The sequence below is a fragment of the Paracidovorax oryzae ATCC 19882 genome, assembly GCF_000687165.1.
Classification (GTDB): Bacteria; Pseudomonadota; Gammaproteobacteria; order Burkholderiales; family Burkholderiaceae_C; genus Paracidovorax; species Paracidovorax oryzae.
Genome location: NZ_JMKU01000001.1, coordinates 171,073 through 227,239, shown reverse-complemented (window position 1 = coordinate 227,239; position 56,167 = coordinate 171,073). Strand labels below are relative to the sequence as shown.

Annotated in this window: 52 protein-coding genes and 1 riboswitch (1 of these 53 cut by a window edge); of the genes, 27 read left to right on the top strand and 25 right to left on the bottom strand. The window is 71.0% G+C overall.

All coding sequences use genetic code 11. From position 1 onward, the window contains the following. A protein-coding gene (locus T336_RS0100980) for a 3-hydroxyacyl-CoA dehydrogenase (RefSeq protein WP_026431172.1) crosses the window boundary here: on the bottom strand, positions 1-871 show its 5' portion. It extends 650 nt beyond the left edge of the window; only the first 871 of its 1,521 coding nucleotides appear in the window; its start codon is at positions 869-871; the stop codon falls past the left edge of the window. 73 nt (positions 872-944) lie between these two features. Here T336_RS0100980 and T336_RS0100975 point away from each other — a divergent pair, with 73 nt between their 5' ends. Beyond that, the gene (locus T336_RS0100975; RefSeq protein WP_244883845.1) at positions 945-3,230 is read left to right on the top strand and encodes a hypothetical protein; all 2,286 of its coding nucleotides are present in this window, start codon (positions 945-947) and stop codon (positions 3,228-3,230) included. Between the two features lie 21 nt (positions 3,231-3,251). Here T336_RS0100975 and T336_RS0100970 read toward each other — a convergent pair whose 3' ends face one another. The 4 genes from T336_RS0100970 to T336_RS0100955 all read right to left on the bottom strand — a co-directional run bounded on the left by T336_RS0100970 (position 3,252) and on the right by T336_RS0100955 (position 6,355). Continuing rightward, positions 3,252-4,160 (bottom strand): thiamine phosphate synthase, encoded by a 909-nt coding sequence (locus tag T336_RS0100970; protein ID WP_026431170.1) that lies wholly within the window; start codon positions 4,158-4,160, stop codon positions 3,252-3,254. Continuing rightward, the gene (locus T336_RS0100965) at positions 4,153-4,962 is read right to left on the bottom strand and encodes a thiazole synthase (RefSeq protein WP_011796146.1); all 810 of its coding nucleotides are present in this window, start codon (positions 4,960-4,962) and stop codon (positions 4,153-4,155) included. The genes T336_RS0100970 and T336_RS0100965 overlap by 8 nt, the downstream gene beginning before the upstream one ends. A gap of 80 nt (positions 4,963-5,042) precedes the next feature. After that, positions 5,043-5,240: a sulfur carrier protein ThiS gene (gene thiS / locus T336_RS0100960; protein WP_026431169.1), complete on the bottom strand. Its 198-nt coding sequence runs from the start codon at positions 5,238-5,240 to the stop codon at positions 5,043-5,045. Continuing rightward, positions 5,237-6,355 carry an FAD-dependent oxidoreductase gene (locus T336_RS0100955; RefSeq protein ID WP_026431168.1) on the bottom strand — a complete coding sequence of 373 codons (1,119 nt, stop codon included), beginning with the start codon at positions 6,353-6,355 and terminating at the stop codon, positions 5,237-5,239. Before T336_RS0100955 ends, thiS begins: the two co-directional genes overlap by 4 nt. A 71-nt stretch (positions 6,356-6,426) precedes the next feature. After that, a riboswitch (TPP riboswitch) is annotated at positions 6,427-6,526 on the bottom strand. A 68-nt stretch (positions 6,527-6,594) separates the two neighbouring features. Here T336_RS0100955 and thiD point away from each other — a divergent pair. The 7 genes from thiD to T336_RS0100920 all read left to right on the top strand — a co-directional run bounded on the left by thiD (position 6,595) and on the right by T336_RS0100920 (position 17,046). Further along, positions 6,595-7,494, top strand: coding sequence for a bifunctional hydroxymethylpyrimidine kinase/phosphomethylpyrimidine kinase (gene thiD, locus T336_RS0100950; protein ID WP_019701282.1), 900 nt, complete (start codon positions 6,595-6,597; stop codon positions 7,492-7,494). Positions 7,495-7,525: 31 nt separating this feature from the next. Next, complete coding sequence (locus tag T336_RS0100945; protein WP_035225064.1) at positions 7,526-11,461, top strand: TOMM system kinase/cyclase fusion protein; 3,936 nt, start codon at positions 7,526-7,528, stop codon at positions 11,459-11,461. A 24-nt stretch (positions 11,462-11,485) separates the two neighbouring features. Then, positions 11,486-12,283, top strand: coding sequence for a BMA_0021/BMA_0022 family TOMM bacteriocin (locus T336_RS0100940; protein ID WP_026431166.1), 798 nt, complete (start codon positions 11,486-11,488; stop codon positions 12,281-12,283). A gap of 9 nt (positions 12,284-12,292) precedes the next feature. Further along, positions 12,293-13,147, top strand: coding sequence for a class I SAM-dependent methyltransferase (locus T336_RS0100935; protein WP_244883844.1), 855 nt, complete (start codon positions 12,293-12,295; stop codon positions 13,145-13,147). Positions 13,148-13,313: 166 nt separating this feature from the next. Then, a complete protein-coding gene (locus T336_RS0100930) occupies positions 13,314-15,452 on the top strand; it encodes a TOMM precursor leader peptide-binding protein (RefSeq protein ID WP_244883843.1) in 2,139 nt (712 codons plus the stop codon). A 64-nt stretch (positions 15,453-15,516) separates the two neighbouring features. Then, positions 15,517-16,440: an FHA domain-containing protein gene (locus T336_RS0100925; protein WP_244883842.1), complete on the top strand. Its 924-nt coding sequence runs from the start codon at positions 15,517-15,519 to the stop codon at positions 16,438-16,440. Positions 16,441-16,707: 267 nt separating this feature from the next. After that, a complete protein-coding gene (locus T336_RS0100920; RefSeq protein ID WP_026431162.1) occupies positions 16,708-17,046 on the top strand; it encodes a hypothetical protein in 339 nt (112 codons plus the stop codon). 155 nt (positions 17,047-17,201) lie between these two features. Here the strand turns inward: T336_RS0100920 and T336_RS0100915 are convergent, their stop codons facing one another. From T336_RS0100915 to T336_RS0100885, 7 genes are all read right to left on the bottom strand, one after another. Next, on the bottom strand, positions 17,202-18,266 hold the full coding sequence (locus T336_RS0100915; protein ID WP_026431161.1) for an NAD(P)/FAD-dependent oxidoreductase: 1,065 nt from the start codon (positions 18,264-18,266) through the stop codon (positions 17,202-17,204). Positions 18,267-18,430: 164 nt separating this feature from the next. Next, positions 18,431-18,754, bottom strand: a complete 324-nt coding sequence (fdxA, locus tag T336_RS0100910; protein ID WP_013594648.1) for a ferredoxin FdxA — start codon at positions 18,752-18,754, stop codon at positions 18,431-18,433. 62 nt (positions 18,755-18,816) lie between these two features. Then, positions 18,817-20,175: a sulfate adenylyltransferase subunit 1 gene (locus T336_RS0100905; protein WP_026431160.1), complete on the bottom strand. Its 1,359-nt coding sequence runs from the start codon at positions 20,173-20,175 to the stop codon at positions 18,817-18,819. Beyond that, positions 20,175-21,107, bottom strand: a complete 933-nt coding sequence (gene cysD / locus T336_RS0100900; RefSeq protein ID WP_026431159.1) for a sulfate adenylyltransferase subunit CysD — start codon at positions 21,105-21,107, stop codon at positions 20,175-20,177. Before cysD ends, T336_RS0100905 begins: the two co-directional genes overlap by 1 nt. A gap of 43 nt (positions 21,108-21,150) precedes the next feature. Next, a complete protein-coding gene (locus T336_RS0100895; protein WP_026431158.1) occupies positions 21,151-21,531 on the bottom strand; it encodes a DUF934 domain-containing protein in 381 nt (126 codons plus the stop codon). A 32-nt stretch (positions 21,532-21,563) separates the two neighbouring features. Next, a complete protein-coding gene (locus T336_RS0100890; protein ID WP_026431157.1) occupies positions 21,564-23,414 on the bottom strand; it encodes a nitrite/sulfite reductase in 1,851 nt (616 codons plus the stop codon). Positions 23,415-23,442: 28 nt separating this feature from the next. Further along, positions 23,443-24,246: a sulfite exporter TauE/SafE family protein gene (locus tag T336_RS0100885; protein WP_013594653.1), complete on the bottom strand. Its 804-nt coding sequence runs from the start codon at positions 24,244-24,246 to the stop codon at positions 23,443-23,445. Positions 24,247-24,456: 210 nt separating this feature from the next. Here T336_RS0100885 and T336_RS0100880 point away from each other — a divergent pair, with 210 nt between their 5' ends. Next, complete coding sequence (locus tag T336_RS0100880; RefSeq protein WP_026431156.1) at positions 24,457-25,701, top strand: MFS transporter; 1,245 nt, start codon at positions 24,457-24,459, stop codon at positions 25,699-25,701. Positions 25,702-25,738: 37 nt separating this feature from the next. On the opposite strand, the gene T336_RS0100875 is transcribed toward T336_RS0100880, so the two are convergent. The 3 genes from T336_RS0100875 to T336_RS0100865 all read right to left on the bottom strand — a co-directional run bounded on the left by T336_RS0100875 (position 25,739) and on the right by T336_RS0100865 (position 28,637). Beyond that, positions 25,739-26,251 (bottom strand): GNAT family N-acetyltransferase, encoded by a 513-nt coding sequence (locus T336_RS0100875; protein ID WP_019701298.1) that lies wholly within the window; start codon positions 26,249-26,251, stop codon positions 25,739-25,741. 76 nt (positions 26,252-26,327) lie between these two features. Next, the gene (gene mnmC, locus T336_RS0100870; protein WP_026431155.1) at positions 26,328-28,235 is read right to left on the bottom strand and encodes a bifunctional tRNA (5-methylaminomethyl-2-thiouridine)(34)-methyltransferase MnmC2/FAD-dependent 5-carboxymethylaminomethyl-2-thiouridine(34) oxidoreductase MnmC1; all 1,908 of its coding nucleotides are present in this window, start codon (positions 28,233-28,235) and stop codon (positions 26,328-26,330) included. Between the two features lie 129 nt (positions 28,236-28,364). Further along, a complete protein-coding gene (locus T336_RS0100865) occupies positions 28,365-28,637 on the bottom strand; it encodes an oxidative damage protection protein (RefSeq protein ID WP_013594657.1) in 273 nt (90 codons plus the stop codon). Between the two features lie 208 nt (positions 28,638-28,845). On the opposite strand from T336_RS0100865, the gene T336_RS0100860 reads away from it, so the two are divergent. From T336_RS0100860 to T336_RS0100815, 10 genes are all read left to right on the top strand, one after another. Then, on the top strand, positions 28,846-29,868 hold the full coding sequence (locus T336_RS0100860; protein ID WP_026431154.1) for a sulfate ABC transporter substrate-binding protein: 1,023 nt from the start codon (positions 28,846-28,848) through the stop codon (positions 29,866-29,868). 55 nt (positions 29,869-29,923) lie between these two features. Next, a complete protein-coding gene (gene ssuE, locus T336_RS0100855; RefSeq protein WP_026431153.1) occupies positions 29,924-30,511 on the top strand; it encodes an NADPH-dependent FMN reductase in 588 nt (195 codons plus the stop codon). Between the two features lie 171 nt (positions 30,512-30,682). Beyond that, complete coding sequence (locus T336_RS0100850; protein ID WP_026431152.1) at positions 30,683-31,672, top strand: sulfonate ABC transporter substrate-binding protein; 990 nt, start codon at positions 30,683-30,685, stop codon at positions 31,670-31,672. Between the two features lie 36 nt (positions 31,673-31,708). Beyond that, positions 31,709-31,915, top strand: a complete 207-nt coding sequence (locus T336_RS0100845; RefSeq protein WP_019703007.1) for a hypothetical protein — start codon at positions 31,709-31,711, stop codon at positions 31,913-31,915. 32 nt (positions 31,916-31,947) lie between these two features. Next, complete coding sequence (ssuD, locus tag T336_RS0100840; RefSeq protein ID WP_026431151.1) at positions 31,948-33,126, top strand: FMNH2-dependent alkanesulfonate monooxygenase; 1,179 nt, start codon at positions 31,948-31,950, stop codon at positions 33,124-33,126. 29 nt (positions 33,127-33,155) lie between these two features. Beyond that, the gene (locus T336_RS0100835; RefSeq protein ID WP_019703009.1) at positions 33,156-33,530 is read left to right on the top strand and encodes a VOC family protein; all 375 of its coding nucleotides are present in this window, start codon (positions 33,156-33,158) and stop codon (positions 33,528-33,530) included. Beyond that, positions 33,527-34,405 (top strand): aliphatic sulfonate ABC transporter permease SsuC, encoded by an 879-nt coding sequence (ssuC, locus tag T336_RS0100830; protein WP_019703010.1) that lies wholly within the window; start codon positions 33,527-33,529, stop codon positions 34,403-34,405. Before T336_RS0100835 ends, ssuC begins: the two co-directional genes overlap by 4 nt. A 16-nt stretch (positions 34,406-34,421) precedes the next feature. Next, positions 34,422-35,246, top strand: a complete 825-nt coding sequence (locus T336_RS0100825; protein ID WP_026431150.1) for an ATP-binding cassette domain-containing protein — start codon at positions 34,422-34,424, stop codon at positions 35,244-35,246. Between the two features lie 60 nt (positions 35,247-35,306). Next, complete coding sequence (locus T336_RS0100820) at positions 35,307-35,522, top strand: TOBE domain-containing protein (protein WP_011796117.1); 216 nt, start codon at positions 35,307-35,309, stop codon at positions 35,520-35,522. Between the two features lie 116 nt (positions 35,523-35,638). After that, positions 35,639-36,568 (top strand): CysB family HTH-type transcriptional regulator, encoded by a 930-nt coding sequence (locus T336_RS0100815; protein WP_026431149.1) that lies wholly within the window; start codon positions 35,639-35,641, stop codon positions 36,566-36,568. Positions 36,569-36,595: 27 nt separating this feature from the next. On the opposite strand, the gene T336_RS0100810 is transcribed toward T336_RS0100815, so the two are convergent. Further along, complete coding sequence (locus T336_RS0100810; RefSeq protein WP_026431148.1) at positions 36,596-36,946, bottom strand: c-type cytochrome; 351 nt, start codon at positions 36,944-36,946, stop codon at positions 36,596-36,598. 416 nt (positions 36,947-37,362) lie between these two features. Here T336_RS0100810 and T336_RS0100805 point away from each other — a divergent pair, with 416 nt between their 5' ends. The 3 genes from T336_RS0100805 (at position 37,363) to alaS (ending at position 42,462) form a co-directional block, all read left to right on the top strand. Then, a complete protein-coding gene (locus T336_RS0100805) occupies positions 37,363-38,400 on the top strand; it encodes an alpha/beta hydrolase family protein (RefSeq protein ID WP_026431147.1) in 1,038 nt (345 codons plus the stop codon). 135 nt (positions 38,401-38,535) lie between these two features. Further along, positions 38,536-39,681 (top strand): ROK family protein, encoded by a 1,146-nt coding sequence (locus T336_RS0100800; RefSeq protein ID WP_026431146.1) that lies wholly within the window; start codon positions 38,536-38,538, stop codon positions 39,679-39,681. Positions 39,682-39,831: 150 nt separating this feature from the next. After that, complete coding sequence (gene alaS, locus T336_RS0100795; RefSeq protein ID WP_026431145.1) at positions 39,832-42,462, top strand: alanine--tRNA ligase; 2,631 nt, start codon at positions 39,832-39,834, stop codon at positions 42,460-42,462. 78 nt (positions 42,463-42,540) lie between these two features. On the opposite strand, the gene T336_RS0100790 is transcribed toward alaS, so the two are convergent. The 5 genes from T336_RS0100790 to T336_RS0100770 form a co-directional block, all read right to left on the bottom strand. Next, the gene (locus tag T336_RS0100790; RefSeq protein ID WP_026431144.1) at positions 42,541-43,584 is read right to left on the bottom strand and encodes a GGDEF domain-containing protein; all 1,044 of its coding nucleotides are present in this window, start codon (positions 43,582-43,584) and stop codon (positions 42,541-42,543) included. Positions 43,585-43,627: 43 nt separating this feature from the next. Then, positions 43,628-44,413 (bottom strand): tRNA (guanosine(46)-N7)-methyltransferase TrmB, encoded by a 786-nt coding sequence (trmB, locus tag T336_RS0100785; protein ID WP_209435927.1) that lies wholly within the window; start codon positions 44,411-44,413, stop codon positions 43,628-43,630. Continuing rightward, positions 44,383-45,393, bottom strand: a complete 1,011-nt coding sequence (gluQRS, locus tag T336_RS0100780; protein ID WP_026431142.1) for a tRNA glutamyl-Q(34) synthetase GluQRS — start codon at positions 45,391-45,393, stop codon at positions 44,383-44,385. Before gluQRS ends, trmB begins: the two co-directional genes overlap by 31 nt. Beyond that, entirely contained in the window at positions 45,390-46,499 is a 1,110-nt protein-coding gene (locus tag T336_RS0100775) for an NAD(P)/FAD-dependent oxidoreductase (protein ID WP_026431141.1), read from the bottom strand. Before T336_RS0100775 ends, gluQRS begins: the two co-directional genes overlap by 4 nt. Before the next feature lie 87 nt (positions 46,500-46,586). Then, positions 46,587-47,534, bottom strand: coding sequence for a LysR family transcriptional regulator (locus T336_RS0100770; protein ID WP_013594675.1), 948 nt, complete (start codon positions 47,532-47,534; stop codon positions 46,587-46,589). A gap of 99 nt (positions 47,535-47,633) precedes the next feature. Here T336_RS0100770 and T336_RS0100765 point away from each other — a divergent pair, with 99 nt between their 5' ends. From T336_RS0100765 to T336_RS0100755, 3 genes are all read left to right on the top strand, one after another. Beyond that, entirely contained in the window at positions 47,634-48,344 is a 711-nt protein-coding gene (locus T336_RS0100765; RefSeq protein WP_026431140.1) for a pirin family protein, read from the top strand. 49 nt (positions 48,345-48,393) lie between these two features. Next, positions 48,394-48,948: a flavodoxin family protein gene (locus T336_RS0100760; protein WP_019702020.1), complete on the top strand. Its 555-nt coding sequence runs from the start codon at positions 48,394-48,396 to the stop codon at positions 48,946-48,948. A 102-nt stretch (positions 48,949-49,050) separates the two neighbouring features. Continuing rightward, on the top strand, positions 49,051-50,001 hold the full coding sequence (locus tag T336_RS0100755) for a pirin family protein (RefSeq protein ID WP_026431139.1): 951 nt from the start codon (positions 49,051-49,053) through the stop codon (positions 49,999-50,001). Between the two features lie 54 nt (positions 50,002-50,055). Here the strand turns inward: T336_RS0100755 and T336_RS0100750 are convergent, their stop codons facing one another. The 4 genes from T336_RS0100750 to T336_RS0100735 all read right to left on the bottom strand — a co-directional run bounded on the left by T336_RS0100750 (position 50,056) and on the right by T336_RS0100735 (position 54,264). Continuing rightward, complete coding sequence (locus tag T336_RS0100750; protein WP_019701233.1) at positions 50,056-50,829, bottom strand: sulfurtransferase; 774 nt, start codon at positions 50,827-50,829, stop codon at positions 50,056-50,058. Between the two features lie 42 nt (positions 50,830-50,871). Continuing rightward, positions 50,872-51,699, bottom strand: a complete 828-nt coding sequence (locus T336_RS0100745) for a MinD/ParA family protein (RefSeq protein WP_026431138.1) — start codon at positions 51,697-51,699, stop codon at positions 50,872-50,874. Between the two features lie 10 nt (positions 51,700-51,709). Beyond that, entirely contained in the window at positions 51,710-52,453 is a 744-nt protein-coding gene (locus tag T336_RS0100740) for a GGDEF domain-containing protein (protein ID WP_013594681.1), read from the bottom strand. Between the two features lie 83 nt (positions 52,454-52,536). After that, on the bottom strand, positions 52,537-54,264 hold the full coding sequence (locus T336_RS0100735; RefSeq protein ID WP_026431136.1) for a SulP family inorganic anion transporter: 1,728 nt from the start codon (positions 54,262-54,264) through the stop codon (positions 52,537-52,539). A 114-nt stretch (positions 54,265-54,378) separates the two neighbouring features. Between T336_RS0100735 and T336_RS0100730 the strand changes: the two genes are divergently transcribed. Both T336_RS0100730 and T336_RS0100725 read left to right on the top strand, forming a co-directional pair. After that, the gene (locus T336_RS0100730) at positions 54,379-54,855 is read left to right on the top strand and encodes a BON domain-containing protein (RefSeq protein WP_019701236.1); all 477 of its coding nucleotides are present in this window, start codon (positions 54,379-54,381) and stop codon (positions 54,853-54,855) included. Between the two features lie 36 nt (positions 54,856-54,891). Next, a complete protein-coding gene (locus T336_RS0100725) occupies positions 54,892-56,133 on the top strand; it encodes a PLP-dependent transferase (protein ID WP_019701237.1) in 1,242 nt (413 codons plus the stop codon). Positions 56,134-56,167 lie beyond the last annotated feature (34 nt).

Genomic DNA, 56,167 nt, shown 5'->3' with positions numbered 1-56,167 from the left:
GCGCCTGCCCGTCCACGTAGCGGTAGAAGCCTTCGCCGGTCTTGCGGCCGAGCAGGCCGGCGGCGAGGCGCTGCGCGGCCAGGGCGCTGGGGCGGTACCGAGGCTCTTCGTAATACTGCCGATAAACGGATTCCATGACCGGCTGCGAGACGTCGAGCGCGGTCAGGTCCATCAGCTCGAACGGACCCAGGCGGAACCCGACCTGGTCGCGCAGGATGCGGTCCACCGTGGCGAAGTCGGCCACGCCCTCGCTGACGATGCGCAGCGCCTCCGTGCCGAAGCCGCGCCCGGCGTGGTTGACGATGAATCCGGGCGTGTCCTGCGCGCGTACCGGGGTGTGGCCCATGGCGCGGGCGAGTCCGGAGAGCCGGTCGCACACCGCCGGGTCGGTCTTCAGGCCGGCGATGACCTCCACCACCTTCATGAGCGGGACGGGGTTGAAGAAATGGAAGCCCGCCAGGCGCTCCGGATGCTTCAGCGCCGCGCCGATGGCCGTCACGGACAGCGAGGAAGTGTTGGTGGCAAGCACCGCCGCCTGCGGGACGATGCGTTCGAGTTCGCTAAAAAGCGCCTGTTTGGCGTCCAGGCGCTCCACGATCGCTTCTATGATGAGGTGGCACCCGGCGAGGTCCTGCAGTTCGGCGGCCGGAGCCAGCCGGCCGGCCAGCGCCGCGGCCTCGTCGCCGGAGATGCGGCCCTTGGCGGCGAGGCGTTCCCACTGCTGCTGGATGTTGCGTTGCGCGGCGTCGGCCGCGCCCGGCCGGTTGTCGAGCAGCAGCACCTGGCTGCCGGCCTGCGCCGCCACCTGGGCGATGCCCTGGCCCATGGCGCCCGTGCCTATGATGCCTACGATAGGGAAGGGGTTGGTCATGGAGCGCGATTATGGCGGTGAGGGAGGAGGCGGCTTTATGTGCAAGAATGAACCGAATAAGAATGCAACTATTGTGAAGATAAGTAACGCGATACTCGGAGCAAGTCTTTCCGCCCTGGCCACGGGGGCGTCGGCGTTGTCGCTGGGCGCCAGCCATGGCACGGTGGTGCTGGGTGCGCCGGTAGACCTCGTGTTCGACGTGCAACCCGATCCGGGCAGCGATGTCGAGTCTTCCTGCGTGCGGGTGCGCCTCATGTCCGGGGACACGGTCGTGCCGGACTCCAAGGTGCAGGTCACCCCGGTTCCTGCCACCGGCGGCCGGAACCCTGCCGTGCGTGTGCGTGCATTCATCACGGCGGACGAGCCGGTCGTCACCGCCGCGGTCTCCGCCGGCTGCAGCGGCGGAGTGACCCGCCGCTACACCTTCCTCGCGCAGTTGCCCGAAGCGGTGGCCGCGGCGTCACCGTCCGGCCCGGTGGACATTGGCCGGCTGGCCGGAGCGGGTGCTTCCGCCACGGGATCGGCGGCCGGTGCTGCCGCTGCCCAGGGCATGGGCGGGCGGGGTCCCCGGGCAACCGCCTCCGGCGCCGCGCCGTCCTCGGCCCCGCGCGCCAGCCGCCAGGCTGCTGCGCCTTCCGCCGCACCCCGGCCGCCCAGCCGCGCGCTGAAACCGGCACCCGCGGCCGCCGCATCGCCCGCGGCCGAGCGTGCCCGGCTGGTGATGGAGCCCCTGGATGTCTGGCTGGACGGCCCGCTGCCGCTGCGCCAGTCGGCCGAACTGGCCCCTGCCGCGGAGACCACCTCCCCCGAGCAGCGCGCGCAGGCCGCGGCGCTGTGGAAGGCTCTCAACACCCCGGTGGAAGATGTACAGCGCGCGGCCGGCCAGGTCGCGCAGCTCGAAGGGGCCGTGGCGACCGAGCGAGCGCGCGCCGCATCCGAGCGCGCCGCGGCGGCCGACCTGCGGCAACGCCTGGACAGCGCCGAGTCCGAGCGCTTCCCGGCCGTCCTGGTCTATGTGCTGGCGGGCCTGCTGTTGCTGCTGGCCTTGCTGGCCGCCTGGCTGTGGGGCCGCGCCCGCAGGGCAGCGGCCTCCGCCTGGACCGAGGCGGTCGCGGCCAGCAGCCAGCCCCGGGAGCCCGGCGGCGAGCCGCTGGTGCCGGACGGCTCTGCGCTGGCGACCCGGCCGCAGGCGGATGCGCCCGCAGCCCGTCCGAAGCGGCTGCCCGTGATGCCCAGCCGGGCTTCGGCGTCCGCGGCCAGGGTGCCGCCGGTACCGGCCGAGCCCCCGGCCCCCGTGCCGGCAGCCGCCCCGGCCACGCGCGACAGTTTCCACCTTCCCGCGTTCGCGGACTCTCTTTCCAGCGCAGTGCTGGTCGAGGGGCCGGTGATGACGCGCAATGCGCCGCTGGTTCCCGAGCCCGAGCCCGCACCGGCCGTGCCCGCGCCTGCCCCCGTCGTGGCGCCGGCACCGTTGGCGCCGCCCGTGCCCGCCGCGATGCCCCGCATGGCAGGGCCGCAGCCCGAAGACCTGTTCGACATCCAGCAGCAGGCGGAATTCTTCGTTTCGGTGGGCGAGCACGACCAGGCCATCGCCGTGCTCCGGCAGCACATCGCCGCCCACGGGGACACCTCGGCGTTCGCCTACCTGGAACTGCTTCGGCTCTACCACACGCTCGGCCGCGTGGAAGGCTTCCACCAGCTGCGCGAGCAGTTTTGCGCGCAGTTCAACGTCTCGGTTCCCGAGTTCGGCAATTTCCACCGCAGCGGCAAGACCCTGCAGGGCTTTCCCGACGCCCTGGCGGCGATCGAGGCCGAATGGTCCTCGCCGGCCGTGCTCGGGGTGATCGAGGGGTTCCTGTTCCGCCAGGCCGACGCGCCCAAGGCCACGCAGTTCGACCTGGCGGCCTTCGACGATCTGCTGCTGCTGCTGGCCATCGCCCAGACCACGCCCGCCAGTGCCCGCGGCCCGGCGCCTCCGCGCCTGCGCACCACGCCCAACGAGATCCCCGCCGAAGAAGTGCAGGCTGCCGCTGCGCCGGTCCGTGCCGCCAGCGCCGAGCCCGAGGAGGAACTGCGTTCGTTCGACACGCTCTCGGCCGGCCTGACCTGGGAGTCGCTGCCCGCGCCGCTGCCGCGGGCCCCGTCCACCGCGCCGTCTCCCCTGCACGAGGACCCGGACGCGATGCTGGACATCGACCTGTCCGATCCGCCCCACCTCACGCTCAGCGACCTGCCGCCGGTGCCCGTGACGCCGCCGCCCGCGCCCGGCCAGTCGGTGGGCTTCGGGATGGACGAAAAGATGGAGTTGCGCCTGGAACTGGACGAGTTCGAGCGCAAGAACCGCACGCCCAAGGGCTGATGCGGTGCCGGTGGGGCCGGCCTACTGCCCCATGCGCTGCATGAGGTCGTGCGCCGCGGCCTCCGGATCGGGGGCGTTCACCAGCGCGCGCACCACGGCGACCGATCCGACGCCGGTCGCGAGCACCTCTGCGAACTGCTCCGCGCCGATCCCGCCGATGGCCACCTGCGGGTAGCCGCGCATGAGCCGTGCATAGCCCGCGAGGCGGGCCAGCCCCTGGGGCACGGTCGCCATCTTCTTGAGTGTGGTGGGGAAGACCGCGCCCATGGCCACGTAGCTGGGCGCCGCCGCGTCGGCGCGCACCATCTCGGCGTACCCGTGCGTGCTCACCCCGAGCCGCAATCCGGAGGCGCGCAGCGTCTCCAGCGATCCGGGGGGCAGGGCATCGAGGTCTTCCTGTCCCAGGTGGACGCCATAGGCACCGGCATCGATGGCGGCCTGCCAGTGGTCGTTGATGAAGAGCAGGGCGGAGGTGCCCCGCACCGCCTCCACTGCGGCCCGCACTTCGCGTTCAACGGCCGCGCCGTCTTCCGACTTGAAGCGCAGCTGCACCGTCGGCACGCCGGCCCGGGCCATGCGGCCCACCCAGCGGGCATCGGGCAGCACGGCGTACAGGCCGAGCCTGTCCGGGCAGGGGGCGAAGGGGCGTGTATGGGGGCGGGGCTGCAGGCCGAAGTCCACGGGCTCGTCGGGCCAATGCGCTGCGTCGAAATGGCCCGTGCGGTCCGTCCGGGCCTGCCAGGCGCGCGCGAGGCAGTCGGCGTCCACGGCGATGAAGCCGAGCTGGCTGCAGGCGCGCAGGGCGGCGCCATAGGCAGCTCCGGCGCACGCGGGGGCAGGCGCGGGCTGGGCAGGGAAGCCGGCGAAGGCCGCCGCGTGGGCCTGCACGATGGCATCGGCCATCGCCTCGATGGTGGAATCTTCAGCCATGGTCGTGGTGCCAGAAAGGGGTGCCGAGCACGGGGGTGCTCGGCTGGGCCGCGTCCTGCGCGGACATGGCGCCGGCCTGCCGGGCGGTGCGTCCGGCCTGCACCGCGTCGGCGAAGGCGCCGGCCATGGCCACCGGGTCCTGCGCCAGGGCCACGGCGGTGTTGAGCAGCACGCCGTCGTAGCCCCACTCCATCACCTGGCAGGCATGGGACGGCAGGCCCAGGCCCGCATCCACGAGCAGGGGCACGTCCAGCCGCTCGCGCAGCGTGCGCAGCGCGTACGGGTTGACGGGGCCGCGGCCGGTGCCGATGGGCGCGGCCCAGGGCATGACGGCCTGGCAGCCCACATCCACCAGGCGCTGGCAGAGCACGAGGTCTTCGGTGCAGTAGGGCAGCACGTGGAAGCCGTCGCGCACCAACTGCGAGGCGGCCTCCACGAGGTTCAGCGTGTCGGGCTGCAGCGTGTAGTCGTCGCCGATCAGCTCCAGCTTGATCCAGGGCGTGCCGAAGACCTCGCGGGCCATCTGGGCGGTGGTGACGGCCTCCTGAATGCTGTGGCAGCCGGCGGTGTTCGGCAGCACCGGCACGTCGAGCCGGCGCAGCAGCTCCCAGAAGCCGCTGCCGGCCTCTGCGGGATTGCTGCCCTGGCGCCGCAGCGAGGCGGTCACCATGGCCGGGCGGGCACGCCGCACGGCGGCCTCCAGCACGCTGGGCGAGGGATAGCGGGCGGTTCCCAGCAGGAGCCGGCTGGCGAAGCGCTGGCCGTAGAGGACCAGGGCGTCATCGGATGCGGTGTCGGGCATGGCGGATGTCGAAGGGGGAGAAGGCGGGAGCCAGCGTGGCCGGCGAAGGCGGTCGGGCGGTCGGGTGCGGTGGCCGAGGGTCAGCCGCCCGTCACGGGCGCGATGATCTCCACCCGGTCGCCGGGGTGCAGCGCGTGCCCGGCATGGCGGGCCTGGGGAACGAACACGGTGTTCACGGCCACCGCGAAGGGCGGGCGGGCGGCGACCGCCGCGATGGCATGGGCCACGGTGGCGCCCTCGGGCAGTTCGGTGGCTTTCTGGTTGATGACGACGTTCATGGCAGTGCGGCGGCGGGCTCGAGGTCCAGCGCCAGGTCGAAGCGGGAGGCGAGGGGGGATTGTCCTTCGTTCAGGCATTCCATCACCACGTCCAGGATGGCCGGGGAAATCATGAAGCCGTGCCGGTACAGGCCATTCACCTGCAGCACGCGCGGCGCGGCGCGCCGCACCGCGGGCAGGTTGTCGGGCAGGGTGGGGCGGCACTGGGTGGCGATCTCGAGGATGCGCGCCTCGGCGAAGCCGGGGTGCACGGCATAGGCCGCGCTCAGCAGTTCCAGGGTGGAGCGCACGCTCGCGGGCGAGAGGTCGTCCGATTCGATCTCGGTGGCGCCGATCACGAAGATGTGGTCCTCTTTGGGGGCGATATAGATGGGGTAGCGCGGATGCACCAGCCGGGTGGGCCGGCGCAGCGCCACGCCGGGGGCGTGCAGCCGGACCACCTCGCCGCGCACTCCGCGCAGTTCGGACCACTGCGCCCGGGCGCCCAGGCCCCGGCAGTCCAGCACCCAGTCGGGCTGGCCGGGCGCGCCCGGCGTGAAATCTTCCGGCGCGCGGGGGGTGTGCCAGTGCACCCGGACGCCGCGGGCGCGCATGGCGTGCTCCAGGGCCGCAAGCAGTTGCCGGTTGTCGAGCTGGCCCTCGCCGGGCAGGTACAGGCCCTGGTGGAAGCGCTGCCCCTGGAGGGCGGGCTCCGCCTCCTGCAATTCCCTGCCGTCCAGCACCTGCAGGGCCGGCAGCTCGGGCACGGTGCGGGCCGTGCGCTCCAGCACGCCGCGCAGCCGGGCGGCCTCGGCGGCATCCTGGCGGTGCCAGAGGATGAGGGTGCCCTCCTGCTGGAAGAACACGGGCCACTCGAGGCTGGCCAGCAGCTGGGGCCAGCGCGACAGGGCATGGTGCCCCATGCGGACCACGCCGGCTTCGGTGATGGCGGATTCCGCCAGCGGCGCGAGCATGGCGGCGGCGATGCGGGCGGCGGCACCCTGGGCGTCGGGGCCCTGGGCCTCGTACACCTCCACGGCGTGCCCCTGACGCGCCAGCTCGGCGGCCAGCAGCCGGCCCATCAGGCCGGCGCCCAGGATGGCGATGGAGGAATGCGGGGACAGCAGGGCGGTCATGGGCGGGCGGTGGATGCGGTTCTCGTCGGTCGGGCGCTTGCGCGCCAAGGCGCGGCACGGAGAACAGGCGGCGGTCCACCGTCGAAACTCCCCACGCCAGCATGACCTGGATCGGGTGCCGAGGGTCTCTCTCAGCCGCGCCCGGCGGGCGCGGCACCCCTGTTTCGTCCGTTGCCTGAATTACAGCACAGCGTTGCGGAAAGCGTATTTGATATCGCGCATGCGCCATAATTTTTGCCATGAATTCCAAGCCTCTCGAACCACGGCCGGCGGCGTCCGCCGTGGAAGGATCCCGCTACGTGCGCGTCCTGTCCATTGCAGGGTCTGACAGCGGGGGCGGGGCGGGCATCCAGGCCGACCTGAAGACCTTCGCCGCCCTGGGCTGCTACGGCATGACCGCCATCACGGCCATCACCGCGCAGAACACGCAGGGCGTGCGCTCCATCCATGGCGTGCCCGCCGCCATCCTGCGGGACCAGATCGACGCGGTGGTGGAAGACATCGGCGTGGATGCCGTCAAGATCGGCATGCTGCATGCCCCCGAGGTGGCCGAGGTGGTGGCCGATGCGATCCGCCGGCACGCGCTGCCCCATGTGGTGCTCGATCCCGTCATGGTGGCCACCAGCGGCGACCGCCTCATCGCGCCGGACACCGTGCGCGTGCTGGTGGAGGCGCTGTTTCCGCTGGCCACGGTGGTGACGCCGAACCTCGATGAGGCCGGCATGCTGCTGGGCCGCGCGATCCAGGACGAAGGCGCCATGGACGCCGCGGCGCAGGAGCTGCTGGGCCTCGGCGCCCCGGCCGTCCTGCTCAAGGGGGGCCACCTGCCGGGCGACGCGCTGGTGGATGTGCTGGCCGTGCGGGGCCTGGCCCAGCACCTGCGCCTGCGGTCCGCACGCATCCCGACGCGCAATGGCCATGGCACGGGCTGCACGCTGTCGTCCGCGATCGCAGCCCACCTGGCCCTGGGCCGCGGCCTGCGCGAAGCGGTGGCTGCCGCGCATGCCTACGTGCAGGCGGCGATCACGGCCGGGGCGCCGGTGCGCACGGGCCGCGGCGCCGGGCCGCTCGACCATGGGCACGCCCCCGTGGCGCAGCGCATCCACCGCGACCCGGCCGCGACCGGGGGGGCCCTGTGAGCGGCCGCCTGCGGCGCCAGGGGGAGGGCGCATGAGTCTCCGCGCTCCAGACCCGGGGCATATCCGGGAAGCCTTCTCCGCGCAGGACGCGCTCGTGCAGCGCTACGTGCTGCAGGACGTGATCGGCACGGGCTCCTACGGCATCGTGTTTTCCGCGGCCCATCGCCAGACCGCCCAGAAGGTGGTGCTGAAGTTCGTCCGCATCGACGAGGACGAGCGCCTGTTCAAGCGGTTCCGGCGCGAGATCGCGGCCTGCGCGCGGCTCCACCATCCGCACATCGTGCAGCTGCTCGACGAGGGGGTGTGCGGCCCGTTCGTCTTCGCGGTGTTCGAGTTCGTCCCGGGCCTGACGTTGCGGCAGTTGCTGCAGAACCAGGGCGCGCTGCCCGCGGCCGAGGCCGGCCGCCTCATGCTCCAGGTGCTGGACGCCATGGCCTGCGCGCACGATGCGGGCATCACGCACCGCGACCTCAAGCCCGAGAACATCATGATCAGCGCCTCGGGGCTGACTTCGCATGCCAAGGTGCTGGATTTCGGCATCAGCACGCTGCTGCCCGGCTTCGGCGATGCCCTGGCCACGCAGCTCACGCGCGAGGGCGAATATGTCGGCACGCCCGCCTACAGCTCGCCGGAGCAGTTGCGCGGCGAAGCCGTGACCCCCCAGGCCGACCTCTATGCCTGGGGACTGATCTTCCTGGAGTGCCTGACCGGCAAGGTGGTCACGGGCGAGTCCACCGCCGAGATCTACCAGCGGCAGCTGTCGCCCCAGGAGTTCAGCCTGCCCCAGGCGATCCAGGGCCATCCGCTGGCCGAGGTGCTGCGCAGCGCCCTGCGCAAGCGCTGCCAGGACCGGGCCGCCTCGGCGCGCCAGCTCTGGGAACGCTCGGCCGCCGTGCGCCTGGACGACCTGGTGGGCATCCTGCGCACGCGCCCGGGAGCCGGCCCGAGCGCCATCGCGCCCACCGTGGCCTTCGGCACGCCGCACGAAGAGAAGCGGCAGCTGACCCTGCTGTACTGCGGCGTCTATTTCTCGGAGCTGCCCGAGACGGCCGACGAGGAGGCCGCGGAACGGCAGGAGATGGCCCAGCGCAGCGTGCTGCGCCGCCTCATCGACGTCGCCGTGCAGCGCGGCGGCACGCTGGGCGGCACCCTGGGGACGCATTTCCTGGTCACGCTCGGCTACTCCTCCCACGCCGAGGCCGATGCCCGCCTGGCCGCCCGGATCTCCCGCGAACTGGTGCGCTCGGCAGAGGATGCTGGCCCGGAGGTGCGCTGGCAGGTGCGCATCGGCCTGCACACGGGCTCCGTCCTGATCGAAAGCGGTTCGGTCGTGCCGTGCCGTGCGCTGGACATCGCCATGCGGATGGAGGCCGCGGCGTCCGACGGCCAGGTGGTCGTGAGCGAGGCGGCGCGCCAGCGCCTGCGCCACCATGCGCGCTTCGTGCCGCAGGGCGGCGTGCGCCTGCCGGGCGCCGCCTCCGAGATACCTTCCTTCGGGATGCTGCCCGAGGAGGCCGCGCGCCAACCGCTGCGCGAGGCCGTGGGCCGGTGGCGCGAGCTGCTGGCGCTGCGCCGCCGCTGGCGGGACGCGGCCGCCGGGCGGGGGCGGGCGGTGCTGGTGCGCGGCGAGGCCGGCATCGGCAAATCCTGCCTGAGCGAAACCTTCCTGTCGCAGGTGGAGGGGTGCGAGGGACTGGTCCTGCGCACTGCCTGCTGGCCCGAGCAGGAGAACAGCGCCCTGGCGCCCATGCTCGCCCTGGTGCGCGCGCAGTGCGGCGATCCGGAGGCGCCCGACGACGCTGTCGTCGATCGCCTGTCGGCCTTGCTGTCCGCGGCCGGCTGCGACGTGGAGCGCGTGCTGCCGATCTTCTGCGTCTGGCTGTCCCTGCAGGTCGGCCGGCACCAGGTGGTGGACATCGCTCCCGCGCTGCAGAAGGCACTGCTGATGGAGGCCGCCCAGCGCTGGCTGCAGACGCAGGCGCGCTCCGCGCCGGTGCTGCTGTTCGTCGAGGACCTGCACTGGGCGGATTCCGCCACGCTGGAATGGCTGGGCGCGCTCGCGGGCGCCATGGCGGACCAGCGCTGGATGCTGCTGCTCACGGCCCGGCCCGAATGGGAGGCGCCCCTGCCCATGGCCGGTGCGCTGCAGCGGCTGGAAGTGGGCCGCCTGGGGCCGGCCGAGGCCGCGTCCATGGTGCGGCACGTGCTGGCGCCGCGCCAGGTGTCGCAGGCGGTCATCGACCACGTGGTCGCCCGTACCGACGGCGTCGCGCTGTTCATCCAGGAACTGGCGCGCACGCTGCTGGAAACCTGCCTGGTCGAGCGGGACGGCCTGTGGGACTTCCAGGAGCAGGCCGACCTGAAGGGCATCCCGATCACCCTGCGCGATTCGCTGGAAAGCCGCTTCATGCAGCTGGGCCCGGCACGCGAGGTGCTGCGCTGGGCCTCGATCTGGGGACGGCGGTTCGATGCCGAGTGGCTGCCGGACTGCGGCATGCAGGACGTGGCGGACAGCCTGCGGTCCCTGGTGGACGTGGGGCTGCTCATGCCGGCGGATGCCGCGGGCCATTACCTGTTCCGGCATGCGCTGATCCGCGACGCCGCCTACGACAGCATGCTGGCGACGCAGCGCTCGCACATGCACGGCGTTGTCGCCACGGTGATATTGAAGCGGCGCCCGCGCGTGCGCGACGAAGAGCCCGGCCTGCTGGCGCACCACTATGCGCTGGCGCGGGATTTCGCGAGCGCGGTGCCGGCGGGGCTCGCCCAGTTGCGCATGACCCAGCACCGCTCGCTGAACGACGAGACCATCACCTACTCGCGCACGGTGGAGGAGTGGATCGACCGCCTGGACGAGCCCGACCGCTGGGAGCCCCGGCTCGCGCTGGATGGCTACGTGCTGCAGGCGCTGATGAACAAGTACGGCTGGGCGCATCCCCAGGTGGAGCAGCGCATCGAGCAGTCCCGGGCGCTGGTGGAGCGCGACATCTCGGTGGACCTGCGCGTGCAGCACATCTGGCTCATGCTCACCTACCACCACGTGGCGAGCCACCGCGCCGAGGTCATGCGCCTGAGCCTGCAGCTGGAAGAGCTGGCGCGCCGGCAGGGGGACGCGGGCATCCTGGTGGCGGCCTGTACCTGGATCGGGCTCGCGTTCTATTCCGAAGGCCGCTTCGAGGAGGCGGAGCGGTACCTCTCCGAAGCCATCGACGAGCGCCATGCAGATGCCTCGAAGCACCATGCCGCGCAGCTGGGCTTCGACACCGTGTCGTGGGCGCTGGCCGCGCGGTCCCTGGTCCGCTGGGGCGCCGGCCACGATGCGCTGGCGAACGAGGACGGCGTGCGCGCGGTGGAGCGCGCCCGTGCCCTCGCGCACATCCCCTCGATGGGGATCACCATGCTCTACCAGGCGCTGGGCTACCTGGGTCGGCAGGACGTCGAACGCGCCCGCCAGGTGGTCGATGAGCTGATCGAGCTGTCCGGGCGCTACGGCCTGCCGGCCTTCCGCGGATATGCCGAGGTCATCCGCTGCTGGGTGGTGGGCGACCTGGCCGGCGCCGATGGAATGATCGAGGCGCTCTGGGGCATCGGCTGCAAGTACTGCCAGACCTACTACCGGGCGTTCTGCGCGGAAATCCTGGCGCGGCAGGGCCAGTGGGCCGATGCCGCCGGCCGGCTGGAACACTGCATCGAACTCGCGCGCGAACTGGACGAGGGCATATACACTGCGGAATTGTGGCTGCAGAAGGCCCACTGCCTGATGCAGGACGGTGCGCGTGCCGGCGAGGCTGCCGCCTGCCTGCGCCAGGCCGTCCAGGTCGCCCGGGAGGGCGGCAAACACCGGGTGGAGGCACAGGCGCTGTCACGCCTGCGCCATGTGGATCCCGCATCCTGCACTGCCAGCGATGAAGAGCGGTTGCAGTCCTTGCTGGGTATGCGCCCCGAGCTCGGGGCTTTCGTGTGTTGATCCGATGATGAGGGGAGGATTCCAATGAGTTCCATTCAGCAACAGCCCGGCGATCCCTTGCTGGAGTTCCGGCTGGCCTATCTGCGCGCCATCGCCAAATCCTGGTACGAGACCGACTACCGCGACCGCCTGCTCGCGCAGAGGGACATCCAGCCGCAACTCGCCAGGGACTTCGGCCTGAAGACCATCTGGCCCTGGCTCGACGTGTCCCTGGAGCGCAGCGACAACCCGCTCGACCAGACCCTGTGGAAGCCCGAGCTGACCGCGGGCTGGATCGGCCTGGACGACGCCTTCGAGATCGTGTTCCCCGAGGCGCCCTCCGACCGGGCCGCCGAGGCGCTGGCCAGCTATTACCAGCTGTTCCCCACGCTCATGGGCGCGACCGCCGACATCAGCAACGAGGAGCACGTGTCGCCGGGCATCGTGGGCGGCGCACTGCCCACCGGCCTGGGCATTCCGGGCGGCGACCCTGGCTCCCTGCTGGCCTTCGGCGGCGTGGTGCTGCGTGCCATCGCGCTCGCCTGGCAGTCGAAGGAGTTCCGCGACGAGCTGCTGAACCCCCGGTGCAGCGATGCCGCCGGCCTGCTGAGCCAATGGCTGGGCTACAACAACCCCTTCAACTTCTCCATCCGGTTCACGCCCAACAAGGCGCTGACCTGGGATGCAGGCAAGGGGCACTGGAACCAGCTCAACCCGGACGGCAGCAAGATCAAGAACCGCATCGTGCTGAACTATCCGAACGCACCGGAAGCCCGCGATTTCTGGCCGATCTCGCTGACGTCGTACAACAACACCGGCAGCGCCTACCCGTTCACCTGCTGAGTGCCAGCCGTGCCTCCTGAAGGGGCGGCCGGTCTCGCCGGGGCCTGGGAGGCCCTGCGCGGCAGCTCCGCCACCCTGGCGCTCACCCTGAGCGCGCGGGCGTCCCCGCTGGCACGCGAGGCCGATGCCGCATGGGGGGATCCCTGGGCCGCGCCGCTGCTGGCGCTGTGCCCCTGGGACCTGCGCCGCGCGGCGGACGACCCCGCGCTGGTACGGGCCGTGGTGGTGCGCAGCCTGGCCTTCGACCGCATGGTGCTCCAGGCTTGCGCCGAGCGGCCTGTCCACGCCGTGGCCAGCCTGGGCGTGGGTCTCTGCACGCGGCAGGGCCGGCTCGCGCCGTCCCTGCCGGGTGTCGGGTGGATCGATGCCGACCTGCCGGAAGTCATCGCCCTGCGGCGCCTGCTGCTGCCTTCCGTTGCTGCGGCAGGCCCGGGCCAGATGGTGGCCGGTGCCCTGCAGGACAGTGCGTGGCTGGACGCCATGCCCTGGCAGGACGGCCGGCACTTCCTCGTGCTGCTCGAAGGCGTGGCCCCCTATGTGCCCCCGGCGGACATCCGGCACCTGCTGGAGCGGCTCGCGGCGCGTGCGCGGCGCGAAGGCTGCGGTTGCCGCGTGGTGCTCGATTACCTGCATCCGGATTTCGTCCCGATCGCCGCCTGGCAGGCGGGCCCCGCCATGCTGCCGGTGGTCAGCGGTTTCCGCGATGCCGCCGCGCTGGTGGAAGGGAGCACGGGCTTCCGCGTACTGCAGGAATGCCAGCCCTTCGGCCTGTTTTCCGAAGCGCACCGCCGTTTCGAGGATGAATTCCGCGGGCGCCATGGCCACGTGCCCTATGCCGTGGCCTGCCTGGAGCAGGCCCCCTGAGCCGTGCCCCGGTTGCGGTCCCCGCGCAACGCGCGGTCCTGCCTCCCTGCCCTGGTGCCGCCCGTGCGCCAGCCACACTCCCGATACTCCCTGGATGCCCATGGATTGGTTTCATACCGTGCCTTGCTGGCACCCACGCTTCCGCGCGGTGCCGCGCCCTGCGGCCGTGTCCGCCACGTCCGTCTCCGCCGCCCCGATCCTGGTCGAGGAGGCGGGCGCGTTCCTGCTGCCCTTCGCGGAGTCGGCCATCCTCGCGCAACTGGTGGATGGTGCGCTGGCCCCCGCGGACTGGTGCGCGGCCGGTGGCGATCCGCGGCACCTGCCCGGCCTGCTGTCGGCGATGGAGGCGCTGGCGCGCCGCGGTGACCTGACGGCGCGCGGCGCAGCTCCCGGTGGCTGGGCCGTTCCCCGCGTGGATGCCCCGCCGGCGCGGGAAGAGGGGGATGCCGGCAGCGTGACCTGGCTGGTGGAGCCCGGCGGGCTGCCAGCCTGGCGTGCCGCGGTGGATGCCGCCGGTGGAGGCGCCTTGCCGGAGGTGGACCTCGTGCTGTGCGATGACTATTTCGATCCCCGGCTGGCGGGGGAATGGAAACGCGCGCTCCAGGCGGGCCGGTCACGCTGGTGGATGCCGGTGCGCCTGGGCGGAACGCAGGCCATCGCCGGCCCCCTGCTGCGTCCGGGCGGGGCCGGGCCGTGCTGGCACTGCTTCCTGCACCGCCTGCGGCGCAACAGCCCGGGGCGCGCCTGGCTGGAGCGGCAGGTCCCCGGCTCGCACGGGCTGGTGCCCCTGTTCAGTGACCCGGCGGGCCGGGCGCCGCGCTGGCGCCAGGCGCAGGAAGCCATGCACCGCCTGCTGGCCGATGCCGTGCCGGGGCGGTTCGCCGCGCTCGGCAGCCCCCAGGCGCCGGACGGAGGTGAGGGTGGCGTGGAAGCATGGGAGGCGGTGCCGCGGCGGCCCCAGTGCCCGCAGTGCGGGGATGCCGGGTGGATGGAGCGACAGGCCGGGCAGCCCGTGCAACTGAGCGATGTGCATGCCTTGCCGGGCGCGCGGGGCGGCTCCCGCACGGTGCCCCCGGAAACCACGGTCCAGGCCGTGCAGCCCTGCGTCGGCGCGTGGGCCGGCGTGGTGACGGAGTGCTCGCCGCTGCCCCTGCCGGACGCTGGCGCCATCACGGTCTATCGCAGCGCCTTCCATCCGGCCGGCCCGCAGGAAGGCGGCCCGTTGGCGGCACGCTGGTGCCTCGGCAAGGGCATGACTGCCGCCCAGGCGCAGGCGAGCGCGCTGTGCGAGGCGGTGGAGCGCTACGCCGCTGGCTTCCAGGGCGACGAAGCCTGGACCGAGGCGCGCGCGGACGCGCTGCCCGCTCCCGCCTTCGGTCCGGGCTCGCTGGTGTTCGTGAGCGACCGTCAGCGTGCGCGAGGCGGCCCGGGGGACGACCGCGTCCGGCGCACCCTGGTCCATCCCGCCGGGGCGCCGCTGGCCTGGACCCCCGCCTGGTCCCTCACGCACGAGGCGCCGTGCTTCCTGCCGCTCGCCCACTGCTATGCGGGCGTGCCCGAACGCTGGTCCCGCTACGGCGAGTGGAACTCGAACGGCTGCGCCGCCGGCAACGGCGTCGAGGAGGCCGTCCTGCAGGGGCTGCTGGAGGTGGTCGAGCGCGATGCCACGGCGATCTGGTGGTACAACGAGCTGGCCGTGCCCGCGTTCGATCTCGGCCGGGCCGACCCGGAGCATGTCCGCCGCGTGCGCTCCACCCTCGGCAGCGGCTGGAGCTTCTGGGCGCTGGACCTGACCCACGACCTGGGCATCCCGGTGGTGGCCGCCGTGGGCTGCCGCACCGACGGCGACTGGGCGCTGGGCTTCGGGTGCAGCCTGGATGCCGACATGGCTTGCGAGCGGGCCTTGACGGAGCTGGTGCAGCTGGTGGCGGTGGGCAAGACCCTGCCCGGGCACTGGAACGGCCTGCGCAGGGCATCCCCGCAGTTCCTCCTGCCGGAAGGAGGGGATAATCGCCGCATCGCGTCCTCCGTCCGCGCCTGCGCGGCAACGGGCCGGCGCGGCGGCATCCGTGGGGACATCGCGGCCTGCGTGGAGGCGGCCCGGAGGTGTGGCCTGGAAGTGGTGGTGCACGATTACTCGCGCCCCGATCTTCCGCTGCGCACGGTCAAGACCACGCTTCCCGGCGCCTGCCATATCTGGCCGGAACTCGCGAATCCCCGCCTGTCGCGCGTACCCGTGGCGATGGGATGGCGCGATGCCGCGCGGGACGAGGGCGACCTCAACCCCTGGCCCCTCTACGTCTGACCTGAAAGCGTTCCTGCGGAGCACGATGGCGATTTTGCGCAACCTTTCGAGCGGCCGGAGCATCGTGCTCCGCCCCCTGCATACCTTCGGCCGGCATCCGGATTCGTGCCGCACGGTGCTGCAGGAGGCCGATGTGTCCAAGCTCCATGCCATCGTGCGCTGGTCCGGCATGCGCTGGGAGGTCGCAGACCAGAGCCGCAACGGCACCCTGCTGGACAATGCCCGGCTGCAGCCTGCCCACTGGCACGGCCTGGCGGAGGGCTCCGAGATCCGCTTCGGCGCCTCGGTCGCGGCCGTGTGGACCCTGGTCGATGCCTCGCCGCCCAGGACGGGCCTCTGGCCGCTCGGGGGCGAACCCGTGCTGCGCGTGCTGGACATCCAGGAAAACCTGCTGCCCCATCCCTCGGAGGCGGAATCCAACGTGTTCCAGTCCGAAGGGCGCTGGTGGTGGGACCGCATGGACCAGGTGCAGCCGCTGCTGGACGGCCACATCGTCCAGGCGGGTGGGCAGCGCTGGGAGTTCGTGCTCTGCGAGGACCTGGGCGCCACGCAGGACGTACCGCGCATGCCGTCCGCTGCGGCATTGCCGGCCCCGTTGTTCGATTTCGACGTGAGCCAGGACGAGGAGCACGTCTGCCTCGACATCCAGCTGGGCGGCCAGTCGCTGTCCCTGGGAGAGCGCATCCACCACTACACCCTGCTCACGCTCGCGCGCCAGCGCCTGCAGGATGCCGGGCGGGACGTTCCCATGGCCAGCCAGGGCTGGCTCGCCATCGATGCCCTGGCGCGCATGCTGGGGGTCGATGTACCGTACCTGAACATCCAGCTGTTCCGGGCGCGGCGGCAGGTCCAGAACACCCTGGGCGCAGCGGGCGACACGGTCTCCGTGGTGGAGCGCCGCCGTGGGGAAGTGCGGTTCGGCGACTATGCCTTCCGCATCCGCAAGGGTGGCCGCCTCGAGGGCGAACGGCCCGGAGCCCGGCCGTGATGCAGAGTTCCTGTAATCGCATGTAATGGGTTGTTGCGCGACTTTTCTCTAGATTACGGTCACCGCGCTGCAATAGCAGTCGCTACAAGAACCATACCGTCATCAGAGGGGGACGACCCGGCCGGCCGCCGGCCGGGGTCACCAATCCTTCGAGAGAACCGCCATGCAGCAACCACGAACCCGTCGGCAGATCGGCAGAGCCCCGCAAGGGGCCGGCGTCCACCGTGCCGGCCGGGTGGGCGCCTGAGCGGGGAGAGGAGTCGGCACATGCGATGCATCACCCTCTCTTCCGGCGTGCAGGCCTCCTCCCGGCGCGCAGCGGCGGGTGCCGTGTGGCAGCCGCGGACCCTGTGGGAGTCCTACTACCAGCACGTGATGGGTTCGGCACCCGAGCAAGGTTACCTGTCTGCCTTCTGGCGCCACTACCACGGCAGCTGCGCAGAAATGCACGTGCATGGGCAGGATCTGCTGCGCTGGAGCAGCGAGTGCGATGGCGTGCTGTGCCGGTTGCCCTATACGCCGCTGAGCGATTTCCTTCGGGAGCTCAAGGCGCTCTGCACGCATGCCCATCGTGTGGGCGCGGCCGTGCAGGTGATTGCGGATTGAAACCAGGAGAACATGGCCGACACGGCCGGGGAGGAGAAGCGAGTCCGTCGCGATAACAACAAAAGAGAGAAACGCGCCACTTCTGGGAGGGAGATGGCGCGGGGCGAAGGCCCCTGGCAGCGGTGCCAGGGGCCTTCGTCCTTCCTGCGGGTGCGTCAGCCTGCGACGCCCAGGCGTTCCTTGAGCCGGGTGCTGGTGGTCGTGTACTGCAGGGCGACCGGCGCGCCGGCCAGGTGCTCGGCCGCCGCGAACGCGGCCAGCGTGGCCTCGTGGAAGCCGCAGAGGATGAGCTTGCGCTTGCCGGGATAGGTGTTGATGTCGCCGACGGCGTAGAGCCCCGCCACCCCGGCCGAGAAGGTGGCCGTGTCCACTTTCACCTGCTTGCGCTCCAGCGCCAGTCCCCAGTCGGCGATGGGGCCCAGGCGCGGCGAAACACCCAGGCACAGCAGCAGCGTGTCCAGGGGCAGGGCGTGCTCCGAGCCGTCGGAAGCGAGGAGGCGCACGGCCACGAGCCGGTCCTCCGCCTGCGGTGGCTGCGGTTGCGTGGTTTCGATGCCCGTGGCCTGGGCGGCCAGCACCCGGATGCGGCCGCTGTCGCGCAGTGCCTGCAGCCGGGCCAGGTCCTGCGGAGCCGCCTGGAAGGCGTCGCGGCGATGTACCAGGGTGACACCCGCTGCGGCCTCGGGACCGGGCTCAGCGCAGGCGATGGCGCGTGCCACGGCCGTGTCTTCGCCCCCCAGGACGACCACCTGCCGGCCGCGGGTGGGCGCGGGCTCTTCGTGGTGGAACACCTGGGTGCCGTGGAAGCGTTCGATGCCGTCGATCTTGAGCGTGCGCGGAACGAAGGCCCCCACGCCGGCCGCGATGAACACGGTGCGCGCATGCAGCGTGGTGCCGGCATCGGTGGCGAGCAGGAAGCCGCCACCGGGGGCGGGCTGCAGCGTCTCGACGCGCTGGGAGAGGTGCAGTCGCGGGGAGAACGGCGCGATCTGCCGGGTCAGCAATGCCACCAGCTCGCGGCCGGTGCACACGGGTACGCCCGGAATGTCGTAGATGGGTTTGTCGGCGTAGAGCTCGGCGCACTGGCCGCCGGCGTGGGGCAGGGCGTCAATCACATGCGCGGCGATGCCCTGCAGGCCGAGCTGGAAGACCTGGAAGAGCCCCACGGGCCCCGCGCCGATGACCACGGCATCGGCTTCGATGAGGCGAGCGTTTTCCATCACGTGTTCAAGTGAGGACTGTCACGCTGGAGTCGGCCACGGCCCAGGCGAGCAGACGCCACGCAAGGGCCACCCCGCCGCGCTGGCGTCGCCCCCATCCGGCCAGCGAAGCGCCGCCAGGGAAGGGGGAGCGGCGCAGCCGCCCGGGGGGATGTCTCCATTCTTCAGCGGACGAGTTCGGCGATCTTGCCGGGCTTGCCGTTCCACTCGTCGGCGTCCGGCAGCGAGGCCTTGCGCTTGGTGATGCTCTTCCATTGCGGGGCGAGCTCGGCGTTGAGCTTGATGAAGGCCTGCTGGTCGGCGGGCAGGTCTTCCTCGGCGTAGATCGCGTTGGCCGGGCACTCGGGAATGCACACGGCGCAGTCGATGCACTCGTCGGGATCGATCACGAGGAAGTTCGGGCCTTCGCGGAAGCAATCCACGGGGCACACGTCCACGCAATCGGTGTACTTGCACTTGATGCAGTTTTCGGAGACGACGTGAGTCATGAGAGGCAGTCTTTGGGTCGGGGTAACCCGCAATTTTAGGGCGGTTCGGGCCAGAGGCGGTTTCAGTTCACCAGCACGGCCGCGGCGGTGCGGTGGCTGGCGGTGTCCACGAGGATCAGGGAACCCAGCACGCGGGCCTGGCCGAAAGGCGCGGCGGGCAGGGCCTCCTGCAGCAGCAGGTCCACGTGGCCGATGGCGTTGGGCTCCAGCTGGGCGGCGTCTTCTTCGGCCAGCGTGTGGATGTTGAGGCGGTGGACAACGCGCTGAGCCTTGGCCTTCACCCAGCGGTGGCCGTGCAGCGCCCAGTACACGCGGCCAGCCACCAGGGGCTCGTCGTCCATCCAGGCCACGGTGGCGCGGATCTCGCGGCGCGCCGGCCAGGCGGGCACCGGCGCCGGGGTGTCGAAATCGTCCGCGGGGGCGGCTGCCGCGGGGGCGGGTGCGGCCAGGATCCAGTCGCCGCGCGAGACGTCCACCTCGCGGTCGAGGATGATGCCCGCGCTGGTGCCGGCCTGCACGGTGTGCGGACGGCGCGCATGGTCGAGCACCTGCGCCACGCGGGCGATCTGGCCGCTCGGGAACACCTGCACTTCCGCGCCGGGCGCGACTTGGCCCGCGGCGACGCGGCCCCAGAACACGCGGCGGCCCTGCGTGGTGTCCGCCGAGGACGAGAACTTCTCCACCCATTGCACGGGGAAGGCCAGGGCCAGTCCGGTGTCGGCCGGCGTGTGGGGCAGCTGCTCCAGGATCTGCAGCAGGCCCGGGCCTTCGTAGCCGCACCAGCCGGGCTGCGCATCGACCACGTTCCATCCCTTGAGCGCGGACACGGGCACGGTGGCGCGCACGGCGATGCCGGCCGTCCGGGCGAAGGCTTCCAGTGCCGCCCGGATGTGGCGCCATGCGAGGGCGGGGTCATCCACCGCGTCGAGCTTGTTCACGGCGAACACCAGCGAATGCACGCGCAGCAGGTGCACCAGCAGGGAGTGGCGGCGCGTCTGCGGCAGCAGGGCGAGCTGCGGGTCGCGCCAGTCGAGCTTGGTGGCATCGACCAGCACCACGGCTGCGTCGGCGCTGGAGGCGGCCGTGACCATGTTGCGGGTGTACTGCTCGTGGCCCGGTGCATCGCCGATGATGAACTTGCGCGTCTCGGTCGCGAAGTAGCGGTAGGCCACGTCGATGGTGATGCCCTGCTCGCGCTCGGCCGAGAGGCCGTCGGTGAGCAGCGCCAGGTCGGTCTCGCCGCCGCGCGTCACGCCTGCGAGATGGTCCTGCAGCACCGCACGGCTGTCCACCAGCAGGCGGCCGATCAGCGTGCTCTTGCCGTCATCGACCGAGCCGCAGGTGATGAAGCGGAGCGCGGATTGGTGATCGTTCTGGCCGGCTGCGTCTGCGCTGGCGGCTATCGAATTCATGGTCGTCATCAGAAATATCCGTCTTTCTTGCGCTTTTCCATGGAGGCGTCGGACGTCTTGTCGTCCATGCGGGTGGCGCCGCGCTCGCTCACGTCGGCGGCCAGCGTCTCGATCACGATATCCGCCGCCGTCGCGGCGTCGCTGGCCACGGGGCAGGTGCAGGTGATGTCGCCCACCGTGCGGAAGCGCACCTCGCGCGTCACCACTTCCTCGCCTTCGCGGGGCGGCGTGAGGTCGGTCACCGGCACGAGCAGGCCCTTGCGCTCGACCACGGCGCGCTGGTGCGCGTAGTAGAGCGAAGGCAGGGCGATCTGCTCGCGGTCGATGTACTGCCACACGTCCAGTTCGGTCCAGTTGCTGATGGGGAACACGCGGAAGTGCTCGCCCGGGGCCAGGCGCGTGTTGAACAGCGTCCACAGCTCGGGCCGCTGGGCCTTCGGCTGCCATTGGCCGAAGCTGTCGCGGTGCGAGAAGATGCGCTCCTTGGCGCGGGCCTTTTCCTCGTCGCGCCGCGCGCCGCCGATCAGCGCGTCGAAGCGGAATTCCTCGATGGCCTCCAGCAGCGTCACCGACTGGTGCACGTTGCGGCTCTCGCCCGGGTGGGCCAGGCGCACGGTGCCGCGCGCCATCGAATCCTCCACGCTGCGCACGATCAGCTCGGCGCCCAGTTCCTTCGCGCGGAAGTCGCGGAAATCCGTGACCTCGGGGAAGTTGTGGCCGGTGTCGATCATCAGCAGCGGGTAGGGGATGCGGCCCGCGCCGAAGGCCTTCTCGGCGCACTTGAGCATCACCAGCGAATCCTTGCCGCCCGAAAAGAGCAGGGTGGGGCGTTCGAAGGCGGCGGCCACCTCGCGCAGGATGAAGATGGTCTCTTCCTCCAGCGCGTCGAGATGGCGGTTGCTGAGCTGGTTCAGCACATGGGGTTCGGTGCGGGCGTTCATGCGTCGGCTCGTGGAAGCTCGTTGGAAGGGGGCGAGGGCCGCGTCAGGCGGCGTCCCGGAAGTGGGGCAGGGGGTGCGCGGCGTCGCCCTGGTAGAAGGCGTGGAAGCGGTCGAACTGGCGCTGCGCGTCCGCCAGGTCCACGCCTTCGCGCAGCACGGCCACGTCGAAGCCGCAGCGTGCCATCTGCACGAGCTGGTCGATCAGCACGTCGCCGGTGGCGCGGATCTCGCCGCGGAAGCCGCGCCGCTGGCGCAGCAGGCGGGCCTGGCTGAAGGCGCGGCCATCGGTGAACTTGGGGAAATGCAGGTCGATGCGCTCGATGCCCGCCAGGTCCTGCACGAGCGGATCGGCGTCGTTGGGCATGGCCAGCACGTGGAGCCCCGGCGCGTTGGCGGCCGGATCGTGGGCGGCGATGATTTTCATGGTGTTTCTCGTGGGAATGCGGTGCTCGGGGCTCAGGCGGCCACGCTCTCTGCGGGATGGCGGGCGGCGTTGGCGGCGGCCTTGAAGGGCTCGATGCCGACGCGGCGCACGGTATCGATGAAGTGCTCGTGCTTCTGGCCCCGGGCGCTGCCTGCGGCCTCGGGCGACAGCGGCTGGCGCTGGTCGCGGTAGGTGGCCAGCAGCGCCTCGATCACGCCGGGCACCTCGGCCGCGCTGAAGGACGGCCCGATGATCTTGCCGGGCACGGCCGGGCCCGACAGGTCGGTGCCGTCTGCGCCGCCGAGCGTGATCTGGTACCACTCCCTGCCGTCCTTGTCCACGCCCAGAATGCCGATGTGGCCGCTGTGGTGGTGGCCGCAGGAGTTGATGCAGCCGCTGATGTGCAGGTCGATCTCGCCCAGGTCCCACAGCTCGTCCAGGTCCTGGTAGCGCTCGGTGATGGCTTCGGCGATGGGCAGCGAGCGCGCGTTGGCGAGCGAGCAGAAGTCGCCGCCGGGGCAGGCGATCATGTCGGTCAGCAGGCCGATGTTGGGCTGGGCCAGGCCCAGCGCGCGCGCCTCCTGGTAGAGCGCGGGCAGTTGGTCGGCGCGCACCCAGGGCAGCAGCAGGTTCTGCTCGTGCGTCACGCGGGCCTCGCCGCAGGAGTAGCGGTCGGCCAGGTCGGCGGCCGCGTCCATCTGGTCGGCCGTGGCGTCGCCGGGCGCGTAGCCGACGCGCTTGAACGACAGCACCACGGCGCGCAGCAGCGGATGGCGGTGCGGCAGCACGTTGCGCGTGAGCCAGCGGCCGAAGCCCTGGTCGCCTTCGGCGGCTGCGCGCAGCAGCGAAAGCGTCTGGCTCTCGGTGTCCGCACTGCCCAGGTCGGGCACCGGGTCGTGGAAGCAGGCGGCCACGCGGTCGTATTCGGCCTGGGTGATGGTGTGGGGGCCGCCCTCCACCTCGACGATCTGGCGGAATTCCTCTTCCACCTGGTCCACGTAGGTCTGGCCTTCGGACTTCACGAGGATCTTGATGCGCGCCTTCCAGAGGTTGTCGCGGCGGCCGTAGCGGTTGTAGACGCGGATCACCGCCTCCAGGTAGTTCATGAGCTGGTTCCAGGGCAGGAACTCGCGCACCACCGGGCTGATGACCGGCGTGCGGCCCATGCCGCCGCCCACGCGCACCTGGAAGCCCAGCTCGCCGGCCTCGTTCTTCACGAGCTGCAGGCCCACGTCGTACCAGCCGAGCGCGGCGCGGTCTTCGCGGGCGCCGTTGAGCGATACCTTGAACTTGCGCGGCAGGAAGGCGAACTCGGGGTGCAGCGTACTCCACTGGCGCAGGATTTCGGCGAAGGGCCGCGGATCGGCGATCTCGTCGGCGGCGATGCCGGCCAGCGCGTCACTGGTGATGTTGCGGATGCAGTTGCCGCTGGTCTGGATGCCGTGCATGTGCACGGAGGCCAGCAGGTCCATCACTTCGGCGCTCTTGTCCAGCGGGATCCAGTTGTACTGCACGTTCGTGCGCGTGGTGAAGTGGCCGTAGCCGTACTTCAGGCGCGTGCCGATGCGGCGGCCGTCGGCGAGCGGGATGTCGCCGAGCTTTTCCTGCGTGGCCTGGGCCTCGGCCAGCAGCGCCGGCTCGGGGATGTCGTATTCGCGGGCGATGCGGGCCAGCACGCGCAGCTGGCCGCTGGAGAGCTCGCCGTAGGGAACGGCCACGCGCAGCATGGGGGCGTAGCGCTGCACGTACCAGCCGTTCTGCAGGCGCAGCGGCTTGAACTCGTCGCCGGAGAGCTTGCCGGCCTGGAAGCGCTCGAGCTGGTCGCGGTACTGGTCCGCGCGCAGGCGGATGAACTGTTGGTCGAATTCTGTGTATTGGTACATGGTGGGGTTGCGCGCCTCGCAGGCACGCTCAGATCAGAACCAGTTTGGCGCCCGCCCAGGCGAGCAGCACGGAAAGGGCCGAGCGGATGAACCGCTCCGGCGCGCGGGAGACGAGCCGCGAGCCCAGCCAGATGCCCGGCAGCGAGCCGGCCAGCAATTGTGCGAGAAGCGGCCAGTCCACGGAGCCGAGGCTGGCATGGCCGAGGCCCGCCACCAGCGTCAGCGGCACGGCATAGGCGATGTCCGCGGCGATCACGCGCGGCAGCGGCAGCAGGGGAAACACCATCAGCAGCACGGTGACCCCGATCGCACCGGCACCCACGGACGTGAAGGTGACCAGCGTGCCGATCAGCGCGCCCAGCAGCACGGGCAGGCTCCAGTGGCGGGGGCGGTCGGCCTGCGCGCCTTCGCTCTGGCGGGCGGCGCGTTCGGCGGCCTGGCGGGCCGGGGAGAAGACGAAGGCCTTGTACAGCGTGGCGGCGGCCGTGAGCAGCAGGGCGCCGCCCAGGGTGGTGGTCATCAGGTGCTGGGCGGTGGCGCTGGCCGGGCCGATGGTGCGCAGCGCCCAGAGCGCCAGGAGCGCCGAGGGGATGCTGCCCGCGCACAGCAGGGCCACCACGCGCCAGGGCACGAGGCGCTGGCGGGCCAGGCTCACCGTGCCGCCCATCTTGGTGAAGGCGGCGAACAGCAGGTCCGTGCCGATGGCCAGGTGGGGCTTGACGCCGAAGAAGAAGATCAGCACGGGCGTCATCAGGGAGCCGCCACCGACCCCGGTGAGGCCGACGATCAGGCCCACCGCGAATCCCGCGAAAACGAACGCCAGGTCATGCATGGGCGTGACTGTAGGGGCTCGCCTTATGGTTTCAAACTATTGTTTGCTCCTGCAGGTATATCGATATATGTATATTGGTGATGGGCGTGCGTTCCCCGACTCCTGGTGCGGACCGCCTTTCCACGATCCTGGCCGGCGCGGCATGCGGGCTTGGCGTATCGTTGGCGCCGGGCGTTCGCCGCCCTTGCCGCCTGCCGCAGCGCCTCTCCCATGAACGACACCACTCCCCCCGCTTTTCCTCCTGCCGCCAGCTCCGGCGCCGATGCTTTTTCCTGGCGCCGCATCGCGCTGCCGGCCTTCGGGCCGTCGCTGCTGTTCGGGGTGGGCGAGGGGGCCATCCTGCCGATCGTGCCGCTGCTGGCACGGGAACTGGGCGCATCGGTCTCGATGGCGGCCTTCGTGGTCACGCTGATCGGGCTGGGCTCGCTGCTGAACAATATCCCCGCGTCGTACATCACGATACGTTGGGGCGAACGCTGGGCGATCGTCGCCGCGGGCCTGTGGAGCGCGATCGGCATGGCGCTGGCCGTGCTGCTGCCGGGCGTCGTGCCGCTGGCGATCGGCTGCTGCATGGTGGGCATGTCCCAGGCCATCTACAACCTGGCCCGCCAGAGCTACCTGACCGAGGCCGTGCCGGCCGCCTACCGCGCCCGGGCCCTGTCCACGCTGGGTGGCGTCATGCGCATCGGCATGTTCATCGGGCCGTTCCTTTCCGCGGCAGCCGTGCATGCCTTCGGGCTGAAGGCCGCCTTCGCCGTCGGCATCGCGGGCGTGCTCGCGGCGGCGGCCGTCGGGGCCCGCCTGCCGGACCTCGTCGCCCCGCCGCATCCCGCGGGCGCGCCGGCCCCGGCACCGGTGGGACTGGGGTCCATCCTGGCGGACCATCGCCGGGTGTTCCTGACCCTGGGGCTCGGGGTCGCGCTGGTGAGCGCGGTGCGCGCCTCCCGCCAGGCGGTGATCCCGCTGTGGGCGGACCACCTGCTGCTGGCGCCTGCGGTCACTTCGGTGATCTACGGCATCGCCGGGGGCATCGAGATGCTGCTGTTCTATCCGGCCGGGCGGGTGATGGACCTCAAGGGCCGCCGCTGGGTGGCCGTGCCGTCGATGGCGATCATCGGGCTGGCGCTGCTGGCGATGCCGTTCACCGGCGGCTTCGCGACGCTGCTGATCGCCGCGACGGCGATCGGTTTCGGCAACGGCATCGGCTCGGGCCTGATCATGACGCTGGGGGCGGACTTCGCGCCGCGCCACGGCAGACAGTACTTCCTGGCCGTGTGGCGCTTCCTGTCGGACCTGGGCGGCTCCTGCGGGCCGGCGCTGCTGTCGGCGCTGGTGGCCACCGCCTCGCTGGCCGGTGGCATCGCTGTGACCGGACTGCTCTCGCTCGCGGCGGCGGCGATGCTCGGCGTGTGGATTCCTGCGAGGAAGGCGAAAGCCGGTCCGCACACCCCTTGAGCCGCAAGGAGGTACCGCCTGCCCTGCGCCACCCGGGTCAGCGGCTGGCCGGAATCCGGTAAACCACGGTGTCGTACTTCGTTCCCGGCCGGTGGGCAACGGCGACACCGCCGAGCGATTCGGCGATGCGGCGGCTGGGCGTATTGGCCTGCGCGACGGGGTAGGTGAAGGCGGCGGGGGCGAAATGCTTCGCACCCCAGTCGAAGACGACCCCCACGGCCTCGCGGCCATAGGCATGGCCGTGCTCGCTCTCCCGCACCCAGATGCCCAGTTCAGGTTCCGCCTCGAAGGTGCGGTGCAGGCCGCACAGCCCGATGAAGGCCCGTGTGGAGCGGCTCCGTATCGCGAAGACGAAATCCCGTCCTGCCGCGATGTCATCCAGCCATCGGCGCCAGATGGCTTCGAACGCCGGAGCCGAAGGGGGCGGGTCGAACGACATGTAGCGCGTCAGCGTCGGGGTGATGCACGTGAATGCCTCATTGGCATCCGCGGGCGAGAACGGCTTGAGCAGCAGCCGCGGCGAGGGGATTTCACACTGGCTCCATTGCACTTCGCTGGTCTCCCGGAGATAGGGACGGATACGCTGGACATGGTGCATACAGGGCCCCTGGCGGGTTCGCGGATGTTCAGTCTCCGGGCAGCCGCTCCGTGGACACCGCCCGTGCGAGGCGCGCCTCCACGGGCAGCGGCTCGCCCATCATGCGGGCGGCCAGCAGCTCCCCGCACAGCTGCGACAGCGTGAGGCCGCGCGCGCCCATCGCGGCGCAGACCCAGAGCCCTGGTTGGCGAGCGGCATCCACCGGGCCCACGAACGGCAGCCGGTCGGGCGCGGTGCAGCGCACGGCCGCCCAGTGGCCGGGCGCGGCGCCCGGGCCGGCGATGGCGGGTGCGAGTCCCTGCGCCAGCGCCGGCAGCAACTGCTCCAGCTTCGCGGCGTTGGCCGCATGGGCGTGCGCCTGGTCCTCTGGCGCGGGGGGCAGTTCCGTCTGGCCGCGCTCGAAGGTCGAACCCATCACCCAGATGGCTTGCCCCGCCATGCCCGCATGCGGCACGAGGTTGCCGTGGCCGTTGACGGGGAAGGGCGGCCAGGCGGCTGCCGGGCTGTCCACCCGCGTGCCCCAGCTCACCTGGCCACGCAGCGGATGGATCGGGTAGCGGGCGGGCAGCCACGGGCGGCTGCCGTAGCCGGCGGCCACCACCACGTGGGGCGCTTCGGCGAGCACCGTGCCGTCGCTGCCATATGCCTGCCAGTGCGTGGCCCCACCGGGAGCGGCCACAGGTTCCAGCCGCGCCACGGCACTGCGGCCCTGCCAGTGGATGGCAGGGTGCGCCAGCAGCGCGCGCACCAGCCGGGCCGGCCGCAGCCACCCGCCACGCGCATGCCAATAGGCGACAGTGGCACCGGGCAGTCCTGCGGCCTCCAGCGCCGGGCCTTCGGCGGGGCGGCTCCATCCGGCGCCCACGGCGGCATCCCCGGTCCAGGCAGGCGGCAGGCGGTTCTTGCCATCCACCTCGTGCTCCAGCACGCCGCAGGCGCTCCAGTCCTCGCCCTCCGCCAGGCCTGATGCCTCCAGGGCCTGCAGCGTGGCCCGCACGCCGCAGCGCGACAGGCGGGACAGCAGGCTGTCGTCGGGCGACACATGCGGCGCGAACACGCCGGCCGGCAGGCCCGAGGCGCCGGCCGCCGGCTCCGCGCCCTGGTCCAGCACCCGTACTTGCCAGCCGCGCCGTGCGAGGCTCGCAGCCACCGCGGCGCCCGACAGCCCGCCGCCGATGACCAGCGCGCTTGATGGTCCGCCCACCACGCGAACGTCGGGCAGATCCGGCTGCACGGGGCGCGGCTCCCAGGCCGGATCGAACACCCCCTGCAGGTTGGCGCGCTTCGGGGGCAGGCCGGGCACTTTCTGCACGCGGAAGCCGCACTGCGCGAGTGCTTCGCGCACTGCGCCGGCCACGCTCCAGGTGGCCAGCCGCGTGCCGCGGCGGCAGCAGCGCGCCACGGCCTTGAGGGTATGCAGGTCCCACAACTCCGGGTTCACCTGCGGGCTGAAGCCGTCGAGGTACACCGCGTCGGCCACCGGCTGCTGCTGGCGCAGCATGGCCTGCGCATCGCCGATGTAGAGCGTGAGCAGCACCTGCCCGCCCTCGAAGGCGAGCCGGTGCACGCCGGGCAGCAGGCCCCAGTACTGCGCATGCAGGGCGCGGGCCAGCGGTTCCAGCTCGGCATGTCCCTGCATGGAGCGCAGCAGGTCGTCCGCGGAAACGGGAAACGCTTCGCAGGACACGAAATGCAGCAGCCGCGGCCGTGCGGGGTCGGCCCGCCATGCCGCCCAGGTGGTAATGAAATTCAGGCCGAAGCCGAAGCCGGTCTCCAGCACCCGCCACATCGCCTGGCCGGCCCAGGCCTGCGGCAGCCCGCAGCCGTGCAGGAAGACTTCGCGCGCCTGCGCGAGTCCGGTTTCGCTGTGGTAGCGGTCGCCGAAGCGCGGGTTGAACGGAGTGCCGTCGGGGAGCCAGTCGATGGGTTCGGACATGCGGCGATTGTCGCGGCGCCGCGGGGCGCGGAAGCTTGCGCCGTGTCAGCCGCACGGCGGGAAACGGAGGCGGAAAAAGGAAAGCCCGGCAGAGCCGGGCTTGCGAAAAACGGAGCCAGCGGGTGGCCGTCAGGCGCTGGGCGGTACGTAGCCCGCAGCGGCATCCGCGCCGCCGCCGAAGAAATGCTGCTCCATCTGGCGCGCGAGGTACTGTCGCGCGCGCGCATCGGCGAGGTTCAGGCGGTTTTCGTTCACGAGCATGGTCTGGTGCTTGAGCCAGCCGGCCCAGGCTTCCTTGCTCACGTTCTCGAAGATGCGCTTGCCCAGGTCGCCCGGGTAGGGAGGGAAGTCGAGTCCTTCGGCTTCCTTGCCGAGCTTGATGCACTGGACGGTACGGGGCATGTGGATTTCCTTGTTCTGGCGGTATTGGAGAGAGGACACAAGCAGGAAAAGGGCGCCGTGCGCTCCCGCTTGCAAAGGTTCTACAGATATTTCTGGAATTTAGAACTGAAATTTCAGTAGTTTCAGTTTTGAGGAGGGGCTTCCAGAATGCGCTGCATCGGTGCCGTGCTCTACCGCACCGTCCACGGATCTCCCAGGAAAGCCCCTCATGAACCTTCGCCGCCACTTTATCAAGTTTCCCGCCGCAGCCGCCCTGGCTTCGCTCGCCGTGCTGTCCGTGCCGGCCATCGCCCAGCAGCCGGTGCAGTTGCTCAACGTGTCGTACGACCCCACGCGGGAGCTGTATGTGGATTACAACCAGGCGTTCGCGAAGTACTGGAAGGGCAAGACCGGGCAGGACGTGCAGGTGAAGCAGTCCCATGGCGGCTCGGGCAAGCAGGCCCGCTCGATCATCGACGGCATCGATGCCGACGTGGCCACGCTGGCCCTGGGCGGCGACATCGATGCGCTGGTGAAGAACGGCGGCCTGGTCAAGCCGGACTGGCAGAAGCGCCTGCCGCACAACTCCGCCCCGTACACCTCCACGATCGTGTTCCTCGTGAAGAAGGGCAACCCCAAAGGCATCAAGGACTGGGACGATCTCGTCAAGCCGGGCGTGCAGGTGATCACGCCCAACCCCAAGACCTCCGGCGGTGCGCGCTGGAACTACCTGGCCGCCTGGGAGTACGCCAAGCGCAAGTACGGCGGCGACGCGCAGGCGAAGGAATTCGTCGGCAAGCTCTACAAGAACGTACCGGTGCTCGATACCGGCGCGCGCGGCTCCACGATCACCTTCGTGCAGCGCGGCGTGGGCGACGTGCTCCTGGCCTGGGAGAACGAAGCCTTCCTGGCGCTGAAGGAGTTCGGTGCCGAGAAGTTCCAGATCGTCGCCCCCTCGCTCTCCATCCTCGCCGAGCCGAGCGTCGCCGTGGTGGACAAGGTCGTGGACAAGAAGGGCACGCGCGCCGTGGCCGAGGAGTACCTGAAGTACCTGTACTCGGACGAAGCCCAGGACATCGCCGGCAAGCACTTCTACCGCCCGACCGGCGATAAGGCCAAGGCCAAATACGACGCGCAGTTCCCCAAGCTCACGCTGGTCACCATCGACCAGGCGTTCGGCGGCTGGGGCAAGGCCGACAAGGACCACTTCGCCGACGGCGCGAGCTTCGACCAGATCTACACGAAGAAGTGACCGTAACGCCGCCGCGTCCCGCCCACGACCGACCACCACCCCGCAAGGCCCGCCCATGTCCGTACTCCTGATCGCCGGAAGCCCTTCGGAGCGTTCGCGTTCCGCCGCGCTGCTCGATGCCACCTCCCTGCGGCTGTCGGTGCGCGGCACGGGTATCCACCGGCTGCACATCCGCGACCTGTCCCCGCAGGCGCTGCTGTTGGCCGACACGGGCCACCGGTCCATCGCCCATGCGGTGGAGCAGGTGGCCGACGCCCGGGCCCTGGTCGTGGCGACGCCGGTGTACAAGGCCGCCTACAGCGGCGTGCTGAAGGTGTTCCTCGACCTGCTGCCGCAGGAGGCACTCAAGGGCAAGGCGGTGCTGCCGCTGGCCACCGGCGGCAGCCCGCACCACATGCTGGCGCTCGACTACGCCCTGCGGCCCGTGCTGCAGTCGCTCGGGGCCCGGCACATCCTGCCCGGCGTGTATGCCACGGATGCCCAGGTCACCCTGACGCCCGAGGGCGCCCATACCCTGGCGCCCGACATTTCCCGCCGGCTGGACGAAGCGCTCGACCTGCTGGTGACCGAGGCGCTGCGCCCGCCGGTGCAGGCGGCGCGCTTCCCGCCGATCCCCTTCGAGCAGGTGCGATGTAGCGTCTGACCGGTCCGCGCCGCGGCCGCTGACGCGCGGGGCCGCCTGCGCACCGATCTGTTCCACCCCGTTTGCCTTCCGCTGGCCGTGCCGGCCCGCAGGGCGAGGCCTCCGTGCCCCGCCCCGGGCGGAGCGCTGCCTGCCCGCTGCCCCGACATACCGCAGAGATTGGAGTTCCCCATGGTCCCGCTGTTCGAATCCCCCGCGCGCACTGCGCCGTCCACCTCCCGCCGCCGCTGGCTGGCCGCCGGCGCGGGCGCTGCCGCCCTGGCCGCACTGCCGGCCTGGTCGCAGTCTGCCGGCGCCGCGCGCACCCTGCGGATCGGCCACCAGAAGGGATGGCTTTCGCTGCTGAAGGCGCGCGGCACCCTGGAGAAGCGCCTCGCGGCCGCCGGCGTGAAGGTGACCTGGACGGAATTCAACGCCGGCCCGGTGCAGCTGGAGGCACTGAACGTCGGCTCCATCGATTTCGGCGACGTGGGCGAGGCCCCGCCGATCTTCGCCCAGGCCGCCGGCGCACCGCTCGTGTATGCCGGCGCCACGGTGCCGCGGCCGGCGCTCGAGGCGGTGGTGGTGCCCAAGGGTTCTGCCATCCGCAGCGTGGCCGACCTGAAGGGCAAGCGCGTGGCCTACAACAAGGGCTCCAACGTGCATTACTTCCTGGCGAAACTGCTGGAGAAGAACGGCCTGCAGTACCGCGACGTGCAGTCCGTCTTCCTTGCCCCGCCGGATGCGCGCGCTGCTTTCGAGCGCGGCGCGGTAGATGCCTGGGTGATCTGGGACCCGTTCCTCGCGGCGGCCCAGAAGGCGCTGGACGCCCGCATCCTGGCCGACGCCACGGGCGTGGTGAACAACCGGGCCTTCTACTTCACCTCACGCGACTTCGCTGCCCGCAATGCGGACGTGCTGCGCATCGCGATCGAGGAAGTGGACGGCATCGACCAATGGGTCGCGGGCCACAAGGCCGAAGCCGCCGTGGAGCTGTCCCAGGTGCTGGGCCTGGACCGCGCAGTGACCGAACTTTTCGTTGGCCGCGTTGGCTACGGCACGCGGGCCGTGACCCGCGAGATCCTGGCCGAGCAGCAGGCCATCGCGGACACCTTCTTCGCTCTCAAGCTGATACCGAAGAAGCTCGACGTGCTCCAGGCCGCGCCGGTGGAACTGTTGTAGCCGGCGTCCGGCCCGTCCGTCCCAAGGAGCATCCCCATGTCCATCCTGCCATCGACCACGGCTCCCGGGCCGGCCGCGCGGCGCCTGCTGGCGGTGACCGCGCGTGCCTGGGGGCTCCGCCCCACGGTGCGAGCGCCCGGCGCGGCGGTCCCGCATCCGCACCTGGCGCAGCGCACCGCGCGGCATGTGCTGCCCGCGGTGCCCCTGCCCGCATCCGGGCCGCGCTTCGCCATTTCCTACTGACCTCCGTTCCCTACTGATCGAGAAAGCCTCCCATGCATGTGTTCTGGTTCATCCCCACCCACGGCGACAGCCGCTACCTCGGGACATCCGAAGGGGCCCGCGCCGTCAACTACGACTACCTGCGCCAGGTGGCCACGGCCGCCGACACCCTGGGCTACGAAGGGGTGCTGATCCCCACGGGCCGCTCCTGCGAAGACCCCTGGGTCGTCGCCTCGGCCCTCGCGCCCGTCACGCAGCGCCTGAAGTTCCTCGTGGCAGTGCGCCCGGGCCTGCACCAGCCGGCCCTGGCCGCGCGCATGGCCGCGACCTTCGACCGCCTGTCGGGCGGGCGCCTGCTCATCAACCTCGTGACGGGGGGCGACCGCACGGAACTGGAGGGCGACGGCGTCTTCCTGGACCATGCCCAGCGCTATGCGCAGTCGGAGGAGTTCATCCGCATCTGGCGCGAGATCCTGTCACGCAGCCACGATGGCGGCACCTTCGACTACGAGGGAGAGCACCTGTCGGTGAAGGGTGCCAAGCTGCTCTATCCGCCGGTGCAGAAGCCCTATCCGCCGGTGTACTTCGGTGGCTCGTCCGAGGCCGCGCACGACCTCGCGGCCGATCAGGTCGATACCTACCTCACCTGGGGCGAGCCGCCGGCCGCGGTGGCGCAGAAGGTGGCCGACGTGCGCGCCCGTGCCGCGAAGCGGGGGCGCACGGTGCGCTTCGGCATCCGGCTGCACGTGATCGTGCGCGAGACCGATGCCGCCGCGTGGGCCGCGGCGGAGGAACTCATCAGCCGCGTGCAGGACGAGACCGTGGCCCAGGCGCAGGCGGTGTTCTCGCGCATGGATTCCGAAGGGCAGCGCCGCATGGCAGCGCTGCACGCCGGCGGCACCCGACGCGCCCGCGCGGACCTGGAGATCAGCCCCAACCTCTGGGCCGGCGTGGGCCTGGTGCGCGGCGGCGCGGGCACCGCACTGGTGGGCGATCCGCAGACCGTGGCCGCGCGCATGCAGGAGTACGCGGACCTGGGCATCGATACCTTCGTGCTCTCCGGCTACCCCCACCTGGAAGAGGCCTACCGCTTCGCGGAACTGGTGTTCCCGCTGCTGCCGGCCGAAGTGCGCGAGCGCATCGGCGGCCGTGGCCGCGCGGCGGGCCCCCTGACCGGCCCCTTCGGCGAAATCGTGGGCAACCAGTACGTGCCGCGCGCGGCGCAGAGCTGAGCGGCCCGCGCAACAGGAAGGAGATTCCCATGGCCATCCATTCCATCAACCACGTGCAACTGCCGTTTCCCGCGGGCGAGGAGGGTGCCATGCGGGCCTTCTATGCCGGCCTGCTCGGCCTGGCCGAGGTGCGGTACCCGGCCGAGAACGCCCTGCATTTCGCGGCCGGGCCCCAGCGCATCGCCCTCGTGCCCACCACACGCTGGCAACCGGCGCCCGCGGCCGCGCACCTGGCGTTCGAAGTGGACAACCTGCCCGAACTCCGCGGCCGCCTGCTGCAGGCCGAGCTTTCCCTGGTCGAAAACCGGGCGCTTCCGGGCTACCTGCGCTTTTATGTGAAGGACCCGGCGGGTAACCAGCTCGAGTTCCTGGAGCCCGACGCGGAAGCGGGAGCGTTCGTATGACGGGCCCTGCCATCTCCCCCGCGGTGCGCGAGCTGCAGGTGTCCGCTGCCACCGACACCCCCGAGGAACCCGGTACGGGCCTGCCCGCGCCCGTGCGGCAATGGGGCGCCGCCGTGGGCCAGCGCCTGCTGCCCTGGGTGGTGCCGGTGGCACTGATCGCGGCCTGGCAGGTGGCGGCTGCCCAGGGATGGCTGTCCAGCCGGGTGCTGCCGGCGCCGTCCGACGTGCTCAAGGCCGCCTGGCAGCTCGGCGAATCCGGCGAGCTGTGGACCCACGTGAAGGTGAGCGCGGGCCGCGCGCTGGCGGGGCTGGCGATCGGCGGCGGCCTGGGCCTGCTGCTCGGGCTGCTCACCGGCTCGCTGCGCTGGGCGGAAACGCTGCTGGATTCCACCGTGCAGATGGTGCGCAACATCCCCGCGCTGGCGCTCATCCCGCTGGTGATCCTGTGGTTCGGCATCGACGAATCGGCCAAGGTGTTCCTGATCGCTGTCTCGGTGTTCTTCCCGATCTACCTCAATACCTTCCATGGCATCCGCAACGTCGATCCGGGCCTGATCGAGATGGGCCGGACCTACGGGCTCTCGCGCTGGCAGCTCTACCGCGAGGTGATCCTGCCCGGCGCGATGTCCTCCATCCTCGTGGGCCTGCGCTTTTCGCTGGGGCTCATGTGGGTGATCCTGATCGTGGCGGAAACCATTTCCGCGCAGGCCGGCATCGGCTACCTCACGATGAACGCGCGCGAGTTCCTGCAGACCGACGTGGTGCTCGTGGGCATCCTGCTCTACGCGCTGCTGGGCAAGCTGGCGGACGTGTTCGCGCGCGGCCTGGAGCACTGGTGGCTGCGGTGGCATCCCGGCTACCAGGCCAAGGCATGACGAAGGAGACGGCACCATGTCCCACCCACACACCGCTTCTTCCCCCGCGCCCGGCCTGCGCCTGCAGGCGCGCCGGCTGACCAAGCGCTACGGCTCGCGCGACGTGCTGCGCGAGGCGCAGCTCACGATCGAGCCTGGCGAATTCGTCGCCATCGTCGGCCGCAGCGGCTGCGGCAAGAGCACGCTGCTGCGGCTGGTCGCCGGCCTGGAGGGCGCCAGCGCCGGAACGCTGGAGATCGACGGCAGGCCCGTCGATGGACTGCACGGCGACACCCGCATCATGTTCCAGGAGGCGCGCCTGCTGCCGTGGCGGCGCGTGCTGGACAACGTCACTCTGGGCCTGCCCGCGGGCTCGCAGGAGCGCGGCCGCGAGGTGCTCGCCCAGGTGGGCCTGGCGGACCGTGCCGGCGAGTGGCCGGCGCGCCTGTCCGGCGGCCAGCGCCAGCGCGTGGCCCTGGCCCGGGCCTTGGTCCACCAGCCACGCCTGCTGCTGCTGGACGAGCCGCTGGGCGCACTGGACGCGCTCACCCGCATCGAGATGCAGCGCCTCATCGAAGGGCTGTGGCAGCGGCACCGCTTCACCGCGCTGCTGGTCACGCACGACGTGCAGGAAGCCGTGGCCCTGGCCGACCGCGTGGTGCTCATCGAGGACGGCCGCATCGCCCTGGATGAGCGCATACCCCTCGCGCGGCCCCGGTCGCACGGCGACGCGGCGTTCGCGGCCCTCGAGAAACGCATCCTCGACCGGGTGCTGCAGAAGCCCGCGGCCGAACCCTCCGACGGCAACGGAGACGGTGCATGGCCGGGCGTTCCGGCGCATGGCCTGCGCTGGGCGATCTGAGCCACCCGGTTTCCATCCTTTCTTTCCCTTCACCTTCCAACCATCACAGGAGTCCATCCCATGTCCATCCAGGCCATCAACGTGCGCAACCAGTTCAAGGGCAAGGTCCGCGAGATCATCCGCGGCGACGTCGTCTCGGAAGTCGATGTCGAGACGCCCTGGGGCATCGTCACTTCCGTCATCACCACCCGCTCGGTGGACGACCTCGGACTGCAGGTCGGCTCCGACGTGGTGGCGCTGGTGAAATCGACCGAAGTCTCCATCGCCAAGCTCTGACGTGCCGGGACGGGGGCGCGGTGCACCGCCGGCCCCTGGCGCCCGTGCGTTGACCCCCGCGCGGCTATCCCCGCGCGTTGACCGGCCGCATAACAACAGGAAAGTCCGGCGAATCCATGAATTTCCAGCAACTGCGTTCCGTGCGCGAGGCCGTGCGCACGGGTTTCAACCTTACCGACGTGGCCCGCATCCTCCACACCTCCCAGCCCGGCGTGAGCCGGCAGATCCGCGAACTGGAGGAGGAGCTGGGCCTGGAGATCTTCGTGCGCGCGGGCAAGCGGCTCACGGGGCTGACCCCGCCGGGATCCACCTTGCTGCCCATCGTCGAGCGGCTGCTGCTGGAGGCGGAAAACCTGCAGCGCGCCGGCCACGACTTCCGGGCCAGCGGGGAAGGGCGGCTGTCCATCGCCGCCACGCACTCCCAGGCACGTTATGCGCTGCCGCAGGTGGTGCGCGATTTCCGGGCACTGTTCCCGCACGTCTCGCTGCACCTGCACCAGGGGTCGCCGCGGCAGGTGGCCGAGATGCTGCTCTCGGGCGAAGCCGACATCGGCGTCGCCACGGAGGCGCTCGCGGGCTACGGCGAACTGGTCACGCTGCCGTGCTACCGCTGGTCCCACAGCATCGTGGTGCCGCCGGGCCATCCGCTGCTCGACCTGCCCGAGCCGCCCACCCTGCGGCAACTGGCGCGCTTTCCCATCATCACCTACGAGCTGGGCTACACCGGCCGCGCCCATATCGACGAGGCCTTCGCCCGCGAGGGCCTGCAGCCGGACGTGGTGCTCACCGCCATGGACGCGGACGTGATCAAGACCTATGTGGAGCTGGACATGGGCGTGGGCATCGTCGCCTCCATCGCGCTGGACCCGGAGCGCGACCGCCACCTGCGCATGATCGATGCGCGCCATTTGTTCGAAGTCAACCTCACCCGACTCGGGCTGCGGCGCGGCAGCTGGCTGCGCGGCTATGCCTACCGCTTCATCGAGGCCTTCGTGCCCACCCTCACGCGCGAAGCGGTGGACGAGGCGCTCTGCGCCGAGCGCTGAGTGAGGCGGTGGCGGCCACTGCGGCTGCTAGCCCTTGCGCTGGGCGAGGATCCACCGGGCCAGGGTCCGCGCTTCTTCCTCCCCGATGCGCGGATGCCGCGGCATGAGCGCGCGGCCCCATTCGCCCGCACCGCCGTTGCGGATCTTGCCGGCAAGATAGGTTTCGGCATTCCTGTCAGCGCGGTAGCGTTCGGCAATCTCCGCGAACCCGGGGCCCACATAGGTGCGCACCATGGCATGGCAGCGCATGCAGCCGTGTTCGCGCACGAGGTCGCCGGCATCCAACCCGGCCAAGGCAGGCAGGGCCGTCGCCAGGCAGAGTGCGGCTGCGGCCAGGTTCCGTGCAGTGCAGGGGAGGGCGGTGGATGGCGGGGGCATCGGATCGATGGAAGCCCCGGGCGGGCCGGGGCCGGGAAAGGCGATACGCCGAGTATGCCGCCACCACTGGCCTGCCGGCGGCGCATGGCATGCCCGCCAGTACCGGCTTTCTCGGTCCGCGCATAAGCAATCGCGATCTGGTCGCTTGGCCCTGCCGGCTCGCAGGCCTACATTGGATGCATCGCGGTGCCGCGCTGGGGTCTCCCGGTCGCCGGCCTCCGGTTTGTCAGTAGGGGGTCTCCTTTCACAGCCCGCATCGCGCGGGCTTTTTTTTGGCTCCCGTCCCGCCGGGTGTAATGACCGGCGCGCACCCGGCCCGCGCACCTGTGCGACCTCGGGGGCGGTCAGTGCCCCATGCGCCGCTTACACTTTCCGCCAGGGGCCATGCCGTCCCCGCGTCCAACGGAGTCCCCTCGATGAGAACTGGAACATGGCCCTGTCTCGTGGCGGCGTGCCTGGCCGTGTGGACGGCACATGCCGCGGCGCAGTCTTCCGATTGCACCGTGGCGGCGGGCCCCGCCTGCTACCAGCGCTTCGAGCCGCCCGGCGCCGGAGGCACGCTGAACTACTACGCATCGCTGGCGCCCGGAGAGGGGGCGGCGCCGACGCGCGCGCTCGTCGCCCTGCACGGCCATCCGCGCGATGCCGGCAAGACCTTCGGCGCGGCGCTGCAGGCCGTGCGCGATGCCGGTGCGCTGCGTGACACCCTGGTGGTGGCGCCCGTGTTCCAGGTCGCGGCGGGCCAGGCCGGCCGGTGCAGTTCCCCGGGCGTTCCCCCCGCGCAGGCCGGCGACCTGCTGTGGACATGCAGCTCCTGGATCGAAGGCGGGCCGTCGGCCAACGGCGCGCGCATCACCTCGTTCGCGGCGATGGACGCGCTGGTGGCCGAGCTCGTGCGGCGCTGGCCCGGCCTGCGTACCGTCACCGTCGCGGGCTTCTCCGCGGGCGGGCAGATGGTGCAGCACTACATCGGCTTCGCGAACCCGGCGCCGGCCGGCGCGTCCACCTCCGCCTCCACCGTCGCCCTGCGCTACGTGGTGGCGGACCCTGGCACCTGGCTGTATTTCGACGCCTGGCGCCCCCATCCGCCCGCGGATGGCACCTGCCCGGGCGTGAACCGCTGGAAGTACGGCACCGACGACCTGCCCGCCGGCCTGGGGCGCATCGCCGCCCAGGCGCGCGATCGCTATGCCGCCGCCGACGTGCATTACCTCGAAGGCGCGCTGGACAGCAGCGACGCCAGGGGCACGTACTACGGCATCCTCGACAAGTCGTGCGCGGCCATGGCCCAGGGGCCGTACCGCCTGCAGCGCGGCCTGGCCTACGCGGAATACGACCGGACGCAGCTGGCGCCCGGCCGGCGGCGCGAGGTGGTCGTGGTGCCCGGCTGCGCCCACGACGTGGCGTGCGTTTTCCCATCGGAGGCGGCGCGCGCGGTGCTGCTGGGCCGCTGACGGCTGCCTGCCGCCGCCTGCCTCCTCCTGGGGCGTGGTTTGGCGGCGTTGGCTGACGCGGCCGCGCCGCGGGGCGGGGCACCATCGGGGCCAGGGCCTGCGACGCGGGCCCATTCCCTCCCTACGAACACGACCATGGCATCCAAAGAGAAGGAAGAAGCGCCGGTGTCCGCTGCCGCGGCCGAGCGCGAGGAAAAAGCCCGGCTCGCCCTGTGCGCGGCGGGCCCGCACGGCGATATGGAACTGGCGTCCGTCACCATCGACGACTACAGCCTCGAATTGCGCGACGGCGACGGCTTCGCGGGCGACAACGCCAGCCGCACCGCGTTCCGGCGCATGCTGGATGCCTGGCGCACCCTCTACACCGACATGGCCGGCAAGGACCCGCTGGGCGACAAGCCCACGCGGGAGATCAGCAAGCAGCGCCTGGACGAGATGCTGGCCAAGGACGGCGTGGCGGCCCGGGCGATCGAGGCCGCCTCCGAGGATTACGCGCAGCAGTTCGCCCACGTGGTCCTGCGCTTCCTGCAGCACAAGACCTGGAAGGGCGTGGAGCGCGTGATCGTGGGCGGCGGCTTCCACCAGAGCGAGGTGGGCGAGCGTGCCATCGCCCGCGCGGCCGACCTCGTCGCGCAAGAGCTCGAGCGCAAAAAGAAGGACCCGGTGGAACTGCGCCTGCTGCACCACCATGCCGACGAGGGCGGCCTGATCGGCTGGGTGCACCTGGCGCCGCCCGCGCTGCTGCAGAGCTACGACGCGATACTGGCGGTGGACATTGGCGGCACCAACGTGCGCTGCGGCATCGTGCAGACCCACCTGCACTCCGCGCCCGACATGTCGAAGGCCGAGGTGCTGCGCCGCGAGAAATGGGGCCATGCGGACGACGCCCCGCGCCGCGACGAACTCGTGGACGGCATCGCCGGCATCCTGGAAGACCTGGTGGACCATGCCAGGAAGAAGGAACTGAGCCTGGCGCCCTTCGTCGGCGTCGCCTGCCCGGGCCTGGTCTGCGAAGACGGCTCGCTCGCCGGCGGCACGCAGAACCTGCCGGGCAACTGGGAGAGCATCCGCTTCCACCTGCCGCGCGACCTGTGCGAGCGCCTGCCCACCATCAACGGCGGCCGCATCCAGGTCTGCCTGCACAACGATGCCGTGGTGCAGGGGCTGTCGGAACTGCCCTTCACCCAGGACGTGGGGCGCTGGGCCGTGCTCACCGTGGGCACGGGCCTGGGCAACGCGAGCTACACCAACCGCACCCCGCAAAAGCGCCCCCGGCGGTGAGCGGCCCCGTGCGGGGCAGGGCCGGCCCCGCGGCGCGGCGAACGGCGGGCCCGGCTCGATAGAATCGGGGGTTACGCTTCACAACCATCCCCGCGGCTGCTTTCACCCGCAGCGCGCTCCACGCACTCGAGGCTCGCAGCCCTTTCGCCCATGACGAAACCGACCCCGCCGTCGTCCGTTGCCGACATCCGCAAGAGTTTTCTGGACTTCTTCGCCTCCAAGGGCCACACCGTGGTGCCGTCCAGCCCGCTGGTGCCGGGCAACGACCCCACGCTGATGTTCACCAACTCCGGCATGGTGCAGTTCAAGGACGTGTTCCTGGGCACCGACAAGCGCCCCTACGTGCGGGCCACGTCCGTGCAGGCCTGCCTGCGCGCGGGCGGCAAGCACAATGACCTGGAGAACGTGGGCTACACCGCGCGCCACCACACCTTCTTCGAGATGCTGGGCAACTGGTCCTTCGGCGACTACTTCAAACGCGAATCGCTGAAGTGGGCCTGGGAGCTGCTCACCGAGGTCTATGGCCTGCCGAAGGAGCGCCTGCTCGCCACCGTGTATGCCGAGGACGACGAGGCCTACGACATCTGGACGAAGGAGATCGGCCTGCCGCCCGAGCGCGTGATCCGCATCGGCGACAACAAGGGCGGACGCTACAAGTCCGACAACTTCTGGATGATGGCCGACACCGGCCCCTGCGGCCCGTGCTCCGAGATCTTCTACGACCACGGCCCCCACATCCCCGGCGGCCCCCCGGGCAGCCCCGATGAGGACGGCGACCGCTTCATCGAGATCTGGAACAACGTGTTCATGCAGTTCGACATGGCGGAAGACGGCTCCGTCACGCCGCTGCCCGCGCCCTGCGTCGATACGGGCATGGGCCTGGAGCGCCTCGCGGCCATCCTGCAGCACGTGCACAGCAACTACGAGATCGACCTGTTCGCCGCGCTCATCCAGGCGGCCGGGCGCGAGACCGGCACGGCCGACCTCGCCAACCCGTCGCTCAAGGTGATCGCCGACCACATCCGCGCCACCGCGTTCCTGGTGAGCGACGGCGTGATCCCCAGCAACGAAGGCCGCGGCTACGTGCAGCGCCGCATCGTGCGCCGCGCCATCCGCCACGGCTACAAGCTCGGCCGCAAGACGCCGTTCTTCCACAAGCTCGTGAAGGACCTCGTCGCGCAGATGGGTGACGCCTATCCGAAGCTGCGCGAGCAGGAGCAGCGCATCACCGAAGTGCTCAAGGCCGAGGAAGAGCGCTTCTTCGAGACGCTCGCCAACGGCATGGACATCCTCGACGCGGCCCTGGGCGGCGGCGCGAAGGTGCTGCCCGGCGATGTGGCCTTCAAGCTGCACGACACCTACGGCTTCCCGCTCGACCTGACCAACGACGTCTGCCGCGAGCGCGGCGTGACGGTGGACGAGGACGGCTTCAATGCCGCCATGGACCGCCAGAAGGCCCAGGCCCGTGCCGCCGGCAAGTTCAAGATGGACAAGGCGCTCGACTATGCAGGCGAGGCCAACCGCTTCAGCGGCTACGACGGCCTGACCGAAAGCGCGAAGATCGTGGCGATCTACGTGGACGGCACGAGCGCCCAGGCGCTGGAGGCCGGCCAGAGCGGCGTGGTGGTGCTCGACAACACCCCGTTCTATGCCGAAAGCGGCGGGCAGGTGGGCGACCAGGGCGTGATCCACGCCGGTGGCGCGCGCTTCGCCGTGGACGACACGCTCAAGATCCGCGCCGACGTCTATGGCCACCACGGGCGCCTGGAGTCCGGCGCGCTGCGCGTGGGCGATGCCGTGCAGGCGGAGGTCGATGCCGCGCTGCGCGCCGCGACCATGCGCAACCATTCGGTCACGCACATCATGCACAAGGCCCTGCGCGAGGTGTTGGGCGATCACGTGCAGCAGAAGGGCTCGCTGGTGAACGCCGAGCGCACGCGCTTCGACTTCGCGCACAACGCGCCGGTCACCGACGCCCAGATCCGCGAGATCGAGCGCCGCGTGAACGAGGAGATCCTCGCCAACACGCCGACCGGCGCCCGCGTGATGGACATCGAATCCGCCCAGAAGACCGGCGCCATGATGCTGTTCGGCGAGAAGTACGGCGAGACCGTGCGCGTGCTGGACATCGGCACCAGCCGCGAGCTGTGCGGCGGCACGCACGTCGCCCGCACGGGCGACATCGGCCTGTTCAAGGTGGTGGGCGAGAGCGGCGTGGCCGCGGGCGTGCGCCGCATCGAGGCGGTGACGGGCGCGGGCGCGCTGGCCTATCTGCAGCAACTGGAAGATACCGTCGCCAGGGCGGCGGGCGTGCTGCGGGCACCCGCCGCGGAGATCACCGGCCGCATCGGCCAGGCGCTCGACCAGGTCAAGGCGCTGGAGCGCGAAGTGGCGGCCCTCAAGGGCAAGCTGGCTTCCAGCCAGGGCGACGAACTGGCCGGCCAGGCCGTGGACGTGAAGGGCCTGAAGGTGCTGGCCGCCACGCTGCCGGGCGCTGACGCCAAGACCCTGCGCGACACCATGGACAAGCTCAAGGACAAGCTCAAGAGCGCGGCCATCGTGCTCGCGGCGGTGGACGGCGCCAAGGTGCAGATCGCCGCGGGCGTCACGCCGGACGCGATGGCGAAGGTGAAGGCCGGCGAACTGGTGAACTTCGTTGCCAGCCAGGTGGGCGGCAAGGGCGGCGGCAAGCCCGACATGGCGATGGCCGGCGGCACCGATGCCGCGGCGCTGCCCGCGGCGCTGGCCTCCGTGGCCGCCTGGGTGGGCGAACGCGCCTGACCGGGCTGCCGTGCCCAATGCAAAAAGGCCCGCGCGTGCGGGCCTTTTGCTTTCGTGGGGATGCCTGGAGCGTGCCGGTCAGAACAGTTCGACGTTGTCGTTCGCGACCTTGGCGTGCAGATGGCCATCGCGCACCAGGTCGTCGTAATAGCACACGCGGTTGCGGCCATGTTCCTTGGCGTAGTAGAGCGCCTGGTCCGCCTGGCCCAGGATCTCCACCGGGGCCCCGCGCTCCGTGCTGGCGAAACCCAGGCTCACCGTGACGCGGCCCACCTGCGGGAAATCGTATTCCTGCACGGCGGTGCGGAACCGGTTGAAGGCCTTGTGGGCGGTGGCGAGCGTCGTCGAGCGCAGCAGGACGACGAATTCCTCCCCGCCGAAGCGGAAGATGCGGTCGTGCCCGCGGAAGGAGTTGCGCAGGATGTTGGCGATCAGGATCAGCACCTCGTCGCCATACAGGTGCCCGAAGCGGTCGTTGACCTGCTTGAAGTGGTCGATGTCCACCACCGCCAGCCAGTGCTGCAGCGGCTCGCCGCGCGGCTGGGATGCATCGTCCTGCTCGGTGGATACCTCGGTCGCAGCGTTGCTGGACATGCCGGCGCGCCGTGCGAACTGCTCGTCGAAGGTCTTGCGGTTGAACAGGCCGGTCAGCGCGTCGCGCTCGCTGTAGTCCAGCAGGCTCTGGTAGTTCTGGTAGACGAAGAAGACGCTCTGGATCACGTCGAGCTTGTGGGCCGAGAACGGCCGCGACTGCGTGACCTCGATGCAGGCATGCACCTTGTCGTGCAGCCACACCGGCAGCCACAGCATGTGCTCGCCGCGCCGCACGGACTGCAGCACGTGCGGCCGGCGCTGGGCGATGCATTCGTGCAGCGCCGGGAACGCCGACAGGGGCTCGCGGCGCGGATCGACCGGGGCTTCCCAGTCGCTGGTGACCATCTGCCCGTCCTTGTGCCAGGTGCGCGGCCGCACGTAGGCCTCGCTGCCCGACTGGAAGATCTCCAGCGCGCGCACCGCCTTGATGGAAGGGAGCTTGTGCAGGGTGGACAGCACCGACACTTCCAGCCGCAGGTGATCGCGATGGCCGGTCATTTCGACCAGGTTGTCGAGGATGGGCTTCATGGGTGCGGTGCTGGGCGTTGCGAGGGGGCGGGGGCGCTGACTGTCAGGCCACGCGCCGAAAGAGGATATCCCATACGCCGTGGCCCAGGCGCAGCCCGCGGTTCTCGAACTTGGTGAGCGGGCGGTAGTCGGGCTGCGGCGCATAGCCGTCGGCGGTGTTGGCCAGAAGCGGTTCGGCCGAGAGCACCTCCAGCATCTGCTCCGCATAGGGTTGCCAGTCGGTCGCGCAGTGCAGGTAGCCCCCGGGCTTCAGCCGCCGTGCGAGCTTGGCCACCAGCGGTGGCTGGACCAGCCGCCGCTTGTTGTGGCGCTTCTTGTGCCACGGGTCCGGGAAGAAGATGTGCACGCCGTCGAGGCTGCCTTCCGGCAGCATGTGGTCGATCACCTCCACGGCGTCGTGCTGCAGGATGCGGATGTTGGTGAGACCCCGTTCGCCGATGCGCTTGAGCAGGGCGCCGACGCCGGGTTCGTGCACCTCGCAGCAGAGGAAATTGTCCTGCGGCCGCACGCCTGCGATGTGGGCCGTGGCCTCGCCCATGCCGAAGCCGATCTCGAGGACGAGCGGCGCGGCGCGGCCGAAAGCCGCCGGTGCGTCGAGGGGCGCGGGGGCGTAGTCGAGGACGAACTGCGAGCCGAAGGTTTCGAGGGCCTTGGCCTGTCCGGTGGTGGTGCGCCCGGCACGGCGGACGTAGCTCTTGATCGCCTTGGGAAAGGCAACGCCAGCGGGCGGGGAACCGTTGCCGGCAGGCGCGGGCGAAGGGGCAAGGCCGGTATCGGCCGGAGTGGGATGCGTAACTGTCACGATGACTGATTGTAGATTCGCGACCATGCCTGCGCCCACCACGCCAGCGCCTCGCCGACGGTGGTGTCGTGCGGATGCTGCAGAGGCGGCAACCCCAGTACGCAGGCCGCGGCCCCGAGCGCTGCCACGGGATCGGCGGTGTCCACGGCGGGCGCTCCGTGCTGCTTGGACAGCTTCTCGCCATCTGGCGCGCGCACGAGCGGCGTATGCAGGTAGATGGGCGCCGCGGCGCCCAGCGCATGCTGCAGCAGGAGCTGCCGGGGCGTGTTGTCCAGGAGGTCTTCCCCGCGCACCACGTGCGTCACCCCCTGGTCTGCATCGTCCACCACCACCGCGAGCTGGTAGGCCCAGAGCCCGTCCGCCCGGCGCAGCACGAAATCGCCCACCACCTCCGCCACGTCCTGCCGGCGCGCTCCCAGGCGCCGGTCGGTCCAGGCCACGCCACCGGCATCGATCGCAGGGCATCCCGGCGCCCCGGCGACACCCGCGGGCGGTGCAAGTTCTTTCTGGTATTCCGTTGTCCGGAACCTCCAGGACCGCGGTGGCCGCCCACCCAGTCCGGCGCGGCAGGTGCCAGGGTAGGGCAGTTCCGAATGGCGGTCGCGGGACCCATGGCTCAGCCGGTGGGCGCGCTCGATGTCCGCGCGGGTGCAGGCACAGGGGTAGGCGAGTCCCGCGTGCGTCAGCCGCTCCAGCTGTCCGGCATACCGCCCGTGGCGTGCCGACTGCCACCACACCGCCCCGTCCGGCACGAGGCCGCAGTCCGCCAGTTGCCGCAGGATCGTCTCCGCCGCGCCGGGCTGGCAGCGGGGCGTATCCACATCCTCGATGCGCACCAGCCAGGTTCCGCCATGGCCCCCGTCCGCGGAGCGCGCGTCCAGCCAGCTGGCCAGCGCCGCCACCAGCGAGCCGGCATGCAGGGGTCCGGTGGGCGAGGGCGCGAAACGGCCGACATAGCGCCTGCCTGCGGCGGGTGCTTGCGTGGACGCGGCCGGGAAGGCGCTCATGCCACCGCGAGCGCGAGTTCGAGCCCCGCAACGAAGGCATCCTCGACCCGGTGGCCCAGGCACCAGTCGCCGGCCAGGCCGATGCCGGCCGCCGCGTCCCACAGGTGGCTCTGCCCCAGCGGCCGCGTCGTCTGCGCATCGGGCCAGTACAGCACTTCCGCATGCGAGGGCGTGGCGCGCAGGCCGGTCACTTCCGCGAAGGCCTTGATCAGCTTGGCCTGCACGCGGGCGGGTGCATCGCCCTGGTGCTCGGACGACCATGCGGGGCTGGCCTGCACCGTCCAGCGCTCCACCGAGGCGCGGCCCGGCTTCGACGATTCGCGCGCCACCCACGCGATGCGATGGTGCGTGCTGCGCGCGGCGTTCCATTGCGGGCCCAGCGTGGTGAGGCCGGGCTGCACCGCGTGGGGATAGGCCACCATCAGCGTCCAGCAGGGGGCCGCTTCGACCGCCTGCAGCCGTTGCGCGAACGCCGGGGCGATGCCCGAAGACTCCAGCAGGGCGCGGGCCTGGGCCGCCGGGATGAGCAGCAGCACCGCGTCGAAGCCGGGATGGACCTGCTGCGCGCCGTCCCGCGAGCGGGTCTGCAACTGCCAGCGGCCCGGTTGAAGGGGGTCGGGGCCGATGCCGGCGACCTGCGCATCGGCCAGCAGGCGGCCGGCCTGCGCCAGCGGCTGGGCCCACGCGGCCAGCAGGGACTGCATGCCCGGCGTGGCCACCCAGTGCGGTTCGCGCGGCGGCGGCGCGGCGGCGGCCGTGCGGCCGGCAGCGTCCAGCACCTTGACGGTGGTTGCGCTCCACGGGCGGCACAGCCCGGGCACGGTTTCCAGGGCGTGCGCGAAGCGCGCATCGCGCACCGTGAAGTACTGGGCGCCGGCATCGAATCCCCCGAACGGCGATTCCACCGTCGCCATCCTGCCGCCCGGGTGGCGGGCCTGCTCGAAGACGACCGGCGCATGGCCGGCCTGCGCCAGGGTGCGCGCGCAGGCGATGCCGGCCATGCCCGCGCCGACCACGGCGATGCGCCGGGCGGACGGGGGCTGCCCTCCGGGGCCGGCGGAAGCGCCGCGGGAAGGAGTGCGGGAACGGGAGCGGGAAGACGTCATGGTCCGGCCTTTCATGGATGCATGGATGCGAGACGCCGCGGTGGTCGCGGATGAAGCCACTCTACACGGCGCTTGCGATGGCGCGGCTCAGAATGGATGGTGGTTTTCCAGCAGGGCCTCGCGGGTGGCGGGGCTCTCGAGCTGCTGCAGCCACCATGTCAGCGCGCGGCCCGGCGGGGCATGCCCGGGGCCGCCCCAGGCATAGTGCAGGCGCACGCGGCGCGCAGGCCGCGCGACCTCGCGGACCACCAGCCGCCCCGCCTCGACGTAGGGCCGCACCATGGGCTCCGGAAGGAACCCGGCGCCCAGCCCGCGCAACTGGGCCTGCAGCTTGGTCTGCATGCTGTCCACCGTGAACACGTCCTGGCCGCCCAGCAGGCCCATGGTCACGCCGCCATGCTGCGCCGAATCGGCCACGGCGATGGCCCGGTGCTGGCGCAGCACCGTGTCGGTGAGCGGGCCGGGCGCGGTGGCGAGCGGATGGTGCGGCGCCACGGTGAAGAGGAACAGCAGGTCGCCGATCACCTTGCCCTGCACGCCGGAGGCGTTGGTGGCGTTCACCGCCACGCCCAGCGCCAGGTCCGCCCGGCCGGAGGTCAGGGCCTCGAGCGTGCCCGTGAGGATGTCGTCGCGCAGCTTGAGCCGGGTCGGCGGCGACTGCGCATAGAAGGCCTCCACGAGTTCCAGCAGGGTGGTGGGGGAAATCACGCCGTCCACCGCGATGGTGAGCTGGGGCTCCCACCCGGTCGCCACCCGGCGCACGCGGTGCGCGACGGCCTCCACCTCCTCGAGCAGCCGGGCCCCTTCGCGCAGCAGTTCGCTGCCCGCCTCGGTGGGCCGCGCCTGGCGGGCGCTGCGGTCGAACAGCAGCACGTCCAGCGCTTCCTCGATCTGCCGCACCCGGTAGGTGAGCGCACTGGGCACCACGCCGAGCTGCCGCGCAGCCGCGGCGAAGCTGCCGGTTTCCGCGATCACCTGCAGCATGGCCAGGCTGTCGGGCGTGAGGGCGTCGCGGGCGGGAGGCGGAACGGTCATCGGGCAGGGCTTCAAAGGTTTTGAATGATGCCTTCAATCACACTGCGCCCGCAAGCCGCATCCCGCTCCTAAAGTGCCAGCACTGTCCGAAACCCGCCCATGCTGACCGTCCGCAAATCGTGCGACCGGGGCCATGCCGACCACGGCTGGCTGCGATCGCTCCATAGCTTCTCCTTCGCCGGCTACCACGACCCCCGCTATATGGGCTTCGGCAACCTGCATGCGCTGAACGAGGAATGGATCGCCCCCGGCGCCGGGCTGGGCCTGCACGGCCACCGCGACATGGAGATCCTCAGCTATGTGCTCTCCGGCCAACTGGGCAGCCGGGACTGCAGCGGCCGCGTGCAATCGGTCGCTGCGGGCCGCGTGCAGCGCATGGCGGGGGGCGAAGGCGCCACCCATGCCGAATTCAACCCGCTGCCCGACCAGCCCGCGCACTACCTGCAGATCTGGATCGCGCCGCAGGTAGCGGGCAGGGCGCGGGAATACGCACAGGTGCCCGGCCCCGCGGACCGCGGGAGCGGCCGGCTGCATCTGCTGGCGGCCCCGCAGGCCCGGCCCGGCGTGCTGTTCCTGCAGGCCGACGCCTGTGTCTATGCGGGCCTGTTCGACGGCGGGGGTGGCGACGAGCTGCCGCTGGACCCCGCCCGCAAATGCTACGTGCACCTGTTGAGCGGCACGCTGCAGGCCAACGGCAGCCTGCTGGCCGCGGGCGACGCCGCCTTCGTCGAGCGCGAGCGCCGGCTGGCCCTGGGGCAGGGTTGCGGTGCCGAGGTGCTGGTATTCGATCTCGCTGCACGGGAACGCTGAAGCGCTCCGGACGCGGCATATTTCCCTTTCCCCCACTAGGAGTCATTCCATGGCAAAGATCGCAGTCGTCTTTCATTCCGGCTACGGCCACACCCAGCGCCTGGCACAGGCCGTCGCTGAGGGCGCCAACGCCCAGCTCATCGCCATCGACGCGGACGGCAACCTGCCCGAGGGCGGCTGGGAGGCCCTGGCCGATGCCGACGGCATCATCTTCGGCACCCCGACGTACATGGGCAGCCCGAGCTGGCAGTTCAAGAAGTTCGCGGATGCGTCCTCCAAGGCCTGGTTCGGCCGCGCATGGCAGGACAAGGTGTTCGGCGGCTTCACCAACAGCGCCAGCCTGAACGGCGACAAGCAGGTGACCCTGATCGCCCTGCAGACGCTGGCCTCGCAGCACGGCGGCATCTGGGTGAGCCTGGGCATGCTGCCCGCCAACAGCAAGGCGGCCACGCGCAACGATCCCAACAACCTGGGCGGCTCCGTCGGCATGCTGGCGCAGTCGCCCTCGGACGCGAGCGTGCAGGAAATGCTGCCCGGCGACCTGGAAACCGGCCGGGCCTACGGGGCGCGCGTCGCCCGCATCGCGCAGCAGCTGCGCGGCTGATCCGGTACACGCCGGTGCGCCGCGGGCGTTGCCGGCGCATGGCTTTTTCCCCGACGGCGGGTTACGCTGTCGGCGCCCCCCCCGTCACCGAAAGGATCTCCCGTGGATACGCCTGTGCCCCTGCCTCCGTCTGCCGGCGAGGCCGCGCCGCCCTTCATGCTGCTCGGCGGCCATGCCAAGGACCTGGGCGGCGGCTTCGTGGTGCGCAGGCTGCTGCCCGCGCTGCAGCGCCGCTCCATCGGGCCTTTCGTGTTCTTCGACCATTTCGGGCCGGTCACGGTCGAGCCCGCGTCCGAATACGACGTGCGGCCCCATCCGCATATCGGGCTGGCCACGGTCACGTACCTGTTCGAGGGGGCGATCACGCACCGCGACAGCCTGGGATCCGGCTGCGAGATCGCTCCCGGCGCCATCAACTGGATGACGGCGGGCCGCGGCATCGTGCATTCCGAGCGGCGCCCCGAGCGGCTGCGCAGCGCGGCCTACGTGAACCACGGGCTGCAGCTGTGGGCGGCGCTGCCCGAGGCGCATGCCGAGGTGGAGCCCTCGTTCGTCCACACGCCCGCGGAAGCCATCCCGGAAATCCACGACGGCCAGGGCGTGCGTGTGCGCGTGCTGGTCGGCAGCGCCTTCGGGGCCACGTCGCCCGTCGCCACCCTCGCGCCCACGCTCTATCTCGACATCCTGCTGCCCGCGGGCGCCGAACTGCGGCTGCCGCCGCTGGCCGAGGAAATGGCCGTGTATGCCGTGGAAGGCGCCTGCAGGCTGGAGGACGGCGCCGGGCGCCCGGCCGACCTGCCCGCCGGCATGCTCGCGATTCCACAGGCCCCCGGCCCGGTGCGGCTGCAGGAGGCCACGGGCAGCGGGCCCGCGCGCTGCGTGGTCATTGGCGGCGCACCGCTCGATGGCCCGCGGCACATCTGGTGGAATTTCGTGTCCTCGCGCAAGGAACGCATCGTCCAGGCGGCCGACGACTGGGACGCCATGCGCATGGGAACGGTGCCGGGTGATCCTGAGCGCATTCCGCTGCCGGAGCGGCACTTCAAGCGCTGACCTGCACGCGCCGATCCTGCCGCAGGCAGGCCGGCGCCGCCTGCCTGCCGAGGCCTATGCGGAGGCCGGCCCGTCCACGGGGCCCGATCCGGATTCCGACAGGTCGGGCGCCAGCACTTCGCGCTCGTCGAAGACGAAGCACCCGCCCCGGTAGTGGGCTCCATCGGTCTGCTCGAAGTATTTCAGGATGCCGCCCTCGAGCTGGTACACATGCCCGATGCCTTCCTCGCGCATGAGGATGGCCGCCTTCTCGCAGCGAATGCCGCCGGTGCAGAAGCTCACCACCGTCTTGCCTTCGAGCTCCGCCTTGTGGGCGCGCAGCGCGGGCGGGAATTCGGTGAATTTCCCGATACGCCAGTCGATGGCGCCCTCGAAAGTGCCGTGGTCCACCTCGAAGGCATTGCGGGTGTCCAGCGTCACCACGGGGCGGCCCGTGTCGTCGTGGCCCTGCGCGAGCCAGCGCCGCAGCGTGGGCGCATCCACGGAGGGTGCACGCCCTTCGGCGGGCCGGATGGCGGGATGGTCCATGCGGATGATCTCGCGCTTGACCTTCACCAGCATCTTGCGGAAGGGCTGGGACGCCGACCAGCTCTCCTTCGGTTCCAGCGCGGCGAAGCGCGCATCCGCATCCCGCAGCCACTGCACGAAGCCCCGCACCGCGTGCGCCGGCCCGGCCAGGAACATGTTGATGCCTTCTTCCGCCAGCAGGATGGTGCCCTTGAGGCCGTCTTCCATGCACCGCGCATGCAGGCGGTCGCGCAGCGGTCCGGCGTCGGGCAGCGGAACGAACAGGTAGCAGGAGATGTTGAGGACGTCGTCGTGGTGCATCGCGATGGAGCGCGCCGGACAGGCATGCCGCCTGCCGGCCCTTCAGGCTGCCGGCGTGAGCAGCGTGGAATCGATCTTGTTGGCCAGCTGCGCGATGGCCAGGGCGGCGGGGCAGCCGGGCATCTGCATCAGCAGCAGCTGGCGCCGCATGACGGCATCGCGCACGGCGGTGTCGGCCGGGATGTCGCCCAGGTGCAGCAGGCGCATCGGGCGGCCCGAATCCGTGCTGACGAAGCGGTCCAGGACCTGCTGGAGCTGGCCCGTGATCGCCCGGCCGTCGCCCGGCCGCGCGGCCTGGTTCACGATCAGGCGCACGTACTGGCGCTTCTGCTGCGTCGCCAGCACCTTGATCGCCGCATACGCGTCGGTCAGGGAGGTGGGCTCGGGCGTGGCCACGATGAGCACTTCCGAGGCGAGCGAGACGGAGAACAGCACCACGTCGGAGATGCCGGCTCCGGTGTCGAGCAGGAGCACGTCGTAGCGCGGCGCGAGCGTCTGGATGACGTTGAGGAACTCGCTGCGCACCTCGGGGGTGAGCCGCGAATACTCGACCATGCCCGATCCGGCGAGCACGACGGAAAATCCGCCGGGCGCCTCGATCACGGCGTCGTTCAGTTCCGCCTTGCCGACGAAGACATCGTGCAGCGTGACCTTGGGATGCAGGTTCAGGACCACGTCGAGGTTCGCGAGGCCGAGATCTGCGTCGAGCACCAGGACGCGGTACCCGCGCCGGGTGAGGGCTGCGGCGAGGTTGGCGGAAACGAAGGTCTTGCCCACGCCTCCCTTGCCGCTGGTGATGGCAATGATGCGGGCACCGGCTGGCGCCTGGGGCGCAGCGGGCGTGGTGCGGGGTGACAGCGCGTCGGTCATCTCTTTGCTTTCAATAGGCGCTGCCTGTGGAATCCAAGGGCGGGGGAAGGTCGCCCCAACCCGAGGGAGTGTACAGCGGGCCGAAAAGCAGGCTCTTCTCCTCGGCGCTCACCGTGCTGTCCGGCTGTTCTTCGATGCTGACCCGGTTGCGTCCCGCCAGCTTGGCCTTGTAGAGCTGGCTGTCGGCGCGCTCCGTCCACAGCAGGGTGGTGCTGCGGATCCACTGGAGCGCGAAGGCGCCGCCGATGCTGACGGTGACGTTGAGCTCGACCGTCGGCGAGATGCGGACCGGCGTGCGCTCGACCGCGCGGCGGATGCGCTCGGCCACCACCTTGCCGAAGCCGGCCTGGCATGCCGGCAGGACCACCGCGAATTCCTCGCCGCCGTAGCGCGACAGGGTGTCCATGGGCCGGACGCAGCGGCTCAGCGTGCGCGCGATCGACTGCAGGACGATGTCGCCGGCCATGTGGCCGTGGGTGTCGTTGACCCGCTTGAAGTTGTCGATGTCGAGCATCAGCAGCAGCGCCGCCTCGCCCGCGCGCGTGACGCGGTCGATCTCGCGCTCGAGCACGGTGCGGAAATGCCGCCGGTTCGCCAGGCCCGTGAGCGGGTCCTTCAGCGACAGTTCGCAGAGCCCGTCGATCAGGCCCTGCAGGTAATGCCGGGGCGATTCCCTGGGGATGGCGGCTTCGGAGCCCAATGCCTGAGCGACCAGGGCGTGCGCCGTCGTCAGGCGCAGGTCGCGCAGGTCCACAAGTGGGGGGGTCGCGGATTCAGACACAAAATGCAACAAACAATGTTCAGGAAGTGTATCAGCGGCTGCCCCGCCATAGGTAACTACAAAGGTAAACGTTGCAACGCCAGCAGGGCTTCGGCGTCGGTGCGGTAAAGCACGAGGCCCGGGCCCTCCAGCAACCCCGCGCGGCGCAGCACCTGCTCGACAGGGAGCTTCATGCCGCTCACGTGCAGGGCTCCACCGTGGGTGCGGGCCAGGGCCCGCAGCCGGCCGAAGCATTCGACGCCGGTCACGTCGATGCGGTTGATCGGGAGGGCGAACAGGCAGATGTGCCGTACCTCGGAATATGCCGCAAGATGTTCCGAAATGCGTTGCTCCAGCGCAGCAGCGGACGCGAAATCGAGCTCTGCATCCATCCGCACGCCCAGCAGTCCGGGTGCGAGCGGCGGCAATTGCCACAGGTGGCGGTCGCGCAGGCTGCCGTCCGGATGAAGCCCGACCTCGATGATGCGCGGGTGCAGCCGCTGGTAGAGGAAGTGGCTCAGGTTCAGCACCAGCCCCGCCAGCACTCCCGAGTACATGCGCGGCGCGGTCGCGAGCGTGAGCAGAAACGTCAGCCCGCCGATGAGGGCCTCCACCCGGGAAATGCGCCACAGCCGCAGCAGCACCGCCGGCTTGATGAGGCTGATGACCGCTGCCACCACCACCGCGGCGAGCACCGACTGCGGCACGTGGTAGAGGGCCGGCGTAAGCCACAGCAGCACCGCCAGGACCAGGGCCAGAGCGAACAGCGTGGCCCAGCCGCTCTTCGCGCCCGCGTACAGGTTGATCGCGGAGCGCGAGAACGACGCGCTTGTCGCGAAACTGCCACAGAAGCCGGACCCCAGCTTCGCCAGGCCGTGCGCGATCAGGTCCTGGTTCTCGTTCCAGCGCGTGCCGCCCTGCTGGTGCTCGACCTTGGCCGAGGAGGCGGTCTCCAGGAAGCTCACGAGGGTGACCACCAGCACGGGCATCAGCAACTGGCCGAACTGGTCCCAGTCCAGCCAGCCCGGCCAGTAGAAGTGCGGCAGCCCGGAAGGCAGGTGGCCCACCACCGCGCCGTCCTGGTCCGCATAGCCCAGTGCGCGGCTTGCCAGGGCCGCCACGCCCACGATGACGATGGCCGAGGGAAAGGTGGGCCGCCAGCGGCGCGCCAGTGTCAGCAGGACCAGGCTGCCGAGCCCGAAGGCCGCTGCCGTGCCGTCGAAGTGGTGGATGGAAGGGGCCGTGGCCACCGCATGCCACGTGGTGCGCAGCCCGAGCAGCGCCGGCAGCTGCGATGCGAGGATGAGCAGCGCGGCGGCCTGGGTGAACCCGTTGAGCACGGGCGACGTGACGAGGTTGAGCAGCCAGCCGAAGCGCACGGCGCCCAGCAGCAGTTGCACCAGCCCCGACAGGATGGCCATCCAGGCCGCCAGGGCCACCCATTCGGCGCTGCCCGGTTCCGCCATGCCGGTGAGGGAGGCCCCGATCAGCAGGGCGGTGAGGGCCGTGGGACCCACGCCCAGACGCGTGGACGAACTCCAGAGCACCGCGATCAGCGCGGGCACGAGGGAAGCGTAGATGCCCGTCACCAGCGGCATGCCGGCCAGGGCCGCGTAGGCCACGCCCTGGGGCACCAGCATCAGCCCAACCGTCATGCCGGCCCAGAACTCTCCGCGCAGCAACCGGGCGTCCGGCCGGGGCCAGGCGAGAAAGGGGAACCAGCGGTGGAGCATGCGCCGGCGGCCGGAGGCGCCGGCATCCGGCGGCGGCGTGGGGGAAAGTGCAGGAGAAGGCGCAGGGGACATGGGGGAGGATTCTCGCCTCAAGCGTCCTACGCCAGCTTAGGCATTGTCCGACCATGGCGCGCTACGGTCGAGCCTAGAGTTTCGCCATATTCCCGACGCTCCAAGGAGATCGCCATGACGCACGCCCACACCCCTTCCTCCAGCTCCGCCCGCAGCCCGCGTGTCATTGCCATCCTGTCGGCCACCGCACTCGCTTTCGGGCTGGCGGCCTGCGACCGCAACGAAGGGCAGACCGTCGGCCAGAAGATCGACGCCACCATCGAGCGCACCGGTGAAGCCGCCTCGGATGCGCAGCGCCGCATGGAGGCCGCCGCCACCGAGGCCAGCCAGGCGTCCCGCCAGGCGGCCGCGCGCGCGGCGGAGGTGATGGACGATGCCGGCATCAGCGCCAAGGTCAAGGCAGGCCTTGCCGAGGATGCCGAACTGAGCGCCATCCGCATCGACGTGGATACCCGCAACGGTATCGTCACCCTGAACGGCCCGGTGAAGAACGACGTGGCGCGCGAGCGCGCGACCCGCATCGCCCAGGGCGTGAAGGGCGTGAACTCCGTGGTGAACCAACTCACGGTCACCCAGGGCACCACGGGCTGATCCGGGGCTGAACCCGGGCGGCGATACCATCGCCGCATGACTTCCTCCGCATCCGACGCCACGCCGGGCTCCGGGCCCGACACCCGCCTGATCCACCACGCGTACACGCCGCCGGCCGGCTTCTGCGCACCGCAGCCGGCCGTGCACAAGGCCTCCACCGTCATCTTCCCGGACGTCGCGGCGATGCGCTCGCGCGAATGGAAGGACAAGACCGGCTACACCTACGGCCTGCACGGCACGCCCACCACCTACATGCTCGAGGAACGCCTTTGCGAGCTGGAAGGCGGCCTGCAGTGCGTGCTGATGCCCAGCGGCCTCGCGGCCATCGCCAACGTGGCGCTGGCGTTGCTGCGCAGCGGCGACGAGGTGCTGATCCCGGACAACGCCTACGGCCCCAACAAGGCGCTGGCCGAGGTGGAACTGGCGCACTACGGCATCCGCCACTCGTACTACGATCCGCTGGATCCCGCCGACCTGGCGGCCCGCATCACGCCCGCCACCCGGCTGGTGTGGCTGGAAGCCCCGGGTTCCGTCACGCTGGAGTTCCCTGACTTGGCCGAACAGGTGCGCATCTGCCGCGACCGCGGCGTGACCACCGCGCTCGACAATACCTGGGGCGCGGGCATCGCCTTCCAGCCCTTCGACCTGCTCGGCGACGGGCGACTGGGCGTGGACATCTCGGTCCATGCCCTGACCAAGTACCCCAGCGGCGGCGGCGACGTGCTCATGGGCAGCGCGATCACCCGCGACCCCGCCCTTCACCTGCGCATCAAGCTCACCCACATGCGGCTGGGCCTGGGCGTGGGCGCCAACGATGCCGAGGCGGTGCTGCGTTCGCTGCCCAGCGTCGGATTGCGGTACCGCGCGCATGACGCGGCGGCACGCGAGCTGGCAGGCTGGATGGCCGGCCAGCCGGCCGTCGCGCAGGTGCTGCACCCCGCGCTGCCCGGGTCTCCGGGGCATGCGCACTGGGCCGCGCTGTGCGCCCGCGGCGCGGGGCAGGGCGCCGCGGCCGGCCTGTTCAGCGTGGTCATCGACGAGCGCCATGGACAGGATCGTGTCGATGCGTTCTGCGACGGCCTGCGGCTCTTCAAGCTCGGCTACAGCTGGGGCGGGCCCATGAGCCTGGTCGTGCCCTACGAACTGCCGACGATGCGCGCGCGCCCCACGCAGCACCTGCGGCCCGGCACCGTGGTGCGCTTTTCCGTGGGTCTGGAGAATGTGGAAGACCTGCGCGGCGACATCGCGCAGTCGCTCGCCGCCGCGTTTCCGGCCTGACGGGCGGGGCGGTCCGGCCGGCCTGCAGGCCGGC

Coding starts and splice junctions, on each gene's coding strand:
- T336_RS0100970 (WP_026431170.1), bottom strand. CDS start 4,160: ATGGCTGAAGATTCCACCATCGAGGCGATGGCCGATGCCATCGTGCAG.
- T336_RS0100965 (WP_011796146.1), bottom strand. CDS start 4,962: ATGCCCGACACCGCATCCGATGACGCCCTGGTCCTCTACGGCCAGCGC.
- thiS (WP_026431169.1), bottom strand. CDS start 5,240: ATGAACGTCGTCATCAACCAGAAAGCCACCGAACTGCCCGAGGGCGCC.
- T336_RS0100955 (WP_026431168.1), bottom strand. CDS start 6,355: ATGACCGCCCTGCTGTCCCCGCATTCCTCCATCGCCATCCTGGGCGCC.
- thiD (WP_019701282.1), top strand. CDS start 6,595: ATGAATTCCAAGCCTCTCGAACCACGGCCGGCGGCGTCCGCCGTGGAA.
- T336_RS0100945 (WP_035225064.1), top strand. CDS start 7,526: ATGAGTCTCCGCGCTCCAGACCCGGGGCATATCCGGGAAGCCTTCTCC.
- T336_RS0100940 (WP_026431166.1), top strand. CDS start 11,486: ATGAGTTCCATTCAGCAACAGCCCGGCGATCCCTTGCTGGAGTTCCGG.
- T336_RS0100920 (WP_026431162.1), top strand. CDS start 16,708: ATGCGATGCATCACCCTCTCTTCCGGCGTGCAGGCCTCCTCCCGGCGC.
- T336_RS0100915 (WP_026431161.1), bottom strand. CDS start 18,266: ATGGAAAACGCTCGCCTCATCGAAGCCGATGCCGTGGTCATCGGCGCG.
- fdxA (WP_013594648.1), bottom strand. CDS start 18,754: ATGACTCACGTCGTCTCCGAAAACTGCATCAAGTGCAAGTACACCGAT.
- T336_RS0100905 (WP_026431160.1), bottom strand. CDS start 20,175: ATGACGACCATGAATTCGATAGCCGCCAGCGCAGACGCAGCCGGCCAG.
- cysD (WP_026431159.1), bottom strand. CDS start 21,107: ATGAACGCCCGCACCGAACCCCATGTGCTGAACCAGCTCAGCAACCGC.
- T336_RS0100895 (WP_026431158.1), bottom strand. CDS start 21,531: ATGAAAATCATCGCCGCCCACGATCCGGCCGCCAACGCGCCGGGGCTC.
- T336_RS0100890 (WP_026431157.1), bottom strand. CDS start 23,414: ATGTACCAATACACAGAATTCGACCAACAGTTCATCCGCCTGCGCGCG.
- T336_RS0100885 (WP_013594653.1), bottom strand. CDS start 24,246: ATGCATGACCTGGCGTTCGTTTTCGCGGGATTCGCGGTGGGCCTGATC.
- T336_RS0100880 (WP_026431156.1), top strand. CDS start 24,457: ATGAACGACACCACTCCCCCCGCTTTTCCTCCTGCCGCCAGCTCCGGC.
- mnmC (WP_026431155.1), bottom strand. CDS start 28,235: ATGTCCGAACCCATCGACTGGCTCCCCGACGGCACTCCGTTCAACCCG.
- T336_RS0100865 (WP_013594657.1), bottom strand. CDS start 28,637: ATGCCCCGTACCGTCCAGTGCATCAAGCTCGGCAAGGAAGCCGAAGGA.
- T336_RS0100860 (WP_026431154.1), top strand. CDS start 28,846: ATGAACCTTCGCCGCCACTTTATCAAGTTTCCCGCCGCAGCCGCCCTG.
- ssuE (WP_026431153.1), top strand. CDS start 29,924: ATGTCCGTACTCCTGATCGCCGGAAGCCCTTCGGAGCGTTCGCGTTCC.
- T336_RS0100850 (WP_026431152.1), top strand. CDS start 30,683: ATGGTCCCGCTGTTCGAATCCCCCGCGCGCACTGCGCCGTCCACCTCC.
- T336_RS0100845 (WP_019703007.1), top strand. CDS start 31,709: ATGTCCATCCTGCCATCGACCACGGCTCCCGGGCCGGCCGCGCGGCGC.
- ssuD (WP_026431151.1), top strand. CDS start 31,948: ATGCATGTGTTCTGGTTCATCCCCACCCACGGCGACAGCCGCTACCTC.
- T336_RS0100835 (WP_019703009.1), top strand. CDS start 33,156: ATGGCCATCCATTCCATCAACCACGTGCAACTGCCGTTTCCCGCGGGC.
- ssuC (WP_019703010.1), top strand. CDS start 33,527: ATGACGGGCCCTGCCATCTCCCCCGCGGTGCGCGAGCTGCAGGTGTCC.
- T336_RS0100825 (WP_026431150.1), top strand. CDS start 34,422: ATGTCCCACCCACACACCGCTTCTTCCCCCGCGCCCGGCCTGCGCCTG.
- T336_RS0100820 (WP_011796117.1), top strand. CDS start 35,307: ATGTCCATCCAGGCCATCAACGTGCGCAACCAGTTCAAGGGCAAGGTC.
- T336_RS0100815 (WP_026431149.1), top strand. CDS start 35,639: ATGAATTTCCAGCAACTGCGTTCCGTGCGCGAGGCCGTGCGCACGGGT.
- T336_RS0100810 (WP_026431148.1), bottom strand. CDS start 36,946: ATGCCCCCGCCATCCACCGCCCTCCCCTGCACTGCACGGAACCTGGCC.
- T336_RS0100805 (WP_026431147.1), top strand. CDS start 37,363: ATGAGAACTGGAACATGGCCCTGTCTCGTGGCGGCGTGCCTGGCCGTG.
- T336_RS0100800 (WP_026431146.1), top strand. CDS start 38,536: ATGGCATCCAAAGAGAAGGAAGAAGCGCCGGTGTCCGCTGCCGCGGCC.
- alaS (WP_026431145.1), top strand. CDS start 39,832: ATGACGAAACCGACCCCGCCGTCGTCCGTTGCCGACATCCGCAAGAGT.
- T336_RS0100790 (WP_026431144.1), bottom strand. CDS start 43,584: ATGAAGCCCATCCTCGACAACCTGGTCGAAATGACCGGCCATCGCGAT.
- trmB (WP_209435927.1), bottom strand. CDS start 44,413: ATGGTCGCGAATCTACAATCAGTCATCGTGACAGTTACGCATCCCACT.
- gluQRS (WP_026431142.1), bottom strand. CDS start 45,393: ATGAGCGCCTTCCCGGCCGCGTCCACGCAAGCACCCGCCGCAGGCAGG.
- T336_RS0100775 (WP_026431141.1), bottom strand. CDS start 46,499: ATGACGTCTTCCCGCTCCCGTTCCCGCACTCCTTCCCGCGGCGCTTCC.
- T336_RS0100770 (WP_013594675.1), bottom strand. CDS start 47,534: ATGACCGTTCCGCCTCCCGCCCGCGACGCCCTCACGCCCGACAGCCTG.
- T336_RS0100765 (WP_026431140.1), top strand. CDS start 47,634: ATGCTGACCGTCCGCAAATCGTGCGACCGGGGCCATGCCGACCACGGC.
- T336_RS0100760 (WP_019702020.1), top strand. CDS start 48,394: ATGGCAAAGATCGCAGTCGTCTTTCATTCCGGCTACGGCCACACCCAG.
- T336_RS0100750 (WP_019701233.1), bottom strand. CDS start 50,829: ATGCACCACGACGACGTCCTCAACATCTCCTGCTACCTGTTCGTTCCG.
- T336_RS0100745 (WP_026431138.1), bottom strand. CDS start 51,699: ATGACCGACGCGCTGTCACCCCGCACCACGCCCGCTGCGCCCCAGGCG.
- T336_RS0100735 (WP_026431136.1), bottom strand. CDS start 54,264: ATGTCCCCTGCGCCTTCTCCTGCACTTTCCCCCACGCCGCCGCCGGAT.
- T336_RS0100730 (WP_019701236.1), top strand. CDS start 54,379: ATGACGCACGCCCACACCCCTTCCTCCAGCTCCGCCCGCAGCCCGCGT.
- T336_RS0100725 (WP_019701237.1), top strand. CDS start 54,892: ATGACTTCCTCCGCATCCGACGCCACGCCGGGCTCCGGGCCCGACACC.